Source organism: Salipiger aestuarii, from assembly GCF_003259905.1.
Taxonomy (GTDB): Bacteria; Pseudomonadota; Alphaproteobacteria; order Rhodobacterales; family Rhodobacteraceae; genus Salipiger; species Salipiger aestuarii.
The window spans coordinates 57,672-106,612 of record NZ_QLMG01000011.1 but is presented as its reverse complement, the minus strand read 5'-3'; the positions used below and the strand labels follow the sequence as shown (position 1 = coordinate 106,612).

53 protein-coding genes (1 of these 53 only partly in view) are annotated in these 48,941 nt (G+C 65.3%); 28 read left to right on the top strand and 25 right to left on the bottom strand.

All coding sequences use genetic code 11. From position 1 onward, the window contains the following. Positions 1-338: transposase (locus ATI53_RS08415; RefSeq protein ID WP_146609899.1), on the top strand; the 338-nt coding region annotated here is incomplete at its 5' end. Positions 339-534: 196 nt separating this feature from the next. On the opposite strand, the gene infC is transcribed toward ATI53_RS08415, so the two are convergent. The 7 genes from infC to cobA all read right to left on the bottom strand — a co-directional run bounded on the left by infC (position 535) and on the right by cobA (position 6,284). Beyond that, positions 535-1,212, bottom strand: coding sequence for a translation initiation factor IF-3 (gene infC, locus ATI53_RS08410; RefSeq protein ID WP_009502857.1), 678 nt, complete (start codon positions 1,210-1,212; stop codon positions 535-537). Between the two features lie 105 nt (positions 1,213-1,317). Then, positions 1,318-2,172: a ferredoxin--NADP reductase gene (locus tag ATI53_RS08405; protein ID WP_111550187.1), complete on the bottom strand. Its 855-nt coding sequence runs from the start codon at positions 2,170-2,172 to the stop codon at positions 1,318-1,320. Positions 2,173-2,267: 95 nt separating this feature from the next. Continuing rightward, positions 2,268-2,651 carry a DUF934 domain-containing protein gene (locus ATI53_RS08400; protein ID WP_009502855.1) on the bottom strand — a complete coding sequence of 128 codons (384 nt, stop codon included), beginning with the start codon at positions 2,649-2,651 and terminating at the stop codon, positions 2,268-2,270. Further along, entirely contained in the window at positions 2,648-3,439 is a 792-nt protein-coding gene (locus ATI53_RS08395; RefSeq protein ID WP_111550186.1) for a phosphoadenylyl-sulfate reductase, read from the bottom strand. Before ATI53_RS08395 ends, ATI53_RS08400 begins: the two co-directional genes overlap by 4 nt. A gap of 6 nt (positions 3,440-3,445) precedes the next feature. Continuing rightward, a complete protein-coding gene (locus ATI53_RS08390) occupies positions 3,446-5,119 on the bottom strand; it encodes a nitrite/sulfite reductase (RefSeq protein WP_111550185.1) in 1,674 nt (557 codons plus the stop codon). A gap of 95 nt (positions 5,120-5,214) precedes the next feature. Then, a complete protein-coding gene (locus ATI53_RS08385; protein ID WP_009502852.1) occupies positions 5,215-5,514 on the bottom strand; it encodes a DUF2849 domain-containing protein in 300 nt (99 codons plus the stop codon). Next, a complete protein-coding gene (gene cobA / locus ATI53_RS08380) occupies positions 5,514-6,284 on the bottom strand; it encodes a uroporphyrinogen-III C-methyltransferase (RefSeq protein WP_111550184.1) in 771 nt (256 codons plus the stop codon). The genes ATI53_RS08385 and cobA overlap by 1 nt, the downstream gene beginning before the upstream one ends. 137 nt (positions 6,285-6,421) lie before the next feature. Between cobA and ATI53_RS08375 the strand changes: the two genes are divergently transcribed. Next, the gene (locus ATI53_RS08375; RefSeq protein ID WP_190323944.1) at positions 6,422-6,892 is read left to right on the top strand and encodes an Lrp/AsnC family transcriptional regulator; all 471 of its coding nucleotides are present in this window, start codon (positions 6,422-6,424) and stop codon (positions 6,890-6,892) included. Here ATI53_RS08375 and ATI53_RS08370 read toward each other — a convergent pair. Continuing rightward, the gene (locus ATI53_RS08370; RefSeq protein ID WP_111550183.1) at positions 6,889-8,061 is read right to left on the bottom strand and encodes a cytochrome P450; all 1,173 of its coding nucleotides are present in this window, start codon (positions 8,059-8,061) and stop codon (positions 6,889-6,891) included. The two genes, ATI53_RS08375 and ATI53_RS08370, sit on opposite strands and share 4 nt — an antisense overlap. A 78-nt stretch (positions 8,062-8,139) precedes the next feature. Here ATI53_RS08370 and ATI53_RS08365 point away from each other — a divergent pair, with 78 nt between their 5' ends. The 5 genes from ATI53_RS08365 (at position 8,140) to ATI53_RS08345 (ending at position 14,664) form a co-directional block, all read left to right on the top strand. Continuing rightward, a complete protein-coding gene (locus ATI53_RS08365; RefSeq protein WP_170134543.1) occupies positions 8,140-9,885 on the top strand; it encodes a sensor histidine kinase in 1,746 nt (581 codons plus the stop codon). Further along, a complete protein-coding gene (locus ATI53_RS08360; RefSeq protein WP_009502847.1) occupies positions 9,882-11,105 on the top strand; it encodes a sigma-54-dependent transcriptional regulator in 1,224 nt (407 codons plus the stop codon). Before ATI53_RS08365 ends, ATI53_RS08360 begins: the two co-directional genes overlap by 4 nt. A 277-nt stretch (positions 11,106-11,382) precedes the next feature. Then, positions 11,383-12,393 (top strand): DctP family TRAP transporter solute-binding subunit, encoded by a 1,011-nt coding sequence (locus ATI53_RS08355; protein WP_111550181.1) that lies wholly within the window; start codon positions 11,383-11,385, stop codon positions 12,391-12,393. Between the two features lie 200 nt (positions 12,394-12,593). Then, a complete protein-coding gene (locus tag ATI53_RS08350; protein WP_009502845.1) occupies positions 12,594-13,283 on the top strand; it encodes a TRAP transporter small permease in 690 nt (229 codons plus the stop codon). A 4-nt stretch (positions 13,284-13,287) separates the two neighbouring features. Then, positions 13,288-14,664 carry a TRAP transporter large permease gene (locus ATI53_RS08345; protein ID WP_009502844.1) on the top strand — a complete coding sequence of 459 codons (1,377 nt, stop codon included), beginning with the start codon at positions 13,288-13,290 and terminating at the stop codon, positions 14,662-14,664. A 120-nt stretch (positions 14,665-14,784) separates the two neighbouring features. On the opposite strand, the gene ATI53_RS08340 is transcribed toward ATI53_RS08345, so the two are convergent. Next, positions 14,785-15,957, bottom strand: a complete 1,173-nt coding sequence (locus tag ATI53_RS08340) for an acetyl-CoA C-acyltransferase (RefSeq protein WP_009502843.1) — start codon at positions 15,955-15,957, stop codon at positions 14,785-14,787. 94 nt (positions 15,958-16,051) lie between these two features. Between ATI53_RS08340 and ATI53_RS08335 the strand changes: the two genes are divergently transcribed. The 3 genes from ATI53_RS08335 (at position 16,052) to ATI53_RS08325 (ending at position 18,088) form a co-directional block, all read left to right on the top strand. Further along, positions 16,052-16,390, top strand: coding sequence for an STAS domain-containing protein (locus ATI53_RS08335; RefSeq protein ID WP_009502842.1), 339 nt, complete (start codon positions 16,052-16,054; stop codon positions 16,388-16,390). Positions 16,391-16,416: 26 nt separating this feature from the next. Continuing rightward, positions 16,417-16,905 carry an ATP-binding protein gene (locus tag ATI53_RS08330; RefSeq protein WP_009502841.1) on the top strand — a complete coding sequence of 163 codons (489 nt, stop codon included), beginning with the start codon at positions 16,417-16,419 and terminating at the stop codon, positions 16,903-16,905. Positions 16,906-17,500: 595 nt separating this feature from the next. Continuing rightward, the gene (locus tag ATI53_RS08325; protein ID WP_111550180.1) at positions 17,501-18,088 is read left to right on the top strand and encodes a DUF805 domain-containing protein; all 588 of its coding nucleotides are present in this window, start codon (positions 17,501-17,503) and stop codon (positions 18,086-18,088) included. A gap of 48 nt (positions 18,089-18,136) precedes the next feature. Here ATI53_RS08325 and ATI53_RS08320 read toward each other — a convergent pair whose 3' ends face one another. The 4 genes from ATI53_RS08320 to ATI53_RS08305 all read right to left on the bottom strand — a co-directional run bounded on the left by ATI53_RS08320 (position 18,137) and on the right by ATI53_RS08305 (position 21,595). Continuing rightward, positions 18,137-19,507 carry a glutamate--cysteine ligase gene (locus ATI53_RS08320; RefSeq protein WP_009502839.1) on the bottom strand — a complete coding sequence of 457 codons (1,371 nt, stop codon included), beginning with the start codon at positions 19,505-19,507 and terminating at the stop codon, positions 18,137-18,139. A gap of 66 nt (positions 19,508-19,573) precedes the next feature. Next, the gene (locus ATI53_RS08315) at positions 19,574-20,098 is read right to left on the bottom strand and encodes a hypothetical protein (protein ID WP_009502838.1); all 525 of its coding nucleotides are present in this window, start codon (positions 20,096-20,098) and stop codon (positions 19,574-19,576) included. Continuing rightward, positions 20,095-20,859 carry an endonuclease NucS domain-containing protein gene (locus tag ATI53_RS08310; RefSeq protein ID WP_111550179.1) on the bottom strand — a complete coding sequence of 255 codons (765 nt, stop codon included), beginning with the start codon at positions 20,857-20,859 and terminating at the stop codon, positions 20,095-20,097. Before ATI53_RS08310 ends, ATI53_RS08315 begins: the two co-directional genes overlap by 4 nt. A gap of 13 nt (positions 20,860-20,872) precedes the next feature. Beyond that, complete coding sequence (locus ATI53_RS08305) at positions 20,873-21,595, bottom strand: 16S rRNA (uracil(1498)-N(3))-methyltransferase (RefSeq protein ID WP_034451508.1); 723 nt, start codon at positions 21,593-21,595, stop codon at positions 20,873-20,875. Positions 21,596-21,607: 12 nt separating this feature from the next. Here ATI53_RS08305 and ubiA point away from each other — a divergent pair, with 12 nt between their 5' ends. The 4 genes from ubiA (at position 21,608) to ATI53_RS08285 (ending at position 25,787) form a co-directional block, all read left to right on the top strand. Continuing rightward, positions 21,608-22,576, top strand: coding sequence for a 4-hydroxybenzoate octaprenyltransferase (gene ubiA / locus ATI53_RS08300; protein ID WP_111550178.1), 969 nt, complete (start codon positions 21,608-21,610; stop codon positions 22,574-22,576). A 60-nt stretch (positions 22,577-22,636) separates the two neighbouring features. Then, a complete protein-coding gene (locus tag ATI53_RS08295; RefSeq protein ID WP_009502834.1) occupies positions 22,637-24,556 on the top strand; it encodes an OmpA family protein in 1,920 nt (639 codons plus the stop codon). Then, on the top strand, positions 24,553-24,879 hold the full coding sequence (locus tag ATI53_RS08290) for a hypothetical protein (RefSeq protein WP_111550177.1): 327 nt from the start codon (positions 24,553-24,555) through the stop codon (positions 24,877-24,879). Before ATI53_RS08295 ends, ATI53_RS08290 begins: the two co-directional genes overlap by 4 nt. Before the next feature lie 254 nt (positions 24,880-25,133). Then, entirely contained in the window at positions 25,134-25,787 is a 654-nt protein-coding gene (locus ATI53_RS08285; protein WP_009502832.1) for a histidine phosphatase family protein, read from the top strand. 28 nt (positions 25,788-25,815) lie between these two features. Here ATI53_RS08285 and ATI53_RS08280 read toward each other — a convergent pair whose 3' ends face one another. Then, complete coding sequence (locus ATI53_RS08280) at positions 25,816-26,799, bottom strand: GT-B fold glycosyltransferase domain-containing protein (RefSeq protein ID WP_111550176.1); 984 nt, start codon at positions 26,797-26,799, stop codon at positions 25,816-25,818. A 58-nt stretch (positions 26,800-26,857) separates the two neighbouring features. Continuing rightward, the gene (locus tag ATI53_RS08275) at positions 26,858-27,550 is read right to left on the bottom strand and encodes a metal-dependent hydrolase (RefSeq protein ID WP_034451507.1); all 693 of its coding nucleotides are present in this window, start codon (positions 27,548-27,550) and stop codon (positions 26,858-26,860) included. A 286-nt stretch (positions 27,551-27,836) separates the two neighbouring features. Here ATI53_RS08275 and meaB point away from each other — a divergent pair, with 286 nt between their 5' ends. The 5 genes from meaB (at position 27,837) to ATI53_RS08250 (ending at position 31,082) form a co-directional block, all read left to right on the top strand. Beyond that, a complete protein-coding gene (gene meaB, locus ATI53_RS08270; protein WP_111550175.1) occupies positions 27,837-28,826 on the top strand; it encodes a methylmalonyl Co-A mutase-associated GTPase MeaB in 990 nt (329 codons plus the stop codon). Continuing rightward, a complete protein-coding gene (locus ATI53_RS08265) occupies positions 28,823-29,626 on the top strand; it encodes an alpha/beta hydrolase (protein WP_009502828.1) in 804 nt (267 codons plus the stop codon). The genes meaB and ATI53_RS08265 overlap by 4 nt, the downstream gene beginning before the upstream one ends. Positions 29,627-29,796: 170 nt before the next feature. Beyond that, positions 29,797-30,087, top strand: a complete 291-nt coding sequence (rpmB, locus tag ATI53_RS08260; protein WP_009502827.1) for a 50S ribosomal protein L28 — start codon at positions 29,797-29,799, stop codon at positions 30,085-30,087. Between the two features lie 125 nt (positions 30,088-30,212). Next, positions 30,213-30,563 carry a hypothetical protein gene (locus tag ATI53_RS08255; RefSeq protein WP_009502826.1) on the top strand — a complete coding sequence of 117 codons (351 nt, stop codon included), beginning with the start codon at positions 30,213-30,215 and terminating at the stop codon, positions 30,561-30,563. A 39-nt stretch (positions 30,564-30,602) separates the two neighbouring features. After that, a complete protein-coding gene (locus ATI53_RS08250; protein WP_111550174.1) occupies positions 30,603-31,082 on the top strand; it encodes a copper chaperone PCu(A)C in 480 nt (159 codons plus the stop codon). A 33-nt stretch (positions 31,083-31,115) separates the two neighbouring features. Here the strand turns inward: ATI53_RS08250 and ATI53_RS08245 are convergent, their stop codons facing one another. Next, a complete protein-coding gene (locus ATI53_RS08245) occupies positions 31,116-31,799 on the bottom strand; it encodes a PRC-barrel domain-containing protein (RefSeq protein ID WP_111550173.1) in 684 nt (227 codons plus the stop codon). Positions 31,800-32,292: 493 nt separating this feature from the next. Between ATI53_RS08245 and ATI53_RS23240 the strand changes: the two genes are divergently transcribed. The 9 genes from ATI53_RS23240 to ATI53_RS08205 all read left to right on the top strand — a co-directional run bounded on the left by ATI53_RS23240 (position 32,293) and on the right by ATI53_RS08205 (position 38,687). After that, the gene (locus tag ATI53_RS23240; RefSeq protein WP_170134542.1) at positions 32,293-32,436 is read left to right on the top strand and encodes a hypothetical protein; all 144 of its coding nucleotides are present in this window, start codon (positions 32,293-32,295) and stop codon (positions 32,434-32,436) included. Further along, the gene (gene hemP / locus ATI53_RS08240) at positions 32,436-32,594 is read left to right on the top strand and encodes a hemin uptake protein HemP (RefSeq protein ID WP_083840561.1); all 159 of its coding nucleotides are present in this window, start codon (positions 32,436-32,438) and stop codon (positions 32,592-32,594) included. The genes ATI53_RS23240 and hemP overlap by 1 nt, the downstream gene beginning before the upstream one ends. A gap of 67 nt (positions 32,595-32,661) precedes the next feature. Continuing rightward, positions 32,662-33,918, top strand: coding sequence for an imelysin family protein (locus tag ATI53_RS08235; RefSeq protein ID WP_111550172.1), 1,257 nt, complete (start codon positions 32,662-32,664; stop codon positions 33,916-33,918). Between the two features lie 23 nt (positions 33,919-33,941). Then, entirely contained in the window at positions 33,942-34,199 is a 258-nt protein-coding gene (locus ATI53_RS08230; protein WP_009502819.1) for a (2Fe-2S)-binding protein, read from the top strand. Continuing rightward, a complete protein-coding gene (gene bfr, locus ATI53_RS08225; protein ID WP_009502818.1) occupies positions 34,186-34,671 on the top strand; it encodes a bacterioferritin in 486 nt (161 codons plus the stop codon). Before ATI53_RS08230 ends, bfr begins: the two co-directional genes overlap by 14 nt. After that, the gene (locus tag ATI53_RS08220; RefSeq protein WP_375342732.1) at positions 34,643-36,190 is read left to right on the top strand and encodes a di-heme oxidoreductase family protein; all 1,548 of its coding nucleotides are present in this window, start codon (positions 34,643-34,645) and stop codon (positions 36,188-36,190) included. The genes bfr and ATI53_RS08220 overlap by 29 nt, the downstream gene beginning before the upstream one ends. Positions 36,191-36,193: 3 nt before the next feature. Then, positions 36,194-37,171: an imelysin family protein gene (locus tag ATI53_RS08215; RefSeq protein WP_111550170.1), complete on the top strand. Its 978-nt coding sequence runs from the start codon at positions 36,194-36,196 to the stop codon at positions 37,169-37,171. A 4-nt stretch (positions 37,172-37,175) separates the two neighbouring features. Next, the gene (locus ATI53_RS08210; RefSeq protein ID WP_009502813.1) at positions 37,176-38,249 is read left to right on the top strand and encodes a DUF1513 domain-containing protein; all 1,074 of its coding nucleotides are present in this window, start codon (positions 37,176-37,178) and stop codon (positions 38,247-38,249) included. A gap of 111 nt (positions 38,250-38,360) precedes the next feature. Next, positions 38,361-38,687, top strand: a complete 327-nt coding sequence (locus tag ATI53_RS08205) for a cation diffusion facilitator family transporter (protein WP_146609898.1) — start codon at positions 38,361-38,363, stop codon at positions 38,685-38,687. A gap of 65 nt (positions 38,688-38,752) precedes the next feature. Here the strand turns inward: ATI53_RS08205 and xylB are convergent, their stop codons facing one another. The 9 genes from xylB to ATI53_RS22950 form a co-directional block, all read right to left on the bottom strand. Then, positions 38,753-40,198: a xylulokinase gene (gene xylB / locus ATI53_RS08200; RefSeq protein ID WP_111550168.1), complete on the bottom strand. Its 1,446-nt coding sequence runs from the start codon at positions 40,196-40,198 to the stop codon at positions 38,753-38,755. 4 nt (positions 40,199-40,202) lie between these two features. Further along, positions 40,203-41,660: a mannitol dehydrogenase family protein gene (locus tag ATI53_RS08195; protein ID WP_240778561.1), complete on the bottom strand. Its 1,458-nt coding sequence runs from the start codon at positions 41,658-41,660 to the stop codon at positions 40,203-40,205. Between the two features lie 170 nt (positions 41,661-41,830). Further along, complete coding sequence (locus ATI53_RS08190) at positions 41,831-42,835, bottom strand: ABC transporter ATP-binding protein (protein ID WP_111550166.1); 1,005 nt, start codon at positions 42,833-42,835, stop codon at positions 41,831-41,833. A gap of 12 nt (positions 42,836-42,847) precedes the next feature. Then, a complete protein-coding gene (locus ATI53_RS08185; protein ID WP_009503598.1) occupies positions 42,848-43,678 on the bottom strand; it encodes a carbohydrate ABC transporter permease in 831 nt (276 codons plus the stop codon). A 114-nt stretch (positions 43,679-43,792) separates the two neighbouring features. Further along, positions 43,793-44,665 (bottom strand): carbohydrate ABC transporter permease, encoded by an 873-nt coding sequence (locus ATI53_RS08180; RefSeq protein WP_009503596.1) that lies wholly within the window; start codon positions 44,663-44,665, stop codon positions 43,793-43,795. Positions 44,666-44,808: 143 nt separating this feature from the next. After that, entirely contained in the window at positions 44,809-46,128 is a 1,320-nt protein-coding gene (locus ATI53_RS08175; protein WP_111550165.1) for an ABC transporter substrate-binding protein, read from the bottom strand. A gap of 126 nt (positions 46,129-46,254) precedes the next feature. Next, on the bottom strand, positions 46,255-47,202 hold the full coding sequence (locus tag ATI53_RS08170) for a sugar-binding transcriptional regulator (protein ID WP_009503594.1): 948 nt from the start codon (positions 47,200-47,202) through the stop codon (positions 46,255-46,257). After that, positions 47,195-47,890 (bottom strand): HAD family hydrolase, encoded by a 696-nt coding sequence (locus tag ATI53_RS08165; protein WP_111550164.1) that lies wholly within the window; start codon positions 47,888-47,890, stop codon positions 47,195-47,197. Before ATI53_RS08165 ends, ATI53_RS08170 begins: the two co-directional genes overlap by 8 nt. 446 nt (positions 47,891-48,336) lie before the next feature. Further along, on the bottom strand, positions 48,337-48,941 hold the 3' portion of the coding sequence (locus ATI53_RS22950; protein WP_146609897.1) for a hypothetical protein. It continues 37 nt past the right edge of the window; 605 of the gene's 642 nt are visible here — the last part of the coding sequence; its start codon lies off the right edge, out of view; its stop codon occupies positions 48,337-48,339.

The window sequence follows — 48,941 nt, the reverse complement described above, 5'->3', positions numbered from 1 at the left end:
AGGACCGTGACGGCGGCGTCCTGTTGATGGGCGCGCTCTTCGGCCGGTACCCTTCCTTGCTGAAACTCTATGCCGACAGCGGCTATCAGGGGCCGAAGTTTCAGGAGGAATTGAAGAAGGTTTGCCGCAAGATCAATGTCGAGATCGTCAAGCGGACGGATGCCGGCAAATTCGTCGTCCTGCCCAGGCGATGGGTGGTCGAGCGGACCATCGGATGGCTCAATCGCTGCCGCCGCCTGGCCAAGGACTGGGAGTGCCTGAACCAGAACGCATTGGCGTTCCTGCGATGGGCGTCCATTCGATCAATGCTGCGAAGGCTTTGCCAAGAAAGGATATGATCTCGGACGGACTCTTAGGGGCAGGACGGGCCTGGGTGGGTGAATTTGTGTCCCCGCCTCAGGCCGGTTCCCCCTCCGGCGGGTTTCCCCTCGGACCCGTTCCCGCTCGGGCCGGTTTCTTCTCAGGCCGGTTTTTCCCAAAAGAAAAACCCGCCGACACAGCGGCGGGTCCCAGCACCTGCAAGACGCCGTGGCCTTATTTGGCGACCGGTCCGATCATCATGATCATCTGGCGGCCTTCCATCTTCGGCATGTTTTCGACCTTGCCAAGCTCCTTGACGTCCGCTGCCACCCGTTCCAGCAGCTCGCGACCGAGGTTCTGGTGCGCCATTTCGCGCCCGCGGAACCGCAGGGTGATCTTGACCTTGTCGCCGCCTTCAAGAAACTTGAACACATTGCGCATCTTCACGTCGTAGTCGTGGATGTCGGTACCGGGGCGGAACTTGACCTCTTTGACCTCGATGATCTTCTGCTTCTTGCGCGCTTCGGATTCGCGCTTTTGCGTCTCGTACTTGAACTTGCCGAAATCCATGATCTTGCAGACCGGCGGATTCGCGTTGGGCGAAATCTCGACCAGGTCCAGCCCGGCCTGCTCGGCCAGTTCCATGGCGCGACGGGGCTGCTGAACGCCAAGGTTTTCGCCTTCGGCGCCGATAAGCCGGATTTCGGGGGCCCGGATACGGTCGTTGACTCGGGGGCCGGTGTCGCGCTGGGGCGGCGCGTTGTGAGGTCTGCGGGCTATGGTATCGGTCCTTTTACCGTGATGCTTTGAAGGCGCAAAATAGTCCCCGAACGCCCGTGTTTCAAGCGGCAAATCGGGGTTCGCGCGCAGATCGGCGCCTGATCCGTGCCGCGGCCGCTTTGGAACGCGCATATCGGGGGGCGCCCCGGCTGCCGTCTGTGCGCAAAGCCGGGGCGCGGGCCGGTCATCGTAGCGAGCCCGGTCGGTCCGGGTCTGCGCTGGCCCCGCCCGAAAAGATCAGTCCAGGAACGCCTTTTCAACGACGTAATGCCTGGGGTCGCTGTTGGCGCCTTCTTCAAGTCCGTATTCCTCGAACATTTCCTTCAGCTCAAGGTTGAAGGCCAGGTTGCCGCAGATCATCGCGCGATCGGTTTCCGGGCACAGCGGAGGCACGCCAAGATCGGAAAACGCCTCGCCCGAACGCATCAGATCGGTGATGCGGCCCATCTTGGGGCTTTGTTCGCGCGTGGTGGTGGGGTAATACTTGATCTTCTTCCAGAAACCTTCGCCGATGACTTCGTTCAACAGCGCGTCGGTTTTCAGGCTTTCGATCAGGTCCGCGCCGTATTTCAGCTCTCCGACCTCGCGGCAGGTGTGAGTAATGACGACCTCGTCGTAATCCTCGTAGGTCTGGGGCTCGCGCAGCAGCGACGCAAAGGGCGCAAAGCCGGTGCCGGTGGCAAAGAACCAGATCCGCTTGCCGGGCAGCAGCGCGTCATGCACGAGCGTGCCGACGGGTTTGGGGCGCAGGATGATCTTGTCGCCCTCCTTGATGTGCTGGAGCCGCGAGGTCAGCGGGCCGTCCTGCACCTTGATCGAATAGAATTCCAGTTCTTCGCCCCAGCTTGGCGAGGCGATGGAATAGGCGCGCAGCAACGGCTTGACCTTCCCCGTCGTGGGGTGGGGGTCGCCCATAAGGCCGATCATCACGAATTCGCCCGACCGGAACCGCATGCTGGCGGGGCGCGTCACCCGGAACGAAAACAGACGGTCGGTCCAGTGTTTCACCGATGTCACGGTCTGAGCGTCGGGCAGCACGGGCTTTTTGGCGTCGATGGCGTTGGTGTCGGTCACGGGTGTCATCTCGGTCATGTTTGATACATCGGGATCTGTGGGGCGAATATCATTCGCACACAAACAAATCCCGAGTCCTTTCTAGAGCCTGATTGATGTAAAGGAAAGACGACTTAACCGCGCAGGCGCGCCTGATAGTCGTGTTGCCGCCAATTTGCGCGGAAAAGCCAGTCGGCTTCGGGTTGGCGGGCGGCAAGCTCGTCGCTGATTTCGACCTCGTCGAACCCGGACCGACGCGCCATGGCGTATTGATCGGAAATCACATGGCCTTTGGCGCGCAGGCGCCCGGTATAACCGCGCAGGCGCAACAGCCGCGCCAGCGTGAACCCGCGCCCGTCCGCAAAGCTGGGAAAGTCGATGCGGATCATCCGCGTGCCCTCGGGGGCGGACAGATCGGCGGGATCGGTGTCGGACGGCAGGTCAAGGACGCCCGCGCCCTCGAAACCGGGGGTCCAGTCGTCGGGGCCAAAGCCCGTGTCGGTCACGATTACGCTCATGTGCTTGGTCCTTTGCGTACCATGCGGCCATTTTCGAAATGGATACCGCATTCTTCTTTCTGCTCGCCCCGCCAGCGACCCGCGCGGGCGTCTTCGCCGGGGGCCACCTTGGATGTGCAGGGCCAGCAGCCGATGGACGGATAGCCCTGCGACACCAGCGGATGCCGGGGCAGGCGGTTTTCATCCATATAGGCGCGCACGTCCTCGGGCGCCCAGTGGGCCAGCGGATTGACCTTGATCCGGCCGGTGGTGTCTTCGAGTTCGAAGAATTCCAGCGCGGCGCGGGTCGAGGACTGGAACCGTTTGCGCCCGGTGATCCAGCCGTCGAACCCTTGCAGCGCGTTTTCCAGCGGCACGGTCTTGCGCAGGGTGCAGCACGCATCTGTGCTGGCGTCGCGCAGATCGTCGTTGGGGTCTTGCGCCTGAAGCGTGGCGGAATCGGTGCGGATGATGCGCACGTTGGACAGGTGCAGCCGCTCGGCCACATCCCGTTGATAGGCCAGCGTTTCGCCGAACAGCAGCCGCGTGTCGATGAACAGCACCGGGGTGGTGCGGTCGATCATCGCCACAAGGTGCAGCAACGCCACCGATTCCGCCCCGAACGATGACACCAGCGCGATATCCCCGGCCTCGGGGTCGCGCAGTGCGCCGGTCAGCACCGACACCGCGCCGTGGTGCCGATAGCGCATGTTGAGCGCATCCACCCGCGCGCGCAGGTCGGCCAGTTCGGCCGGGCTGTGCGCGGGGATGCCTTCGGCCGCCGCGTTTGTGGGAAGATGAAAGGTCATCCCGGATTACGCGGCGCGGGTTTTCTTGCCCGCGTCCTCTCCGTAGAGGGCGGTCTTGAACGGGTCCATCCCGAGCCGCCTGTAGGCTTGCAGAAAGGATTCCTCGGGGCCGGTGCGCTCGGCCATGTAGGTTTCCACGATGCGTTCGATCGCCGGCACCACGCCTTCGGCGGGAAAGCCGGGGCCGGTGCGCTCGCCAAGGGCGGCGGTTTCGGTGGCATCCCCGCCCAGGGTGATCTGGTAGTTTTCCACGCCGGCGCGATCCAGACCGAGAATGCCGATATGGCCGACATGGTGGTGACCGCAGGCGTTGATGCAACCCGAGATCTTGATCTTCAGCTCGCCGATGTCGTTCTCGATCTTCAGCTCGTCGAACCGCGTGGCGATTTCCTGCGCGATGGGGATCGACCGGGCCGTGGCCAGCGCGCAGTAATCCATGCCGGGGCAGGCGATGATGTCCGAGATACGCCCGATGTTGGCGGTGGCCAGCCCATGCGCCTTGAGGATCTTGTGGATCGCCGGCAGGTCGGATTTGTGCACATGTGGCAGCACCACGTTCTGCTCGTGGGTGATGCGCAGCTCATCGTGGCCATAGGTGCGGGCCAGATCGGCCATCACGCGCATCTGCTCGGCGCTGGCGTCGCCGGGCGTTTCGCCATGCGCCTTGAGCGAGATCTGCGCGATGGCATAGCCCGGTGCGCGGTGCGCCGACAGGTTGGTGTCGGCCCAGGCGCGGAAGGTCGGGTCGGCGTCACAGGCCGCATCGAACGCGTCGGTGGGCGCGTTGCGGAAGGCGGGCGGCAGAAATTGCGCGGCGATATCGTCGAAAATATCAAGCGCGTCGCCGCCAAAGGCTGCCCGCGTTTCCTGGAACCGCCGGTCGACAAGGGCGCGGATCTCGTCGATGCCATGTTCGTGCACAGTGATCTTGATGCGCGCCTTGTACTTGTTGTCGCGCCGGCCCAGCAGGTTCCAGACCGACACCACTGCCTCGACATAGGGCAGCAGATTGGGAAGCGCCACGAAGGGCGCGATTTCCTTGCCGATCATCGGTGTGCGGCCAAGCCCGCCGCCCACAAGCACGCGGTAGCCGATGCGACCGTCCTGCCGGACCACCTGAATGCCGATGTCATGCGCCTTGATGACGGCGCGGTCGGCGTCGCAGCCGGTGACGGCGATCTTGAACTTGCGCGGCAGGAACTGAAATTCCGGGTGGTCGGTGGACCATTGGCGCAGCAATTCAGCCACGGGGCGGGGGTCTGCGACCTCGCCTTCGGCGGCGCCGGCGAAATGATCTGCGGTCACGTTGCGGATGGTGTTCCCCGACGTCTGGATGGCATGCATGCCCACCTCGGCCAGCGCATCCAGCATGTCGGGGACGTCGCGCAATTCGGGCCAGTTGTACTGGATGTTCTGGCGGGTGGTGAAATGGCCATAGCCCTTGTCCCACTTTTCCGCCAGCAGCGCGAGCTGATCCATTTGCGCGCTCCTCAGCGTGCCATAGGGGATCGCCACGCGCAGCATGTAGGCGTGCAGCTGCAGGTACAGCCCGTTCATCAGGCGCAGCGGCTTGAATTCATCTTCGGTCAGCGCGCCGGAGATGCGGCGTTCGACCTGGTGGCGAAACTGACGGTTGCGCGTCGCCACGAAGGCGGCGTCGAAGTCGGTGTAGCTGTACATCTGGTCTCTCCTGCGGCGTCCGGCGAGGGGGCGCCGCTTGTGGGGTCGCTGTATGGGGTCGCGTGCCGATCCTGGCGGGGTCGGGCCCGGCGGGGTCAGGCGGTTTCCTGTTTGCCATGGGCGTGGTTGGACGGACCCCTGGCGCGGAACGCCTCGCGAAAATGCACCGGCTGCGGCCCGTCGGGTGACGGCGCCACGTCGGCCAGATAGACGCCCACCACCTCGGCGGGGCGCGATTGCGCATCCAGCAGACGGACCTGTGCGACGGCCTCGTCGGTGAACACCTCGGCGTCGCGCAGGGCGCGCACCCAGGAATCGTCGGCGGCAAGATAGACCACGTCGCCTTCGACAAGCGCGTTGGCGGTGATCACCTTGGGGGTAAAGGCCTTGGGCATCAGAGAGCTTCCTGTCGGTTGGCACGAATGGTCTGCGCGTCGCGCGGGGCGAGCCCTAGCAGCAGCACGGCGGGGCCGTCGATATGGCTTGCGTCAAGATCGGCCGCGAGGCTGGAAAGGGTGGCGGGAAGGCGGCGTTCGGTGGGGCGCGCGGCGTTGGCGACGACCGTCACAGGCGTCTGCGGATCGGCGCCATGCATCATCAGCCGCCCTTGCAGGAACCGCGCGGCGCGCTTGCCCATGTAGATCGCGGCCACCGCACCGGGGCGGGCAAGGGCGCGCCAGTCCTGTTCGGCAAACCCTTTGACGTCGTGGCCGGTCAGCAGACGCAGATCGCTGTTGCGCCCGCGCCGGGTCAGCGACACGCCAAGCGAGGCGGCGGCGGCGCTGGCGGCGGTCAGGCCGGGGGTAACGTGAAACGCGATGCCGGCGGCGTCCAGCGCCGTGGTTTCCTCGTCAAGGCGGCCAAACACGCCGGGATCGCCGGATTTCAGCCGCACCACCCGGTAACCTTCGCGGGCGTGGTCGATGATCAGCGCGTTGATGTCATCCTGTTTCATCGACGGGCCAAAGCCCGCCTTGCCCACGGCGACCATGCGGGCCTGTGGCGCCAGCGCAAGGATGTCGTCCGGAACGAGGTGATCGTGCAGCACGACCTCGGCGGTCGTCAGCAGGCGCAGCGCGCGCAGGGTCAGCAATTCGGGATCGCCGGGGCCTGCGCCCACAAAGGCGACCTCGCCCTGGGGCAGGCTGTGGTGATGCTGCGTCATGGGCGCGGGCTCCGGTGGTCTCTGGTCATGCATCCTATATAGAACATTATCCCGGTTTTTGGACAGTCAGGCGGATTGAAAAGGAAGGAGCGGCGGGCTATCCAGGGACATCCGGAACATTGTTCTGTTCTGGCGTGATGAAAGGAAAACCCGTGCAGCTCGATGCAACCGACCGGAAAATCCTTCGTGAGCTTCAGTCCGACGCGGGCCGGTCTCTGGATGAGATCGCGCGCGTGGTGGGCGCCTCCAAGACCCCGGTCTGGAACCGGATTCGCAAGATGCGCGAGGCGGGTATCATCGGCCCGCAGGTGGTGATCGCCGATGCGGAAAAGCTGGGGTTCGAGGCCTGTTTCTTTGTGCTGGTGCGCACGTCCGAACACGACACCGGCTGGCAGGCGCGGTTCCTGCATGCGGTGCGCATCCGCCCCGAGGTGCTGGAAGCGCACCGTCTGGCGGGCGACATCGACTATATTCTCAAGGTACGGGTGGCCAATGCGCGGGCCTATGACGTGTTCTATCAGTCGCTGATCGCCGAGGTGAAGGTGCACAACGTCACCGCCCTGCTGTCGATGGAAGAGATCAAGAACACCACCGCGCTGCCGGTTTAGCGGCGCACCATCAGCTTTTCCAGACCGTGGAAATGGTAGACATCGCCGTAGCGCGGTGGCTGGCTCAGTCTCAGGCCGGGCAGGCGGGCGAACAGGATCGGCAGCGCCACGCACAGTTCCAGCCGGGCCAGCGGCGCGCCGACGCAGAAATGCGGCCCGCCGCCAAAGGCGTGATGGGCGGGCGCGGCGCGGGCGGGGTCGAACCGCTGCGGCTCCGCGTACACATGCGGATCGCGCCCCGCCGCGCCCAGCAACAGCGCAACCTTGTCGCCGCGCCGGAAGCGGTGTCCGAAAAGCGCGGCGTCCTCATAGGCATAGCGGGTGAACATGTGCAGCGGCGGGTCGTGGCGCAGGATCTCTTCGACCACGGGGGCGGCGTTGGCCGCGGTGATCGCGGTGCCGGTTTCCAGCAGGGTCTTGATGCCGTTGCCCATTGTGTGCACCGTTGCCTCGTGCCCGGCGTTCAGCAACAGCACGCAGGTGGCGATCAACTCATCCGTGGTCAGGCGTTCGCCCGCTTCCTCGGCGGCGATCAGATCGGTCAGCAGGTCGTTGCGCGGGGTTGCGCGGCGCCGGTCGATGTAGCCTTCCAGAAACAGCGCGAAATCCGCGGCGGCTCTGGCTGCGGCGTGTTCGATTTCAGCTGTGCGGCGGGCCTGATACATGGCGACCATCGCGTTGGACCAGTCCAGAAGTTGCGGTGCCATGCTGTCGGGCACCCCCAGCAGCCGCGCGATCACGATCACCGGGATCGGCTGGCAGAAGGCGGGCAGCAGGTCGACCTCTCCTTCGGGGAAATCGTCGATCAGCCGGTGGGTCAGCGCCGCGATATCGGGGCCGAGATCCCTGATCCGCCGTGTGGTAAAGGCCCGCAGAACCAGCCCGCGCAGGCGCGGATGGCGCGGCGCTTCGAGTTCCAGCATCGAATTGTCTTCGATCCGGTAAAAGGGCCGCAGGTGCTCGGGCACGGGCATGACCAGCTCTGCCGGGATCTCGCGCCCGAAGCGGCGGTCGCGCAGCAGCGCATGCACCGCGCGATGGGAGGTGGCGCAGATCAGTCCGTAGTCCCTCCACAGCGCCAGATCGCCCGCGGCGCGCAGCCGGTCGTAAAACGGATAGGGGTCTTGCACAAAGGCGGGATCGGTGGGCGCGTGTGACAGGCTTTGCATGGCGCGACCCTGCCGTCTGGGCGCCTGCCGCGCAAGGCCGCGCTTTTCTGTGTGACGCGGGGTTGCTATGGGAAGGGCATGACAGTCCCGCCCCGCAACCGACGTGCCCTGCTGATCGCGCTCGTGGCGACGGCGTTGCTGTCTGGCGCGGTCTGGCGGTCGGGCTATGTGCAGGCGCTGGGGCCGGTGGCGGCGCGCGGTCAAAGCGATCTGGAACTGGCCTCGGACCGGCTGGTCACGCAATTGCAGCGGTTTCGCGAATTCGCGGTGTTGTCCGCCGATCACCCTGCGCTGAATGCGCTGCACTGGGGCGGATCGCGCCGCGAGGCGGACGCGGTGCTGCTGCGCGCCGCCGACCGGTCCGGCGCCGCCGTGGCGGTCTATGTGGATACGCGGGGCCGGGTGCTTGCACGATCGGGCGAGGGCTTGCCGGACTGGGTGCTGGCGGGCGATCCTTACCAGCGCGCGCTGGACGGGGCGCTGGGGATCGCCCATGGCAGCGGGCCGCCGGGGATCGACCGCGCCTTCTGGTTCGCCGCGCCCAGCTATGGCGTCGGGGGGGCGGTGCAGGGCGTGCTGATCGTAGGGGTGGACCTTGCGCGGCTGGAACAGGTCTGGCGCGGCTCGCTTCCGGCGGTGTTCTTTACCGATGCCAGCGGCGAAATCGTGGCCACCAACCGGTCCGAACTGCTGCATTGGCGGCGCAACGGCGCGCATGTGGAAACCGCCGACGGCGTCGTGAAAGAGGTCGCCCTTGCGCATCCCGGCGGCCACACTGTCTGGGTGCAGCGGTTTTCACCCTATATTCCCCCACGCGCGCTGCGTTTGCAGATCGACCTGCCGGTGATCGGCATGACCGGGGCGCTGCTGGTCGATGTCGCTCCGGCGATGCGGCTTGCGGGGCTTCAGGCGGCGGTGGTCGCGGCGGTGGTGCTGTTCTTTGGCGCGCTGCTGTGGCTGGCGGTGGAACGCCGCCGCGCGCTGGCGCTGATCAATGCCGAACTTGAGGAACATGTGTCCGCCCGCACCCGCGCGCTGGAACAAAGCAACACCGCGCTGCGCCGGGAAATCGCCGAACGCCAGGATGCCGAGGCCGCGCTGCGCCGCGCCCAGGCCGAACTGGTACAGGCGTCGAAGCTGTCGGCATTGGGCAAGATGAGCGCGGGCATCAGCCACGAGCTGAATCAGCCGCTGATGGCGATCCGCAGCTTTGCCGAAAACGGCGCGGCATTCCTGGACCGTGGCAAGCCCGAACGCGCCGCCGAAAACCTCGGGCGGATCAGCGACATGGCAAGCCGCATGGGGCGCATCATCAAGAACCTGCGCGCCTTTGCGCGGGCCGCTCCCGACCCGGCGCGCCGGGTCGGGCTGGCGGCGGTCGTCGAAGGCGCGCTTGAGGTGCTGGGGCGGCGCATCGCCAAAAGCGGCGTGCAGGTCGACTGGAAGCGCCCCGATCGCGCCACGGTGGTGATGGCGGGTGACGTGCGGCTGGGGCAGGTGGTGGTCAACCTGCTGACCAACGCGATGGACGCCATGGCCCACAGCGCCACCCGCCGCATCACCATCCGCGCCGATCATGACGATGCCGCCCGGCTTGTGCGGCTGACCGTGCGCGACACCGGCCCCGGCATCACGGACCCCAGCCGCATCTTCGATCCGTTCTATTCCACCAAGGAAACCGGCAGCGACGAAGGCATGGGTCTGGGTCTGTCGATTTCCCATGGCATCGTCGAAGGCTTTGGTGGCAGGCTGCGCGGTGAAAACCTGGACGGCGGCGGCGCGCTGTTTACCATCGAGCTTTTGCAGGCAAAGGAACCGGAATGACCATCCGCAGGGTGCTTTTGGTCGACGATGACGCGGCGGTGCGCGAGGCCCTGGGCCAGACGCTGGAACTGGCGGAGTTCGACGCGGTGACCGCCGGCAGCTTTGTCGAGGCAAAGGACCTGATCGGCGCCCGCTTCGAGGGCGTCATCGTGTCCGACATCCGCATGCCGGGGCGCGACGGCTTTCATCTGCTGGATTACGCCCATGAACAGGACGCCGAACTGCCGGTGATCCTGCTGACGGGCGAAGGCGACATTCCGATGGCCGTGCGCGCGATGTCCGCCGGGGCGTTCGATTTTCTGGAAAAGCCCTGCGCGCCGTCCGATCTGATTTCGGTCATCGAACGAGCGTTGCGCACGCGCGGACTGGTGTTGGAAAACCGCCGACTCAAGGCGCAGCTGAACACCGGCGATCCGGCCGCGCGGATGATCTTTGGCATCTCGGCGCAATCCGAAGGTCTGCGCGCGCAGGCCCGCGCCGCCGCCCGCGCGGGAACCGATGTTCTGATCCGGGGGGCTCGGGGTGCGGGCATCCCGAAGGTGGCCGAGGTGGTGCATCTGTGTTCGTCGCGCGCCAAGGGGCCGTTTGAAAAACGCTCGGCGGCGGGGCTGGCGCGGGCCGGGCTGATCACCGCCTGGGAGGCCTGCGCGGACGGCACGCTGTTTCTGGACGAAATCGGCGCGTTGCCGATGGACAGCCAGCTTGCGCTTCACGATCTGCTGGAAGAGGGCGGCGCCACGCTGATCGGCGGCACCATCGAAGACCCTGCCGCACTGCTGGATCAGGGGCGGTTTTCGGCGGATCTGTATTACCGGCTTGAGGTGATGCAACTGCGCATCCCCGCGCTGGCCGACCGCCCCGAAGACATCCCCGTGCTGTTTCGCCACTATGTGGCGCAGGCCGCCCAGCAATCGGGTCTGCCCGAACCTGCCATCGGGGACGAGGTCATCGCCGGGCTGATCGCGCGCGACTGGCCCGGCAATGCGCGCGCGCTGATGTCGGCGGCGATGCGCTTTGTGCTGGGTCTTGGCGAAGACCGGCCCGACGAGGGGCTTGGCCTTGCGGAACGTCTGGCCCAGGTCGAACGCTCGCTTCTGGCAGATGCGCTGCGGCGCACCGGCGGGCAGGCAAGTGCCGCGGCCGAAACGCTCAAGCTGCCGCGCAAGACGTTTTACGACAAGCTGGCCAAATACGCGCTGAAACCCGAAAGCTTTCGCTGACGCGGGCGTCGGCGCGGCCCGGACTTCTGGCGCGTATGTGCGGAAAACCGCACAGCAAGCGGGGCGGTATGTGCGGATTTACGCACGCCTGACGTCGCGCCGCGGCGCGAATTGTGTGAAGTATGGGGCGCAATGCATTGTAGCAAAATGCATTTCGTTGAATTCATCACTCTTTCTTTACCAGGACTTGATGCGCGTCGCGCATGGCGGTCATCTCGTTGGTGAAGGGCAGGCAGGGGAGCCAGCCCTCGGGATCATCACTTTCGGGAGGATAACGATGAAAAAGTTTCTCATGACCGCCGTGGCCGCCGCCGCCCTGACCGCCGGCGCGGGCAGCGCCACCGCCGCGTGCGACGACGGCGAGATGGTCATCAAGTTCAGCCATGTCACCAACACCGACAAGCACCCCAAAGGCATCGCCGCCTCGCTGCTGCAACAGCGCATCAACGACGAGATGGACGGCACCGCCTGCATGGAGGTCTATCCCAACTCGACGCTTTACAACGACGATCAGGTGCTTGAGGCGATGCTGAACGGCGACGTTCAGATGGCCGCGCCGTCGCTGTCGAAATTCGAGCAGTTCACCAAGGTGTTCCGCATCTTCGACCTGCCGTTCATGTTCGTGAACATGGACGCCGTGGACACCTTCCAGAACAGCGAAACCGGTAAGGCCATGAAGGAATCCATGACCCGCCGCGGTCTGCTGGGTCTTCAGTTCTGGCACAACGGCCTGACGCAGTTCTCGGCCAACAAGCCGCTGATCTCGCCAGAGGATGCCAAGGGTCTGAAATTCCGCGTGCAGCCCTCCGAAGTGCTGAAGGCAAACATGGAACAGCTGGGCGCAAGCCCGCAGCCGATGGCGTTCTCCGAAGTCTACGGCGCGCTTCAGACCGGCGTTGTCGACGGACAGGAAAACACCTGGTCCAATATCTACGGCCAGAAGTTTTTCGAAGTGCAGGACGGCATCACCGAAACCAACCACGGCGTGCTGGATTACATGGTCGTGACCTCGACCGACTGGTGGGACAGCCTGGACGATGACGTGCGCACCCAGATTGCCACCATCCTCGAAGAGGTCACCACCGAGCGCAACGCCGCCATCGCCGAAGTCGACGCCGACAACCGCCAGGCGGTTCTGGACGCGGGCGCCGAAATCCGCGAGCTGACCCCCGAGCAGCGCCAGGCCTGGGTCGACGCGTTGAAGCCGGTCTGGGAAAAGTTCACCGACGACGTGGGCCAGGAAAACATCGACGCGGCGCAGGCGATCAACGCCGACGTCCAGGGCTGACCTGATCCCATGCGTTCCCGGCCGGCCCCGCGAAACCGGGGCTGGTCGATTCCCGTGGGCCGATTCCCGGGGGCCGACCCTTGGGGGCCGGTTCCTGGGGCCCATTCTTGGGGACGGGTCCGCCGTCCCTTTTTTCATACCATGTCATCATACCGTATACAGGCGCCGGGGCCGGGGCCCGGAAGCTCAAGGGGGACAGCATGTCCAGTCATTCCCAAAGCCAAAGCGCGCTTGGCCGCATGGTCAACGAGATCGAGGAAACCGCGATCGCGGTGATCCTCGGGATCATGACGCTTATTACCTTCGTCAATGTCGTGCTGCGCTACGGCTTCAACACGGGTCTTATCTGGGGGCTGGAGGCGGTCACGATCCTGTTCGCCTGGCTGGTTCTGTTCGGCATTTCCTATGCGGTCAAGACGACGGCACATCTGGGGGTCGACGCGCTGACCAACCTTGTGCCCCTGACGGTGCGCCGGGCGCTTGCGATCATTGCCGCCGTGCTGTGCATCGTCTATGCCGCGTTGCTGATGAAGGGCGCCTGGGATTACTGGGCCAATTTCGCCAACCTGCCGCAGACCACCGGGCGCTGGTTCCCGACCGGGTTCGAAGAGATGTCGCGCACGTCCTACCGGTCCTGGTACGAGGTCGTCGACATTCCGATGCCCGACTGGCTGCGTTTTATCGAGCCGATGATCAACGAGGGCGAGCCTTACGAAAAGCTGCCCCGCTTCATCCCTTATGTCATGCTGCCGTTCGGCGCGCTGCTGTTGCTGGTGCGCTTCGTTCAGGCGGGTGTGCGGGTGTGGACCGGCGCGCAGGACAGTCTGATCGTCAGCCACGAAGCCGAAGACGCCGTTCAGGACGTCGCCCACATGAACCGCGAGGACTGATCGCATGGACGTCGTACTTCTGTTTGTCTGCATCATCGGGCTGATGCTGATCGGTGTGCCCATCGCCGTATCGCTGGGCCTGTCGTCGGTCATCTTTCTGCTGGTGCTGTCGGACACCTCGCTCAGCTCGGTCGCGCAGAGCTTTTATCAGGCGATGGCGGGGCATTACACGCTGCTGGCGATCCCGTTCTTTATCCTGGCGTCAAGCTTCATGTCGACGGGCGGCGTGGCGCGGCGGATCATCCGGGTCTCCATTGCGCTGGTGGGCCACATGCATGGCGGTCTGGCGATTGCGGGCGTGTTTGCGTGCATGCTGTTTGCCGCCCTTTCGGGGTCGTCGCCGGCGACGGTGGTGGCCATCGGATCCATCGTCATCGCGGGGATGCGGCAGGTCGGCTATACCAAGGATTTCGCCGCGGGTGTGATCGCCAACGCCGGCACGCTGGGCATTTTGATCCCGCCGTCCATCGTGATGGTTGTCTACGCTTCGGCCACCGACGTGTCGGTGGGGCGGATGTTCCTTGCGGGCGTCATTCCGGGCCTGTTGGCCGGCACCATGCTGATGATCGCCATCTATATCATGGCGCGTGTCAAGAAGCTGCCCAAGGGCGACTGGCTGGGCTGGGGCGAGGTGTTTGTCGCCGGGCGCGACGCGCTTTGGGGGCTGTTTCTGATCGTCATCATTCTTGGCGGCATCTATGGCGGGATCTTTACCCCGACCGAGGCCGCTGCGGTGGCCGCCGTCTACGCCTTCTTGATCGCCAACTTCGTTTATTGCGACATGGGGCCGCTGGCGGGCAGGAACGGCGAACGCAACACGCCGCTGTGGCGCAAGCCCATCGCGCTGGTCACGGCGTTCTTTCACCGTGACACCCGCGACACGCTGTTCGAGGCGGGCAAGCTGACGATCACGCTGATGTTCATCATCGCCAACGCGATGATCCTCAAGCATGTGCTGACCGATGAACAGATCCCGCAGCAGATCGCGGCGGTGATGCTGGACGCGGGCTTTGGTCCGATCGTGTTCCTGATCATCGTCAACGTGATCCTGCTGATCGGCGGGCAGTTCATGGAACCCTCTGGCCTGCTGGTGATCGTGGCGCCGCTGGTGTTTCCCATCGCCATCGAGCTGGGGATCGACCCGATCCACCTGGGCATCATCATGGTGGTGAACATGGAAATCGGGATGATCACGCCGCCTGTGGGGCTGAACCTGTTCGTGACCTCGGGCGTGGCGGGGATGCCGATGATGAGCGTGGTGCGCGCGGCGCTGCCGTTCCTTGCGGTGCTCTTCGTGTTCCTGATCATGGTGACCTACATCCCGATCCTGTCGACCTGGTTGCCGACGACCTTCATGGGGCCGGAGATCATCACGAACTAGCAGCTTTTCGCAGATTCTGGTGGCCGTGGCGGCGCCCTGTCCGGGGCGCCGCTTTTCGTTGTCGGGGCGGGATGCCTCCGGCGGGAGTTTATCTGGCAAGATGAAGCCCGCGCGCCGGGATCAGAGCCGTTCGATCGCGATGGCCGTGCCTTCGCCGCCGCCGATGCAGATGGCGGCGATTCCGCGTTTCAGTCCGCGTGTTTCCAGCGCATGCAACAAGGTGACGATGATTCGCGCGCCGCTGGCGCCGATGGGGTGGCCGAGGGCGCAGGCGCCGCCGTTCACGTTGACCACGTCGCGCGGCAGGCCCATTTCGGTCATGAAGGCCATGGGCACCACGGCGAAGGCCTCGTTCACCTCCCACAGATCGACTTGCGAGGGTTTCCAGCCGATGCGCTCCAGCAGCTTGCGGGTGGCGGGAATCGGGGCCGTGGGAAACAGGTTGGGGGCCTGTGCATGGCTCGCATGACCCATGATCCGCGCGCGGGCCCGAGCGCCGGATGCGTCGGCGGCGGCGCGCGTCGTCAGTACCAGCGCCGCCGCGCCGTCCGAGATCGACGAGGCGTTGGCAGCCGTCACCGTGCCGTCCTTGCGAAAGGCCGGTTTCAGCTGCGGGATCTTTTCGGGGCGCGCGCGGCCGGGCTGTTCGTCGCGCGTCAGGGTTTCCTCGCCAGTGCGGGCATGGATCGTGACGGGGGTGATTTCGGCATCGAAGGCGCCGGTCCGTTCGGCGGCAAGCGCGTTGTCGAGCGAGGCCACGGCGTATTGGTCCTGTGCCGCGCGGGTGAACCCGAACGCCGCGGCGCAATCTTCGGCGAAGGTGCCCATCAGGCGGCCCTTGTCGTAGGCGTCTTCCAGCCCGTCCAGGAACATGTGGTCGATCGCCTGCGTATGGCCGAGGCGGGCGCCGTTGCGCATTCTGGGCAGCAGGTAGGGCGCGCTGGTCATGCTTTCCATGCCGCCCGCCACGATCGCGCCGGTCTGGTTCAGGCGCAGCTGGTCAAAGGCCATCATCGCGGCCTTCATCCCCGAGCCGCACATCTTGTTGAGCGTGGTGGCGGGGACGTCGTCGCCCAGCCCAGCCTTGAGCGCGGCCTGGCGGGCCGGTGCCTGGCCCTGGCCCGCGGGCAGCACACAGCCCATGAGCACCTCGTCCACCTGCGGACGCCCCGCCGCGGCCAGCGCCGCGCGGATCGCGGCCGCGCCCAGATCGGGCGCGCCGAGCCCGTCGAACATGCCCTGAAATCCGCCCATGGCGGTGCGCGCGGCGCCGGTTATCACGATATCGCTCATGACTGGTCCTCCCCGATGTCATGGCACATGCATACCGAATGGTAAGGAATGCCGTCTAGCCTGCGATGGAAGCAAGGCAACACAGGACGAACACATGCACCTGACCGTGACCCAGGCGGGCGACCCCCAGATCATCCGGGTCGATGAAGCTCGGATCGATGCCGCAGTGGCCATTCAGTTCAAGGATGCGGTCCGCACGCAGGTTTCGCCCGCCACCGCACGCGTGGTGCTTGATCTTGGCGCGGTGGATTTCATCGATTCGAGCGGGCTTGGCGCCATCGTCGCCGCCATGAAGGCGCTGCGCAAGGATCAACAGCTTGACCTGGCGGCGCTGCGCCCGATGGTGGACAAGGTGTTCCGGATGACGCGGATGGATACGATTTTCGTCATTCACGAATCCGTCGAAGCGGCAAAGGGGTTAAGCGCGCTTTGAATGCTTTGCGCAGGAGCGTAGCCGTCATGGTGGACAATCCCATACCCGCAACACCGGTGATTTTCGAAACCGAGCTTGCAAGCACGGCGCGCAAGGTTCGCGGCGTGCTCGATCAGATCTCGGGCGTGCTTGATCGGCTTGGGTGGAATGCTGCGGCCTGCGGCGTGGTTGAACTTGTGCTGGCCGAAGCCCTGAACAACATCGTCGAACACGCCTATTCGGAGTGTCCGGATGGCGGCATCATGCTGCGGATGACGGCGGGGCCGGAGTTTGCCGATTTGACCTTGCAGGATCGCGGCACGGCGATGCCGGACTACCGGATCCCTGCCGGGCGCATCGTCGAACTTGGCAATCGCTGCGATGATCTGCCCGAAGGGGGGTTCGGCTGGTATCTGATCCGCACCCTGGCAGAAGACATCTGCTACAGCCGTGAAAACGACGAGAACAGGCTGGAAATCCGCATCTGCCGCCACACCCATGAAGGCATCAAGGGCGCGCAGCAGGACCTGCGCTGACACGCGGCGTCGCGGGGGGCGGGCGGAATGACCCTGAAAGCGCCGCAATCCCATCGCAATGCCGCCCGATTGAGCGGCGATAAAGGTGGGGTAGCTGCAATATGCTTCCCTCGGCGTCACGCCTTTTCAGCCCCCACCCAGTGCGTGGCGCCGAGGTACTTCCCCCCACATCATTGGACTGGTCTTGACCTGCCGCGCGCGGGTGGCCCGCTGTGTTCCGGCGCCTCTCGGCTTGCCAGTGCGCGGCCATCGCAGCCCCATCGGAGCGGTCGCAACAACGCCCCCGCGCCAACCTATTTTCGCCTGAAATCCGGGCCAGAACGAAGGGGTAGCTGCATATGGCTTCCCTCGGCGCCACGTCGTTTTCAGCCCCCACCCAGTACATGGCGTCGAGGACTTCATTCCCCCAGGTGCAGGATACCCCTAGGTGCAGATCGTCGGCCCAGCCCCGGTTATACGGCGCCATTCGAACCATATCGCGCCGAATGGACCCGCATTCGCCGCATTTTCGCCGTCGATCGCGGCACGCTCTACCAAAGCCACCAAGACACCCCAACCGGCGGCAAAGCCGGGCAGGGGACAGGGAGACGCCCGTATGCATGGTCCCATCGCCGCCTTCGAATCCTATCTGCTGGGCGCCTTTCGCTTTGGCGGACGCGCGGCGCGTTCGGAATACTGGTGGCCCAACACGGTGGTGTTCGCGCTGATGGGCGTCGCGGCCTTTGCCGATCTCAAAACGGTGGCGACATCGCTTTCGCTGACAGGCCGGCCCACGCTGAACCCGCTGACCTATTGGTCGCCGATCATGATGATCCTGACCTTTGTGCCCAGCCTCAGTTCCATGGCGCGGCGCCTGCACGACAGCGGTCGGTCCGCATGGTGGATTCTGGTTCAGTGGATTCCGCTGGTCGGGCCGATTGTGCTGCTGGGCATGCTGACAATGCCGTCCAGGCCCGAGATCAACGAATGGGGCCCCCCGCGTGACCCGTGGCGGGGCGGACCCAACAGGCTTGACGCGCAAGGCCGGCGCGCCGGGAAAAGCAGGCACGTCGCCAGCCCGCTCGATTCCTACGCCGTGCTTCTTCAGCGCAACGCAGAACGATCGGCGGACGAGACCGCGCGCCGCAAGCAAGAAGTGCATGACTATTTCATGCGCAACATTTCGCGCAGCGGCACCCCCTGATCGCGGCGTGTGCGCGGGTCCGTCAGGCGCACCCGCGCGCACGGTCGGTCAATAGCTGTAGGCCGCGTAGATGCGCCCAAGATCCCCGTTCCAGTCGCCGTTGTAATGATCGAGCATTTCGTCGGCGAGCACCTTGCCGCTTTCGGTGCTTTCCTTCAGTGCGTTCAGGAAATGGGTCTCGTCCGGCAGCAGGCCACCGGCGCCGGGACGGGCACGGGATTTCAGGCCCGCTTCGGCGATGTCGATGCAACGTGACGCAAGGTCGTGCATCGAGATCCCTTCGACCACGGCATCCAGCGCCTGATCCGCCGCCGCGACGCGCAGCGCCTCGCGCGTGGGCGCGTCCCAGCCCTTTATCAGATCATAGGCCGCATCCAGCGCCGTACCGTCATAGGTCAGCCCGACCCAGAACGCGGGCAGGGCGCACAGCCGCCGCCACGGTCCGCCGTCGGCGCCTCGCATTTCGATGAATTTCTTCAGCCGGGCCTCGGGAAAGATCGTGGTCAGGTGATCGGCCCAGTCCGACAGGGTGGGCACCTCTCCGGGAAGCGCGGGCAGCTTGCCCTTCATGAAATCCCGGAATGACTGGCCGAGCGCGTCGATATATTTGCCATCGCGGTAGACGAAGTACATCGGCACATCGAGCGCGTAATCGACATACTGTTCAAACCCGAAGCCCTCGTCGAAGACAAAGGGCAGCATGCCGGTGCGGTCCGCATCGAGGTTGCGCCAGACATAGCTGCGGTAGCTTTTCATGCCGTTGGGCTTGCCTTCGAAAAACGGCGAGTTGGCGAACAGCGCGGTTGCCACGGGCTGCAAGGCCAGGGCCACGCGCATTTTCTTGACCATGTCCGCCTCGGAACCGAAATCGAGGTTGACCTGAACGGTGCAGGTGCGCCGCATCATCACCTTTCCGGAGGTACCCACCTTGTCCATATAGGCATCCATCAGCTTGTAGCGCCCCTTGGGCATCAGCGATACGTCGTCGTGTTTCCATTCGGGCGCGGCGCCAAGTCCGATGAAGCCAACGCCGATGGCGTCGGAGATGCTTTTGACCTCGCGCAGGTGTTCGTTCACCTCGTCGCAGGTCTGATGGATGGTTTCCAGCGGGGCGCCGGACAGTTCCAGGGCGCCGCCCGGTTCCAGCGACACGTTGGCACCGTCCTTGGTCAGGCCGATCAGATGGCCGCCTTCGGTGACCGGATCCCAGCCGTAGCGATCCCGCAGCCCTTCGAGCACCGCGACGATGGAACGCGGCCCGTCATAGGGCAGCGGTTCGTGGGTGTCGGTCAGGTAGCCGAATTTCTCATGCTCGGTGCCGATGCGCCAGTCGGCTTCCGGCTTGCTGCCCGCTTCGAGGTATTCCGCAAGCTGGGACTGGTTTTCGATCGGCCCGCCGCCGGTCTGAGGGATGGACATGTTGGGGGCGCTCCGCTGGTGGCTGTGTGGCTTGAAAGGCACGATTGGGTGTTGCGCCCGCCGATGTCAATGCAGACGCAGCTGTGTGGATTTGCACGAAGCGGACTGCCAGACAGTGACCGCCTCGGCGCGTGCGCCATTCAGCGCCGAAAGCATGCGTTCGGTTTGAAGTCCGGGCAGGGCGGAAAAGGCGTCGAACAGCGCCTCGGCGCCTTGTGCGCTGACCGGAATCGTCAGCACCGGCTGATCTTTCCGATGCAGCATCCAGCGGGCGGGTTTGCCGGTCGGGTCCAGCACCAGCCGGGTCAGCGTGTCCAGATCGGCCACCCCGCCCGACAGCGGCCCCATATAGACGATGCGGCCCTCGACGATCTGCACGATGCCCGGCCCGCCAGAGCCGGTACGAAAACGCCCGCGCTGGATGCCCGCGACGACCAGCAGCGCGCCCGCGATGGCGACCGCAAAGCCCAGCCAGTGCAGCAGGCCACCCCCGGTGAAAAAGCCCCAGTACAGCCCCAGCGCAAGGATGGCGGCGCCCCACATCGCCTCGGACCAGCGGGCAAAGGCGGCACGGGCTTCGGGGCGGATCATCTGAAGTCGTCTTCGAAGACAAAGCTGAAAGCGACTTCGTAGCGTGCCAGTTTTAGCCCGGCGACCGCACGGGCTGCAGCGATGGTCCTCTTGTCGAAGTCATGAGCCACGATGATCCCTTGCACGGGGGTTTCAGGGTTTTCTGTTATCAGATCCCCCATGTATCCTAGGGTTTGCGCTATGACGCGGCTGTCCGATTTTCCGGCCTTGAGTTCGACAACCACAATATCTCCGTCGCGATTTTTGCAGAGAATGTCGATAAAGCCGCTGTCGACCGAGTGTTCGGCACCCTCGTCGATGATCTCTAGCGTGGGGTCCAGTTGGGCAATGTCCCGGCGAAGCGCGACTTGCATGTCACGTTCAAGGGCCAACCGTTGTCTCTCTGGCGTCTCGATTGCTGCCGATGACGTATCTTCGCATTCCTGCGATCCTCTTCGCGTGACGAGATTCGGCACGGATCTGTCTTCCAAATCAGGGTTATGCGCGAATGTCGCATATCGCATCGCTGCGTTTTTGTAGGAAGCCAGATTATTTCGGATGTTGCCTTGAAACGGAATCTTGGATGGGTTGGCGCGGGCGTGGCGTTCATCATCCATTGAATAGCTAAGCTCGCCGATGATCGCTTCGAATTGACCAGTTTCAAGCGCCTCGTCCAAAGAGCCATAATACTGTTCGACACGCTGAACACGATGCAATTGCGCAACACACGTATTGTCTTGATAACCCTGCGCTTTCAGCCAGGAGGGATATTTGGGGTCCATTCACGTTCACTCCTTAAAACCAGTCTCCGCAGGTCGTCTGCCACAGGGTCAGCGCCGCGACCGCCGCCGTGTCGGCGCGCAGGATGCGCGGCCCCAGCGCGATGACACGGGTTTGATCCATCGCGTGCAGGCGGTTGCGTTCGGCGTCGGAAAACCCGCCCTCTGGCCCGATAAGGATCGCCGCGGGGGCGGGGGCGCCGGACAGTGCCGGCGCGCGCGCGCCGGCCTCGGCCTCGTCGCAGAACAGCAGTTTGCGCTCGGTCGGCCAGTTGGACAGCAGGTGATCGAGCCGGGTCAGGTCGCCCACCTGCGGGACGTGCAGCGCGCCGCATTGTTCGGCGGCTTCCATGGCGTGGGCTTGCAGGCGATCCTGCCGGATGCGATCGGAGTTGGTGAATTGCGTCTGCACCGGCAGGATGCGCGACACGCCCAGTTCGACCGCCTTTTCCACGATGAAATCGGTGCGCGCCTTTTTTATCGGTGCGAACAGCAGCCACAGGTCGCAGGGCATGGACTGGTCGCGCAGGGGCGCGGTGCAGATCGCCGCTCCGCCCTTTTTTCCGGCCTCGGAAACCTCGGCCAGCCATTCGCCGTCCTGCCCGTTGAACAGCTTGAGCGCCGCGCCGCTGGACAGCCGCATCACGGAAAAGAGATAATGCGCCTGATCCCGGTCGAGCGGGACAGGTTGTCCCGCCCCAAGCGGGTGATCTACAAACAGTCGAACCTTCGCAGTCATGAGGCGCACCATATGTCCCCCACCGGAACAAGGCCAGAGGCAGATGGACAGGTCCGCGACGCGGTGCGCGGCAACTGGGTCGACCGGCGCGCGCCTGCCTTTGCGCGCCCATATCTGCGGCTGAGCCGGGCGGACCGCCCCATCGGAACGTGGCTGTTGCTGCTGCCGTGCTGGTGGGGGTTGTTGCTGGCGATGGCGGCGGACGGGCGGGCCGGGTGGTTCGACCTTTGGATCTTTGCCGGGTGCGGCATCGGTGCATTCCTGATGCGCGGCGCGGGCTGCACCTGGAACGACATCACCGACCGGCATATCGACGCCAGCGTGGCGCGCACGGCATCGCGGCCCATCCCTTCGGGGCAGGTGACGACCCGGCGGGCGCTGGGTTGGGCGGTGATCCAGTGCCTGGTCGCCTTTGGCATCCTCGTGACCTTTCCCGTCACGGCGATCGGCCTTGGCGTGCTGTCGCTGCTGCCGGTGGCGATCTACCCGTTCGCCAAGCGGTTCACCTGGTGGCCGCAGGTGTTTCTGGGGATCGCCTTCAACTGGGGCGCGTTGCTGGCCTGGACGGCGCACAGCGGAACTCTGGGGCTGCCTGCGGTGCTGTTGTACCTGTCGGGCATGGCCTGGACGCTGTTTTACGACACGATCTATGCCCATCAGGACAAGGAAGACGACGCGCTGATCGGGGTCAAATCCACCGCGCGCCTGTTCGGAGACGCCGCCACCCCGCGCTGGTTGACCGGGTTCCTTGTAATCGCGGTGGCGCTGATGGCGGGGGCGGTCGCGCTGGCGGTGCCGCAGGACGCGTTTGCAAGGCTGGGCCTGCTGATTGCCGGGCCATGGGCGTTCGGCTGGCACATGCTTTGGCAGATGCGCAAGCTGGACCTGAATGACAACGACCGGCTGCTCATGCTGTTTCGCGCCAACCGCGACGCCGGGCTGTTGCCCGTGCTGTTTTTCGCCATCGCGCTTCTGGTGTGATTGCGCCACGGGGGGCTGCGGCGTATCAGGTCGGGAAACGATAAAAGGAAAAGGGGCCCCATGCACCTGTCACGACTCGCAATTCCCGCTGCGACGCTGGTCGGCGCGGCCCTTCTGTGCGTGCTTCTTGCCTTTTTCGGTCTGCACCTTGTCGAGAACAGCTCGCGCGCGGGGGTCGAGACCGAACTGAACCTGGAAGAGCTGGACTGGGCCGAGGTCGACGTCAACGGGTTGCAGGTCTTCCTGATCGGCGAGGCCCCGGACGAAGCGGCGCGTTTTCGTGCCGTGACGGTCGCGGGGCGCGTGGTGGACAGCGCGCGGGTGATCGACCAGATGCTGGTGGCCGAACCGGCCGAGATCCGCCCGCCGCGGTTTTCGATCGAGGTGCTGCGCAACGATGACGGCCTCTCGGTGATCGGGCTGGTGCCCGCATCGACCGATCTGGATGCCCTGCTGGAACGGTTCCGCGCCACCGTGGGCGAAACGGGCGAGGTGTCGGACCTGCTGGAAACCGCCGATTTTCCCCCGCCCGAAGGCTGGGACGCTGCGCTGCGCTATGCCGAACGGTCGCTGGCGCAACTGCCGCGGTCCAAGGTGTCGGTCGGCGCCGGTACCGTGGCGATCAAGGCGATGACCGAAAGCGTCGAGGCACGCCGCCGCCTGCGCGCGGATCTGGAACGGCGGGTGCCGCAGGGCGTGTCGCTGGTGCTGGACCTGTCGGCGCCGCGCCCGGTCATCACGCCGTTCACGCTGCGCTTTTTGATCGACGAAACCGGCCCGCGCTTTGATGCCTGTTCGGCGGATACCGAAGCGTCGCGTGCCATGATCCTGGGCGCCGCGCAGGCGGTTGGCGCGAGCAGGCGGGCCAGCTGCCGGCTGGGCCTGGGGGTTCCGTCCGGGCGTTGGGCGGAAGCGGCGGTCATGGCGATCGGGGCGCTGTCCGAACTGGGACACGGGTCTGTCACGTTTTCCAACGCCGATATCGCGCTGCTGGCGGATGAGGGCACCGATCAGGTGCTGTTCGACCGGGTGGTGGGCGAGCTGGAAAGCGGTCTGCCCGAGGTATTTGCGCTGCATGCGGTGCTGCCCGAAACCCCCGACGCCTCCGAACAGGGCCTGCGCGAATTCACTGTCACGCTGTCGCCCGAAGGATCGGTGCAGCTGCGGGGCCGGGTGAACAGCGAAATCACCCGTCAGACGGTGGACAGCCTGGCGCGGGCGCAGTTCGGATCAAGCGCTGTCTACACCGCCGCGCGGGTCGATGAAGACCTGCCAAAGGCCTGGTCGACGCGGGTGCTTGCCGCGATCGAAGCCCTGGGCGAGCTGTCCAACGGCGCCGTCCGGGTCACGCCGGATCTTGTGCGCGTCACCGGCAACACCGGCAACCAGGACGCGAACGACGAAATTTCGGTGCTGCTGGCGGACAAGCTGGGCGATCAGGCGGAATTTCAGATCGACGTGACCTATCGGGAAAAGCTCGATCCCGATCTGGGGATCCCGACGCCCGAGCAATGCGAATCCCAGATCGTCGAGATCGTCGGCGACCGCAAGATCACCTTTGAGCCGGGCTCGGCCAATCTGGATGCGTCGGCCAAGGACGTGATGGACGACATCGGCAAGCTGTTGAAACTGTGCGGCGACATTCCTCTGGAAATTCAGGGGCACACAGACAGCCAGGGGCGTGAGACGATGAACCAGCAGCTGAGCCAGGACCGGGCGCAATCGGTGCTGGATGCGCTGCGCAACCGCAACGTCCTGACCGCCGCCTACCGCGTGAAAGGGTACGGAGAAGAGCACCCCATCGCCGAGAACGACACCGAAGAGGGTCGCGAGGCCAACCGTCGGATCGAATTCCGGCTGATCCAGCCCGAGGCGGCCGAAGACACCCCGACCACGCTGGAAGAGCTTGAAGACGGCGCCCCCACGGGCGATACCGACGCCACCGGAGCAGGTGCCGGTGCGGACGAGGCAGGGGAATGAACAGGACGGAATTCGTGATCGCCACGGCGATCATTCTCTTCGTGGCTTTCTGCATGGGGTGGTTTTCGAACTGGCTTGTGAATCGGTTCAAGCGAATCAGCCAGGCGGATGTGGACCAGCTGGAGCGCATGAGCCAGGAACTGCACGAGGCCGAAGAGACCCGCGACCAGGCAATCACCTATCTGCAGCAGCGCGAGGCCGAACTGACCAACCAGCTTACCCAGACCGAGGCGGAACTGTCCGCCGCGATGGAAGGCCTGCGCGAGGCGCGTCACGAGGCCGAAGAGATGCGGTCGTGGATCGAACGCCATCAGGGCAGCTGACCCTCCGCCGCGATGGGATGTCTTTCACACAAGGGGCCGCGTTCCGCGGCGCAGGGGAGCCTTGATCCGCCTTGCGGCGGATGCATCGGCCGTCTGGCGCCCTTGGCGGGTGACTGCGACATATGCCGGCACGTTGCGGCGGCTGCGATTCCGTGACGAACGCGGAGCCGCGGCGACAGGTGCCAGGGTTTGCGCGCAACGTCTTTTCATTTGCGGGCGCGGTTCGTATCAGGCGGTCAAAAGGAAGGTGCCGTATGTCTCATATCACGCTGGTGCGTCACGGGCAGGCCAATACCGCGGCGCGCGACGAGCTGTCCTATGACCGGCTGAGCGCGCTGGGGCGTCAGCAGGCGCGCTGGCTCGGGGATCATCTGCGCGACAGCGGAGAGCAGTTTGCGCGGGGCTATTGCGGAACGCTGCGACGCCACCGGGAGACCGCCGAAGAGATGGCGCTGGGACTTGAGCTTGTGGTGGATTCGCGTCTTGACGAGTTTGAGTATTTCACCATGGCCCAGCTTTGCCAGGTGCAGCACGGGGTCGCGATGCCGACCTGCCGCGAGGAGTTCTCGCTGCATATGCCGCGTTTGTTGGGGCTTTGGCGCGAGGGTGCGCTGGAGGGCGCGCCGGTGGCGTTCGATGCCTTTCAGGCACGGGTGTCCGACGTGCTGCACGACATTGCCGGCGGCGACGGGCGCGCGGTCGTGGTGACGTCGGGCGGGGTCATCGGGATGGCGATGCGGCTGACGATGGATCTGGGGATGGGGGCGCTTGCGAATGCCTGTCTTGCCATCGAGAACAGCTCTTTGCACCGGTTTCAGCCGATGCCGTCGGGCTTGGTGCTGACCCAGTTCAACAGCGTGCCGCATCTTGAGGGCGCCGCACGATCGTTACAGCGCACGCATCTGTAAGCCGGGCGGACCTTTGGTGAGCGCCCGTTCAGCGCATCCAGAACCCTTCGCGTTTAAGCCGGTTGCGGAATCCCTGCTCGCCTCTGGGCAGCGCGTCGCGATCGAACAGCGCGCGCGCTTTCCAGCCGCGCCCCTGGTAAAGCGTGCGAAGCAGGGGCTCGTGCTGCTTCAGCACGCGCTTGATGCGGTTCGGCGCGGCAATGTTTTCGAGCATACGAATCACCGATTCGTCTTCGCGCGCGTAGAGCAGGGGGAAGGTACGATAGTGACAGGTGACCGACCCGTCCAGGGCCCCTCCGGGCAGAGTGTCGCGCCCGCCGCCCAGCGACTGGATGACCAGTGGCAGCGCCACCTGGTCGAGCCAGGGGTCAAGGGACTGGCAGACCAGTTCGGGGGGCGGGTCGTCGCGGATCGACAGCGCGTAATCCAGGAACCGTTGCCCGAACCGGCGCGGGCAGTGGTAAAAGAAAAAGCCCGCGTTGAAATACAGGTACCGCTGCCAGTATTCATCCGGCCAGCGGGGGTCGAGGCTGGACTGGAAATCCAGCCCGAAGCGGTGGTAGAGCGCGGCCCAGGTGTCGTGATACCCCGGCCCGTAAAGTTCGATGCGCGGCCAGGTGCCCTCGCGCCGCAGCGACGCCGTGGGGCGGGCGAAATCGAAGGGCACCGCACAGAGGTCTGACAACACCAGCGTGTCTGTGTCGAAGAACACAAAGGGTTCGGCTTCGGGCAGGGCAAGCAGCGCCTCGATCTTGTTGCCATAGGGATAGGACTGGCCGAAGTGGCGGTTTTCAAACGGCAGGAACGTCGCACCGTGGTCTTCGAGGATGGACCGGATTTCGGGGTCCTTGATGCGCGGATCGCTGTCCCAGAGATCACCTTGCTGCGGTTCGGCGACAAAGAGCCTGACGTTGGTCGTTGTCAGCGCCAGCGACATCGCGAACAGCACGGCTTCGTACTGCAACCGGCCCGCCTGGCCGACGATCATCACGTTGAAAGCTTGCCCGCTCATGCCCGCGCCCTCTGGTTTTCGACACTATAGGGGCGCGGGAGCGGGCGAGAAAGCCGCCTTAGAATTCGATCGGCTCGAGAACCTGCGGTTCGATCACCCGCACGCCCGGAAGCTCGGCCTCCAGCACCTCGGCGGATTGCTCCAGCGCCGGGAAGGTGCGATAATGCATCGGGATCACCGTCTTGAAGTCGAAGTACTTTTTTGCCGCCCAGCCGGCCATTTCCATGTCCATGGTGTAGTAGCCGCCCGCCGACAGGATGCCGATGGTGGGCGCGTAATATTCGCCAATCCAGGCCATGTCGGCCATGATCGTGGTGTCGCCCGAAAAGTAGATGCAGTGCCCGTCGCCGCGGATGACATAACCGACCTCGGCGCCGGTGTATTGCTGTGTGCCGTCCACCGCCATCGACGAGCTGTGCGAGGCGGGCACCATGCTTACGGCGACATCGCCGAGCATGACCGTGCCGCCCTTGTTGAACGCGTGCGCGACCGTCACGCCCTGCGCTTCGAGCACCGACATCAGTTCGAACATCCCCGACACGGGCAGGTCGGTTTCCCTGGCCAGATCGACCAGACCATCGGTGTGGTCGAAATGGCCGTGGGTCATGAGGATGTGCGTCGCGCCCTGCAACGCCTCGGCGCGGCGAGTCTCGGGCATCATCGGGTTGCCGGACAGCCAGGGGTCGATAAGGATGACCTCGCTCGCAATTTCAAAGCGAAAGCTGCCGTGGCCGAGCCATGTGATTTTCATGTAGGTGTCCTCCGGAATATACTGCCAGCCGGGACGGTAGCGCATGGGGCGCTGCGGTAAAGGGGGCAGACCTGTGCATGCTCCGGCGTCGAGGGGGCGCTGCCCCCGCCCTTTCGGCCCCCCGGAGTTTATCGGGCAAGATGAAGCCGGGGCGCAGCGCTTGACCTTCATCTTGCCCGATAAACTCCCGCCGGAGGCAGGATGGACATAGCGGCTGGGGGATCGGGTCTGGACAAGGGCGCGGCTTGGGGGTTCTTTCGGGGCGGCAAGGATGAGGAGCGGCAGCATGGATATCGAGGATCTGGCGGAGCGCATCCTGGCGGGCGAACGGCGGGCGCTGGCGCGGGGGATCACGCTGGTTGAAAGCGGACGGGCCGATCACAAGACGATGGCGCGTGCCTTGCTTGAACGGTTGCGCGGGTCAGGGCGTGAGGCGATGCGGATCGGGCTCTCAGGCACGCCGGGCGTGGGAAAATCCACCTTTATCGAGAGTTTCGGCATGATGCTGGTGGCGCAGGGGCTTCGGGTGGCCGTGCTGGCGGTGGACCCGAGCTCGGCGCGCACGGGCGGATCGATTCTGGGGGACAAGACCCGGATGGAGCGGCTGAGCCGGTCGCGCCAGGCGTTCATCCGACCCTCACCGGCGCAATCGCATCTTGGCGGAGTGGCGCGGCGCACCCGCGAGGCGATCGCGCTGTGCGAGGCGGCGGGATTCGATGTGGTGTTGATCGAGACGGTGGGTGTGGGGCAGTCGGAAACCGTGGTGGCCGAGATGTCGGATCTGTTCCTGCTGCTGCTTGCCCCGGCGGGGGGCGACGAATTGCAGGGGGTCAAGCGCGGGATCATGGAGACCGCCGACATTATTCTGATCAACAAGGCGGATGGCGATCTCAAGGCGACCGCCACCCGGACCTGCGCCGATTATGCCGGGGCGCTGCGGCTTTTGCGCAAGCGTCCGCAGGACCCCGAGGGCTTTCCCAAGGCGCTCACCGTTTCCGCCGCGCTGGAACGCGGGCTGGAGACCGCCTGGGCCGAAATCAACGCGCTTGCCGACTGGCGCCGCGAGACGGGGCATTTCGCCGGGCGCCGGGCCGAGCAGGCGCGGTTCTGGTTCGAGGCCGAAGTGCGCGAGGGCCTGCTGGCCCGGCTGCGCCGCGAGCCGGTCAAGGGCGCCATGGCGGCGCTGGCGGCACAGGTCGAGGCCGGGCAGATCAGTGCCGAGCTGGCGGCGGATGAATTGCTGGAAACCTATCTCGGGGAAAGCCTGCCCACATGAAGGCGACGCGCGTCTTTGACGGCGCATTGCTGCGCGCCGATCTGTTCAAGGGCGACAGGCGGCGGCTTTTTGTCAGTTTCCGCCAGCGGGTGGGCACGCAGGGTCAGTTCGAAGAGGCGCGCCCGGTGCGCAGCTTTACGTCGCACGGATATGCGCATCTGCATATCCAGAGCCTGTGGAACGACTGGTTCATCAATGGCGAAACATCTGCGATGGAAATCGCCTTGCGGGCTTTGGCGCCGCGCTACAGGCGTGTCGTGGCGATGGGGTTTTCCATGGGGGGTTACGGCGCGTTTCGGTTTTCGGGGGTGTTGGGGGTCGCGCAGGTGATCGCCATTGCGCCGCAAGTGTCGATCCACCCCGAGGTGGTGCCTTTCGACACGCGCTATCGCGACGAATCGTCCGGGTTCGACCAGGCGGCGGGGAATCTTGCGCGCCATGCCAACCGCGACATGGCGGGAATCGTTTTGTGCGATCCTTTCGTTTCCAACGATCTGGCGCACGCCCGGCTGGCGCAGGGGTTGTTTCAGGGCTTGCGCATCTGCCGGTTGGCCGGGGGCGGGCACCCGCCCACGCGGGTTTTGCGGCAGGCGGGCAGCCTGCCCGATCTGCAAGCGCAGCTGTTGCACGGCGGCCCGGACGCGGCGCAGGTCATCGCCCTGCACCGGATGGGGCGGCGCTGCTCGCCAAGTTATCACGCGCATATGGCGAGGGTTGCCCGACGGCGCGACCGGCCCGCGCTTGCCGACCGGTTCCGGACGCTGAAGGCCGGGGCGGTCCCGGTTGTGGACAAGGGATAAGCGCCTGCGCAAAAGCCCCCCACGGGAGGGTTGACGCGAAACTGTCATGCGGCTAGAGAAGCGCGACCAGATTCCGGGTGCCCCTCTGGGCGGCGCCCTTTCATATTGGCAACCCCCATGGCGCTGTCTGCCTATCCGGTGGCTTGCCCCGAACGATAAGGATGTACCCGATGTCGCGCGTATGCGAACTGACCGGCAAAGGCCCGATGACGGGCAATAACGTGAGCCACGCCAACAACAAGACCAAGCGTCGCTTTCTGCCGAACCTGAACGACGTCTCCTTGCAGTCCGAGACGCTGGGTCGTGCGATCAAGATGCGCATCTCGGCCCACGCGCTGCGCTCGGTCGATCATCGCGGCGGTCTGGACAAGTTCCTGGCAAAGGCCAAGGACACCGAGCTCAGCGCAGCGGCGCTCAAGGTCAAGAAAGAGATCCTGAAGGCACAGCTCGCGACTGCCTGATCTACTTGGATTCGGACGGTCTTTCGAACGGTCCACAGAGTTACCCCCAGCCTCGGCGTTCCAGCGCCGGGGCTGTTTCCTTTTGTCGCATGACAGCAAGTTCCGTTTCGCCTAGTTTCGCGGCGATGGTGCAAAAAACTTATCCACTGACAGCCTTTATCCTGTCCCTGGTGCTGGCGATGACCGGCTATCAGATGGCCGTGGCGCGCGCGCAGCCGGTGCCTGTGGGGCAGGTGGTGATCTGCTCGGGCTTTGGGCTTGTCACGGTGATGGTGGATGCCGATGGTCAACCCGTGGCCGAAAGCCATGTCTGTCCGGACGGGCTGATGACGCTGTTCACCGCCGCGGGCGGTGCCTGGGTGGCGCCGGAGCATCTTGGGTTTTGGGTCTCGTCAAGGTCGGATCCGGGGCAAGCGACGGGGCAGGGGTTGCGCCTGCCCGAACGCTTGGCCCGCGGCCCGCCTGGTGTTGTCTGATCCCGATCTTGCCCACAGACACACATAAGGACAGACCAGATGAGAATCGTTCTTTTCACGGGCGCAGCCGCGCTTGCCTTTGCAACGGTCGCGCAGGCGGACATCGTGGTGCGTGACGCCTATGCGCGCAGCGCCATGGCCAACGCGCCGACCGGCGCCGCGTTCATGATTCTTGAAAACACCGGCGACAGCGCTGATCGGCTGATCGGTGTGCGATCGGATGCCGCCCACCGGGTCGAGCTGCACACCCACATCGCGGATGCCAACGGCATCATGCAGATGACCGAGGTCGAGGACGGGTTTCCCATTCCGGCCCATGGCAAACACGCGCTGCAGCGCGGCGGCGATCATGTGATGTTCATGGGGCTGACATCGCCCTTCGAACAGGGCGCCAGCGTCGCTGTGACGCTGACGTTTGAAAACGCCGGCGACGTGGCCGTCGACATCCCGGTCGATCTTGATCGCAAGCCCGCGCAGGGCGGGGCCCATGGCGATGGGCATATGCAAAAGCGCAACTGACCCCGGCTTTGACGCGCCCCCGTCCGGGGCGCGTCATTCGCCGCCGAGCAAGCTGTCGGGCGCGGGCGCCGCATCCAGCGCCGAAGCCGGCAGATCAAGCACCAGATGGCCGCCCTTGGCGCCGGGGGCACGATACGACAGCGCGCTGAAGGGCACGGCGTGACGGCGGCTGGAAAAGAACCCGCCCCGACCGATCACGAGATAGGCGATGCGGTTGGCCTGCGGGTCCCACAGCATGTCGGCGAGATGTCCCATTTCGGCGTCGCTGCCGAAAACCGGGCGGTCCAGCCAGCGCCCAAGCCGGTCATAGCGGTCCAGCGCCGCCTCGGCGCGGGGGTCGGTCGGGCGGTCTTCGTCATCGGACGACGGCAGGAACGCGGCCAGCGCAAGCGGCGCGTGGGTTGCCCCGAACGGGCCGACGACAAGGGGCGGCATCGCGCTGACCAGCGAATCCACCTGATAAGTCTCGCCGGTCCAGCGCGGGGCGTCGGACAGTTCCTTTTCGGTGATCCGCATCGGCAGGCTGCGCGACGCGGGATCCGGCGCACCGAGCAGGGCGGCGGGCGCCAGTGCCTGACCCTCTGAGTCGCGCCCGGTGGACAGCGACACATACACAAGCCGCCCCGATCCCGCGTCGAACACAAGGTCGCTGAGCACCAGGCCCTCGGCCTCGGCGTCAAGTTTCCAGGTCAGCAAGTCTGTCAGGCTGTAAAGCACCCTTGGTCCTCCTTTCGGGCAGTTTCTGCCGGATCAACCGGGTTGCGCCGTATTTTGTTCCGGAACCCAACCGGCCCGCAAGTTGTTGATCTGGTGAACACGCAAGGAGGAAGCCATGTCAGCCGATATCTTTATCGCCGGACTGGCCGGACTCTCGATCATCGGCGTTCTCATTTTTGCGCTCACCAGCGCGAAAAACCGTGATGGGAATATACGGTGACTGGCGGACCGAGCCATTCCGCATAGGCGGACCGCAGGGACGGCGGACCAGATCCGTCGCCCTGCACCCGGTCGGCCTTCGTTTCGCAACCCTCTCCCGCCATTGCCCCGGTTTCGCGCATCTTGCGGGCTGTGCGGGCGCGGCTATAGGTGAGTCTATTTGTCAGGTTGACTTATCTGATATTTTTGGTCAGATATTGCCATGTCCAGCCACCCCGTACCCTCAGGGCAGCCCGATACCCGCAACCCGAACGATGGATGCAGGAGGCTGACAATGCCCGACCGCAAACCCCAAGAGGTCCCGACCGCTTTGGTCCGAGACGATCTTCACGCCCTCGTGCTTGGGGGGCTATGGCCCGCCTGCGCCGCGCTGGAAACATTGCTCGACCGTATCGAAGCCAGGGAGATACTGAAATGATGGAAGCGAAAGTCGTTCCGCAATCCGCCGTTCCCGCCATTCCGCGCCATGTCGCGCGTCGCCTGACCGACGAGGGCAACCTGGCCGAGATCGAGCTCGACGGGCAGGTCTACACCCTGCGGATCACCAAAGCCGGAAAACTGATCCTGACCAAGTGACGGTCATCTGATCCGCTCCAGTCAGCCAGACAGAAAAACCACCCAGAAACGCCAACAAGGACAGTCCATGAAATTCGCCCCATCCACCGCGCTCGCGGTGCTGATCGCATCGCCCGCATTCGCCGTCGAAAAGGCCGAGGTGCTGACCACCTACGCAGACATCGCCCATGCGGGATACGAGGACAGCCTGACCACCGCGCAAGCCCTGCAATCGGCCGTGGAAGCGCTGATCGCCGATCCGTCGCCGGATACGCTTGACGCCGCGCGCACCGCCTGGCTCGCCGCGCGCGACCCCTATCAGCAGACCGAGGTCTTTCGCTTTGGCAACGCCATCGTCGACGATTGGGAAGGCAAGGTGAACGCCTGGCCGCTGGACGAAGGTCTGATGGACTATGTTTCGGATGATTACGAAGGTCCGACCGATGAAAACGACTATGCTGCGCTGAACATCATCGCCAACCCGCAGGTCACCATCGCGGGCCGCGACGTCGACGCGTCAAAGATCACCCCCGAGCTGATCGCCGACACGCTGAACGAGGCCGATGGCGTCGAAAGCAACGTGGCGCGCGGCTATCACGCCATCGAATTCCTGCTCTGGGGGCAGGATCTGAACGGCACCGGGCCCGGCGCGGGCGAACGCCCCTACACCGATTACGTCACCGGCGACGACTGCACCGGCGGCAATTGCGATCGCCGCGGCGATTACCTGAAGGCGGCGACCGATCTTCTGGTGTCCGACCTTGAAGAAATGGTCTCGGCCTGGGGGGCGGACGGCGACGCACGCCAAACCGTCACCGTCGATGAGGACGCAGGCATCACCGCCATGCTGACCGGCATGGGCTCGCTGTCCTACGGCGAACAGGCCGGCGAACGGATGCGCCTGGGCCTGATGCTGAACGACCCCGAAGAAGAGCACGACTGCTTTTCCGACAACACCCACAACTCGCATTTCTACGATGGCAAGGGCATCCAGAACGTCTATCTGGGTCAGTACACCCGCGTCGACGGTTCGGTCGTGCGGGGCGCGTCGCTGTCGGATCTGGTGACCGAAGCGGACCCGGCGCTGGACGCTGAAATGAAGGCAAGGCTTGACACGACCATGGCGGCGCTTGGCGACATCAAGGCGGCGGCCGAGGGCGGTTTCGCCTACGACCAGATGCTGGCGCCTGGCGATGAAAAGGGCGAGGCGCTCATCATGGGCGGCGTTGACGGGCTGATCGACCAGACCCGCACCATCGAACGCATCGTGACGGAACTGGCGCTGGACGATGTGGCCATCGAAGGCTCGGACAGCCTGGATGATCCGAACGCCGTCTTTCAGTAAGTCCCCCCTCACGGAGACCCGAGATGATCGTTTGCAGCTGCAACGGAATTTCCGACCGTGACATCCATGCCGCGATCGACTGGATGCGCGCCGCGGACCCGCAAACGATCATCACCCCCGGAAAGGTTTTCCATGCCCTTGGCAAAGCCGCCGATTGCGGAGGTTGCATGCCGCTTTTCTTGCAAACCATGCGCGGAAGCGACAATCTCGAAGTACCCATGGAGCTTTGCGGCCTGACACGTCGCGGAAATACAAAGGAAAAACAGCATGAAGGGCGATGAGAAAGTCATCGAGTATCTTAACCGCGCGCTGCGCTCGGAACTGACGGCGGTCAGCCAGTACTGGTTGCATTATCGTCTGCAGGACGACTGGGGCCTCGGCCACATGGCCCGGAAAAGCCGCGAGGAATCCATCGAGGAAATGAACCACGCCGACAAGCTGATCACCCGGATCATCTTTCTGGAAGGCCACCCGAACCTGCAAAAGCTCGACCCGCTGCGCATCGGGCAAACCCCGAAAGAAACGCTTGAGGCCGATCTTGCCGCCGAACATGAGGCGCGCACGCTGTATATCGAAGCGCGCGACCATTGCGAGTCCGTGCGCGATTATGTGTCCAAGGATCTGTTCGAAGAACTGATCGCGGATGAGGAAGGGCATATCGACTTCCTTGAAACCCAGCTTGATCTCTATGCCCGGCTGGGCGACGGAGGCTATGCGCAGGTCAATGCGACGCCCATGTCCGAGGCCGAATAGGGCGTTCCTCTGCGCCGTCCTTGTGTGGGGCGGCGCGGCCCTGGGGGCCGAGACGCTGGCGGATGCCCATCCCCCCCTGAGCGATCCGCATCTTGATGCCCCCGCGCGCACCGCATCCGAACGTGCCCGCATCAAGGCGGTCGTGACGCCCACCGCCGATTTTTCCGCCCCCGAGCCGTTCGAGGCGCGCCCCGCGGGGGCCGCCACCGTTGCGCCCGTGCCCGGCCCGCATGTCTTTGACCAGCCTTCTGCCGGAATCGACGGCGAGGCTCGGATGACCTGGCATCTTGGCCAGGCGCTTTTTGACAAGCTCTGGGTGCCGTCGCCGTCTTCGACCCGCGGCTCTGACGGGCTGGGGCCGCTGTACAACGCGCGCAGTTGTCGGGCGTGCCATCTGCGCGATGGACGCGGGCACACGCCAGACGCCGATGGCGCCGTTTCGATGTTTTTGCGGATCTCCGTGCCCGCCGATCCCGGCGCCGGGATGCCCGCCATCGCCGACTGGATCGCCACGCGACCCGATCCTGTCTACGGCGGGCAGTTGCAGGATTTCGCCGCCGTTGGGCACCGCGCGGAATACCGTCTTGATGTGCGCTACGATGAAATCGCCGTTGCGCTGTCGGGCGGCGACAGGGCCTACCTGCGCAAACCGGCCTATACCGCCGCCGATCTGGGCTATGGTCCGCTGACACCCGGCGCGATGCTCAGCCCCCGCGTGGCGCCCCAGATGATCGGCCTTGGCCTGCTGGAGGCGATCCCGGCGGCGCAGATCACCGCCCGCGCCGACCCCCGCGATGCGGATGGCGACGGCATTTCCGGGCGCGCCGCGATCGTGTGGTCGGATCAATACGACCGCCCCATGCTGGGCCGATTTGGCTGGAAGGGGGGCGAGCCAACGCTGCGCGAACAGGCGGCGGCGGCGTTTTCCGGCGACATCGGCATTTCCACCTGGCTGAACCCGCAGCCCTGGGGCGATTGCAGCGCAGCGCAGGACGATTGCCGCACCGCGCGCCACGGCGTCGATGCCGATGGGGCCGAACTGCCCCGCGACGCGCTGGAGGCGGTGCTGCACTACACCCGCAACCTTGGCGTGCCCGCCCGCCGCGCGCCCGGCGATCCGGAGGTGCTGCGCGGCAAGCGTGTGTTCCACGACACCGGCTGCACCGCCTGCCACACGCCCAAACACGTTACCGCCAGGCTGTCGGGCCAACCCGCACAAAGCTTTCAGCTGATCTGGCCGTTCACCGACCTGTTGCTGCATGATATGGGCGACGGGCTGGCCGACAACCGCCCCGAGGGGCGTGCCACGGGGCGCGAATGGAAGACGCCGCCGTTGTGGGGGATCGGCTTGACCGGACAGGTGTCGGGGCATACGCAGTATCTTCATGACGGTCGCGCGCGCTCGCTGCTGGAAGCGGTGCTCTGGCATGGCGGCGAGGCGCGGACCCAGCGCGATACGGTGGTTTCGATGCCGCCCGCCGACCGTGATGCCCTGATCCGCTATCTGGAAAGTCTCTGACCCATGCGCCATCTGTTTCTGTTCGCCACGCTTTTCGCCACCCCCCTGTCCGCCGGGGTGCCAGAGGCACTGGACGAGGTGATCCTGCCCGGCTTTTCGGACTTTGCCGAGGCGACAAAGGCGCTGTCGGTCGCCGCCCAGGCCGATTGCACCCCCGAGGCCATCGAGGCGCCGTGGAATGCCGCCTTCGATGCCTGGACACAGATCGGCGACATCCGCATCGGCCCGTCGGAAACCGGGGCGCTGTCGGTGGCCTTCTGGCCGGATACGCGCGGCTTTACCCCGCGCGTGCTGGGCAACCTGATCGAGGCGCGGGCCGAGGTGGGCACCGACCCGGAGGCCTTTGCCGAAGCGTCGATCGCGGCGCGCGGGCTGTTCGCGCTGGAACGCATGATCTATGACGCGGATTTCAACGCTTATGCGCCGGGCAGCTATGCCTGCACGCTGGTGCGGACCATCACGGCCGAGCTTGCCGGTCAGGGCGCGGCGCTGGATGCGGGTTGGGACGGGTTCGCGCGGGTCATGCTAAGCGCTGGCGAAGACGGCAACACGCTGTATCTTGCGCCAGAGGAGGCGACAAGGGCGCTGTATACGCAGCTGCTCGGCAGTCTTGAATTTACTGCGGACAGCCGGCTGGGGCGGCCGCTTGGCACGTTCGACCGGCCGCGTCCGACACGGGCCGAGGCCTGGCGGGCGGGGCGCCCGCTGCGCAACGTGTTGCTGGATGCAGATGCCGCCGTGGCGCAGGCACGGGCGCTGGCCGGGTTCGACCTGCCCCAGACCGACGCGGCGCTCGCACGTCTGCACGCGGCTGCGGACAAGATCGACGATCCGTCCTTTCAGAACGTCAAAGACCCGGCCGCCCGGCTTCGGGTCGAAATTCTGCAACAGCATGTGCGCGCCCTGTCCGACACCATCGAGGCCGAACTCGGAGGAGCGCTTGGCCTGACCGCCGGGTTCAACTCGCAAGACGGAGACTGATGCCATGACCACCCGCCGCGTCTTCATCGCCAGCCTGCTCGCCGCCTCGGCCAACCCTGCCGCGGGCTGGGCGGCGGTGGGCGGTCCGACCTACCTTGCCGCCGCGAAATGCCGCGACGGCAGCCATATGCTGGCGGGCCTGCGTGAAGACGGCTCTGTCGCCTTCACAGTGCCGCTGCCCGCGCGCGGCCACGCCGCCGCCGCCCACCCCGAACGCGCCGAGGCGGTGGGCTTTGCCCGTCGCCCGGGCAGTTATGCGATGGTGGTCGATTGCCGCGACGGCACGGTGCTGCACCGGCTGAGCGCCCCGCAGGATCGCCAGTTCAACGGGCATGGCACGTTCTCGCCCGATGGCGCGCTGCTGTATACCTGCGAACAGCGGGTCGAGGACAGCGAAGGTTTTGTCGGGATCTGGGACACGGCGGCCAGTTATTCCCGGATCGGGGAATTTCGCAGCCATGGCGTGGGGCCGCATGACATCCGAGTGATGCCCGACCACCAAAGCCTGGTGATCGCCAATGGCGGCATCCGGACCGACCGCTGGGATCGCGCCAAGCTGAACATCGACGTGATGCGCCCCAACCTTGTCTATGTCGACGTGACCGGCGCGCTGCTGGAAAGACGCGATCTGCCCGGGTTTTACCAGAACTCGATCCGCCACCTTGCGGTGCGCGGCGACGGGCTGGTGGGTCTTGCGATGCAATGGGAAGGCGAGGCGGGCTATGCGCCGCCGCTTCTGGCATTGCACCGGCGGGGCGCGCCGCCGGTGCTGTGCGAGGCGCCCTTGCAAGACGAACTGGCGATGGGTGGCTACGCGGGCAGCGTCGCGTTTTCTGGCGATGGCTCGGAAATCGCCATCACCTCGCCGCGCGGCGGTCGCATCCACAGGTTCTCGGACGGGGGCGTCTTTCTGGGCGCGGTGTCGCGGGCGGATGTCTGCGGGCTGGCGCCTCACGCCGGGGGCTATGTCGCCAGCGACGGGCTGGGGGGCATGCTTTTGCTGCGTGGCGGCACGCTCACCGCGCTGGCGCGTGCCGATGTCGCCTGGGACAACCACCTGGTGGCGATCCGCGCCTGAGCGCCGCCGTCCGAGACCCCCGGTCCGGCGGCGCGGGTTGGCCCCCCCCGATCAGACGCAGCCGGCCTGCGGCGCGGGGGAGAATTGGCCACCGAACAGGCAAGGCGCGGCGTGCCCGTCACGACCTACGGTGCGCTGGCCGCAAATCGTGTCATCGCGGTGGCGAAATTCGCGGCGCCTGAGGTGACTGGCAGTTCGTCGATGCTGTCGGAAACCCGCGCGCGGATCATGGGCGAGACGGCGGATGCGAAGGTGGTGCGCAACGTCAGCGACACTGCCCTGCGCGACCCGGCGGTCGACCGGGTGTCGCGCATGTTGACCCTGCATTTCGGGCCGGGCGAGCGGTTGTTGAACGTCGAGCTGCGCCTTCGCGACGGGGTGCCCCCGGACGACATCCCTGACACTGTCGAACGGGCGCAGCGGCGCATCCGGAAATGACCCGCATCTTTCCTGAGGTCGAATCGCTGACGCCCCGCGAGGCCGCCGCGGGCGGGGGCCACCGCCTACTGAACCGCCTTGATGCCGATATAGGCCGGGCCGAAACGGGCATAGGCCGCATCCATCGCATCGCTCATTTCGGAGACAGGTTCGATGACCTCGCCGATGGGGGGCGGAGTCATGATCGGGCCGGGAGACTCGCCGGTGGCGGCGATGCGGCCCAGCCGGGCCGCGCCAAGCGCCGCGCCGAATTCGCCTGCGCGCGGCAGGTGCAGCGGCAGGTTCAGTACCGTTGCCAGCAGGCGCAGCCAGTAGCGCGACAGCGTGCCGCCGCCGATGGCCAGCAAATGGTCCAGCCGGGCGCCGGTGCCGCGCAGCGCCTCGGCACTGTCGCGCAGCCCGAAGCTGACGCCTTCCAGCACGGCGCGGGTCAGGTCGTCGCGCGTGGTCTCGGCGCCGATCCCGGTGAACGCGCCCCGGATGTCGGCGTCGTTATACGGAGTGCGCTCGCCGGACAGATACGGCAGAAAGCGTTCCCGCCCCGGCGCGCGCAGGCGCTCGCCCAGCGACGCGGTCAGCTCGGCGGGTCGCGCGCCGGTGATCCGCGCCAGCCAGTTGAGGCTGTCGGTGCAGCTGAGCATCACGCCCATCTGGTACCATGTGCCGGGCACCGCATGGCAAAAGCTGTGCAGCGCCGTTTCGGGCGAGGGGCGATAGCCGTCCCGCGCCGCCAGCAACACGCCCGATGTTCCGAGCGAGACAAAGCCCTGGCCCTCGCGCAGCACGCCGGTGCCGCAGGCCGCCGCCGCGTTGTCGCCCGCGCCCCCCGCGACCGAGACCGCGCCGACGCCCCAGCGCGCGGCAAGATCGGAGCGCAGGGTGCCCGCGCGCGCGCAGCCTTCGACCAGGCGCGGCATCTGGGCACGGCTCATGCCGCCCAGGGACAGCAGCGCGTCGGACCAGTCGCGCGCGCCGGTATCGAACCAGCTTGTGCCCGCGCTGTCGGACATGTCCGCGACATGCTCGCCGGTCAGGTACAGGTTGAGATAGGCGGCAGGCAGCAGCACCATTGCCACGCGGGCAAAGCTATCCGGCTCGTGGGTTTTCATCCACATGAGCTTGGGCGCGGTGAATCCGGGAAACACAATGTTCCCGGACACCTCGCGCGCGCCGGGGGTGGCATCCAGCGCCGCCGCCTCGATATGGCTGCGGGTGTCGTTCCACAGGATGCAGGGCCGGATCACGCGGTCGGACGCATCCAGCGTGACCGCGCCGTGCATGTGTCCGGCGACGCCGATGCCCGACAGCGCATCCCATCCGGGGGCGCCGCGCAGTTCGTCCACCGCCCCCTCCAGTGCGGCGATCCAGTCGGCCGGGTCCTGTTCGGACCAGCCCGAATGCGGGTGAGCGACGTCATAATGGCGTTCAGCCGATGCCATCGGCGCACCGCCCGCATCGGTCAAAAGCGCCCGAAGCCCCGAGGTGCCGAGGTCGATACCCAAGTATGTCATGAGTTCAGCCCTTTACATATGCGTCCAGCGTCACCTGCGCGCCGTCCTCCCACAGGCGTGTCAGCCAGCGGGCAAACAGCGCGGCAAAGCGGACGTTGGATGCAAGATCGCCATAGACGCTGGGCTGTTCCAGCCAGATCTGCGGGCGGGTTCTGGCGACGGTGGCCAGATTCTTCAGCCGGTCCCAGTCGGGGTCGTTGGGTTCGATTTCCGTGCCGTCTTCGAAGTGACCGGCGCAGTAGCGACACCACAGCGCGGATTCGAGCGCCAGCCCATCGACCGGCGCGTCGGATTTCAGCGCATCGGCAATGGCGGGAACGATAAATTTCGGCTGACGGTTCGAGCCGTCAAAGCACAGGCGGCGCAGCGTGTCCTTGACCGCCGGGTTGGAAAACCGCTGGTCGATCAGTTCAAGATAGGCCTCGGGCGTGAATTCGGGCACCGGATGGACCTGCGGCAACACTTCGGTTTCCTCGACCTTGCGGAAATAGGCGTGGACCAGCGGGTGGGACATCGCCTCGTCCGCCAGGTCGCACCCCATGAGCGCGCCGGCATAGGCTATGATGGCGTGGCCGCCGTTGAGGATGCGGATCTTCATCCGCTCATAGGCGTGCACGTTGTCGGTGAAGGTGACGCCGACTTCTTCCAGCCGGGGGCGGCCCTGGGTAAAGCTGTCTTGCAGCACCCACTGGCGGAACGGCTCGCAGGTGACGGGCACGGGATCCGACAGCCCGAAGCTGGCGGCAAGGGCGCGTTCGCGATCCCCGGTGGCGGGGGTGATGCGGTCGACCATGGAATTGGGAAAGGCGACATTGGCGGCGATCCAGTCCGCCAGCGCGGGGTCCGACAGGCGCGCAGTGCCGATGACCGCATCGCGGGTCACATCGCCGTTGCCGGGGATGTTGTCGCAACTCATCACGGTGAACGGCGTCTGGCCCGCGCCGCGCCGCGCCGCAAGCGCCGCGACGATGGCGCCGAACACGGTGCGCGGCGCATCCGGCGCGGCGCCGTCAGCGACGATGTCGGGGTGGGTGGGGTCGAACGTCTCGGTGGCGGGATCGACGAAATAGCCGCCCTCGGTCACGGTCAGCGACACGATGCGCGTGGCGGCGTCGATCATCCTGGCGATCAGCGGGCCATTGGTTTCGGCGATGTCGACATAATCGATCATCGCGCCCACGACGCGGGGGGATTGGCCCTCGGCGGACAGCTCGATCACCGTTGACAGGCAGTCCTGCGCCAGCAGGGCAGCGCGCATCCGGGCGTCGGGCGCACGCACGCCCGCACCGGTGATGGCCCAGTCGTGATCCAGCCCCCTGGCAAAGAGATCGTCCAGATAGACCGCCTGGTGCGCGCGGTGGAAATTGCCAAGGCCGACGTGCACGATGCCGTGGCTCAGGGTCTTGCGGTCATAGGCGGGCAGCGCCACGCGGGCGTCGGTCTTGTCGTTGATCAGTGTCATGGGGGTTGCCTCCATCAGCTCACTCACCCTGCGCCGCCCGTCACGGGGCGGCGATCGGTGCGCCCCGGCGACAGGCCGGGGCAGGGATGTCTTGCGCCCGCCGTCATGCGGAACGCGCGGCGTCAAGGTCATCCGCAAGCGGGCGGGGGCCGTGACGCCCGAGGCTGCGGCTAGGCGCGCAACCCATTGGTGTCAAAGCGATGCATCTTGGTCTCATCCGGCGTCAGAAAGATCCTGTCGCCGTGTTTCACCGTAAATTCGCCGTCGACGCGCACGGTGAGGGGTTCGTCGCCCATGCCGTGCTGATGGACGTGGATGAAGGTGTCGCTGCCCAGATGTTCCGCCACGCCGACGACACCCTGCCACGGCCCTTCGGTGGTGGACACGCCGATATGTTCGGGCCGCACGCCGATGGTGGCGGCGCCGTGGCTGCGCGCCACCTCGCCCTTGATGAGGTTCATCTTGGGCGACCCGATAAAGCCTGCGACGAATTCGTTGCGCGGCGCGTGGTACAGGTCCAGCGGCGATCCGACCTGTTCGATATGGCCCGCGCGCAGCACGACGATCTTGTCGGCCATGGTCATCGCCTCGACCTGGTCGTGGGTGACGTAGATCATCGTCGTGGTCAGGCGCTTGTGCAGTTCCATGATCTCAAGCCGCATGCCGACCCGCAGCGCGGCGTCAAGGTTCGACAGCGGCTCGTCGAACAGGAACGCCTGCGGTTCGCGCACGATGGCCCGCCCGATCGCGACCCGCTGACGCTGACCGCCCGAAAGCTGCCCCGGACGACGGTCAAGGTAATCGGTGAGGTTAAGCGCCTTGGCGGCGGCGTCGATGCGCCGCTTCTGCTCGTCCTCGGGCAGTTTCGCCATCTTCATCGGAAAGGCGATGTTCTTGCGCACCGACATGTGCGGGTACAGCGCGTAGCTCTGGAACACCATCGCAAGGCCGCGCTGTGCGGGGGCCAGTTCTGTGGCGTTGGTGCCGTCGATGGCGATGTCGCCCGAGGTGACATCCTCCAGCCCGGCGATCAGCCGCAGCAGCGTGGACTTGCCGCAACCCGAAGGCCCGACGAAGACCACGAACTCGCCATCGTCGATTTCAAGGTCGAGGGGCGGAATGACGTTCACTTCACCGAAGCTTTTCGTCACCTTTTCAAGCGTGATGCGTCCCATGCTCGTAATCCTTTACTTTACCGCGCCGAAGGTCAGGCCGCGGACGAGTTGTTTCTGGCTGAACCAGCCCATGATGAGGATCGGCGCGATGGCCATGGTCGAGGCCGCCGAAAGCTTGGCGTAAAACAGCCCCTCGGGGGACGAATAGCTGGCGATGAACGCGGTCAGCGGCGCGGCCTTGGCGGCCGTGAGGTTGAGCGTCCAGAACGCCTCGTTCCAGGCAAGGATGATGTTCAGCAGCAGCGTCGAGGCGATGCCGGGCACCGCCATCGGGGTCAGCACATAGATGATTTCATCCCGCAGCGAGGCGCCGTCCATCCGCGCCGCTTCCAGGATCTCGCCCGGAATTTCGCGAAAATATGTGTACAGCATCCAGATGATGATCGGCAGGTTGATCATCGTCAGCACGAACACCAGCCCGACGCGGCTGTCCAGCAGCCCAAGGTCGCGAAAGATCAGGTACATCGGCACCAGCACCCCCACGGGGGGCAGCATCTTGGTGGACAGCATCCACATCAGCACGTCCTTGGTGTGCTTGCCGGGCACAAAGGCCATGGCCCAGGCGGCGGGCACGGCGATGATCAGCCCGATCACCGTCGAACCCAGCGACAGGATGACCGAGTTCCAGAAATGCCGGAAGTAGTTCGACCGCTCAAGCACGGTTTCGTAGCTGATGAGCGACCAGGTCGAAGTCAGCACTTCGAGCGGGCTTCTGATCGCGTCGCCTTCGGTCTTGAACGACAGGATGACGATCCACAGGATCGGAAAGAAGATCGCGATCCCCACCGCCCAGGCGGCCACGGTTATGATCGCCTTGCGGCGGTTGGTCACGGCGCGTGCCATCTCAGCGTTCCCCCTGTGTCGTGTCGGTCGCGATGCGTGGGGCGGGGGGCCGTGCCCCGACCGGACCCGCGCTGGCGGCTTCGGTGCCCAAGTGTGTGAACCGGGTTTTCATGATCATGCGTCCAGGTTCTTGCCGATCATCCGCATCAGGAAGATCGCGACGATATTGGCAAGGATAATGGCGATGACGCCGCCCGCGGACCCGCCGCCCACGTCGAATTGCAGCAGCGATTGCATGTAGATCAGGTAGGTCAGGTTGGTCGATGCGGTGCCCGGCCCGCCGTTGGTGGTCACCAGGATTTCGGCAAAGATCGACAGCAGGAAAATCGTCTGGATCAGGATCACCACGGTGATCGCGCGCGCCAGGTGCGGCAGCATGATGTACCAGAATCGCGACAGGGCCGGGGCGCCGTCCATTTCGGCGGCCTCAAGCTGTTCCTGATCCAGCGACTGGAACGCGGTCAGCAGGATCAGCGTGGCGAACGGCAGCCATTGCCAGCTGACGATGCCGATGATCGACATCAGCGGCGCCTGGCTGAGAAAATCGTAAGGTTGCAGCCCCAGCCAGTGAAACAGGTGCCCGAACAGCCCGTTCACCGGGTTCATGAACATGTTTTTCCACACCAGCGCCGACACCGTCGGCATGACGAAGAAGGGCGCGATCACCAGGATGCGCACGATCCCCTGTCCCCAGAACGGCTGGTCCAGCAGCAGCGCCAGCAGCGTGCCCCCGACGGTGGTTATCACCAGCACGCCGCCCACCAGAAGCAGCGTGTTGACCAGCGCATCCATGAAGGCCGGGTCGGTCAGGAAGAAGCGGTAGTTCGTCCAGCCGGCGAATTCTTCCATCCCCGGCATCAGCAGATTGTAGCGCAGGAAGGAGAAATACAGCGTCATGCAAAGCGGGATGAGCATCCAGCCGAGCAACAAGAGCACGGCGGGGGAGATCATCAGCCTCGCTGCGGCGCGGGAATGCTGGGTGGCCATGGGCGGTCCCTCGGGCTGCGGGTTGCGCGGGGTCGGGCAAAGTTGCTGCGGCGTCGATTCGCGCGTGACCCTGCATCAGCCCCGGTTTCATAGGTCGAAAACGGCGCGGGCCCGATCCGGCCCGCGCCCCGTCGCAACGGCGGTTACTTGATGTAGCCGGCCTTCATCATCTCACGCTGGGTGAGTTGTTGTGCGTTTTTCAGCGCGGCATCCGCATCCATCTGTCCGGCAAGCGCGGCCGAGAACTGCTGACCCACGGCCGTACCGATGCCCTGGAATTCGGGGATCGAAACGAACTGGGCACCAACATAGGGCACATCCTGAACCGAGGGCTTCTCGGGGGTGGCCGCGTCCATGGTTTCCTTGGTCAGCTTGGCAAAAGGCGCCTCGGAGACATAGGTTTCGTTCTCGTAGAGCGACGTGCGCGTGCCCGGAGGTGCGGCGCGCCAACCCTGCGCCTCTGCCACCGTCTGGGTGTATTCCTTGGACGTGGCCCAGGTCACAAAGGCCTTGGCGGCCTCGGGGGCGTCGGTCGATTGCGGAATGCCAAGGTTCCAGGACCACAGCCAGTTGCCGTGGTTGTCCACGCCTTCCTTGTTGGGGAACACCGCGTAGCCCACCTTGTCGGCGACCATCGATTCCTCGGGATCGGTGACAAAGCCCGCCGCGACCGTCGCGTCGATCCACATGCCGCACTTGCCCTGCTGGAACAACGACAGGTTTTCGTTGAAGCCGTTGGAGGACGCGCCCGGCGGGCCGTAGTTGGTCATCAGCTCCAGATAGTCGGTGAAGGCGGCTTGCCATTCGGGGCTGTCGAACTGGGGCTGCCAGTCCATGTCGAACCAGCGCGCGCCGTAGCTGTTGGCCATGGCCGAAATGAACGCCATGTTCTCGCCCCAGCCGGGCTTGCCGCGCAGGCAGATGCCGTAGACGCCCGCGTCCTTGTCGGTCATCTTTTCGGCGGCGTCCTTGATCTGCGTCCAGGTCGGCTGATCGGGAATGTCGATGCCGGCGGCTTCGGCCAGATCGGTGCGGTACATGACAAACGCGGATTCGCCATAGAATGGCAGGGCATAGAGCGTATCATCGACCGAAAGCGCCGAGCGGATCGACGGGATCAGGTCATCCACATCGTAATCGTCCGGCAGGTCGGTCAGCGGCACCAGCCAGCCACGCTCGCCCCAGATCGGGACTTCGTAGTTGCCGATGGTCATGACATCGAACTGACCGCCGTTGGTGGCGACGTCCTGGGTCACGCGCTGACGCAGCACGTTTTCTTCCAGCGTCACCCATTCGACCTTGATGTCGGGGTGCAGCGCGTTGAAGCCGTCCATCATGCCTTGCATGCGGATCATGTCGCCGTTGTTCACGGTAGCCACGGTGATGGTGGTCTCGGCCACGGCGGCCGTGGCAAGCGCACCGACGGCACACGCGCCCATGAGGGCGCGGATCGAAGTAGACATAAGGTAGTCCTCCCAAAACTCCAAATCACCGGCAGGCTCGGCCGAAGCTGAGCAATTGCCCATGAAGTGAAGAAAAGCTCACACATGTAGCTGAGTCGTGTCAAGCGTGTTTTGTTGGCAAACCGTTCAGGAACTGCCGAGCAATTCCGCAGCGGTCGATTCGTCGGTTATCAGCCCGCCGATCAGTTTGCCCCGGAGAGCGGCGCGCAACGCCTTGATCTTGCTGACACCGCCACCGATGCACAGCACCGGATTGGCGTTCGCCGGGACCTGCGCGCCGACAAGCAGGGCGTTGACAGGGTGGTCCAGAAATCGTCCATTCGCGTCGAAAATATGGCCGCAGATCTCGCCCGCGGCCCCTGCGGCCTGAACCGAGCGCAGCTCGTCGATGGTCAGGAACCCGTCCACATGCAGCGGCGCGTCATCCGCCATCTGGCCGATGCCGACGATGGTCACGTCCGCGTCGCGCGCAAGGGTCAGCAAATTGCCGACATGGGGCAGGGCGCGATAGATCGCAAGCTCGGTCCTGTCGCGCGCCATGACGGGCACCGACATCGGGAAATGCTGCGCGCCGGTCTTGTCGGCAAAGCGCATGATGACCTCGTAGAACGAGGCCGACCCGTCGGGCGACACATTGCCGATCAACGATACCATGCGGTGCTGCGGCGACGCCACGGGTTGCATCTGCTCGACCACCGCGCGCAACATCCGCCCGGTGCCAAGCGCAACCAGCTGCGGCGTTTCCTGGCGAAAGATCCGTTCGACCTCGGTGGCGGCACAGGGGGCGATGGCGCGCATCGGCTCTTGTTCTGGGCCAAGCTTGGGCGCGACCCGCGCCCGCGCCAGGCCGAATTTGCGCCGCAGGTCGCGTTCCAGTTCAAGGCAGGCGGCGATGGGATGGTCGATGCGCACGCGCACCAGCCCTTCGGACATGGCGCGGGCGACCAGGCGCTGCGCACGCTGGCGCGAAATGCCCAGCTCTTCGGCGATCTGGTCCTGGCGCATGCCGCCCACATAATACAGCCAGCCCGCCCGGGCGGCGATGTCGCGCTGGGGGATGTCGTCGTCACTCATGTCTGATCTCCTGGTCGCCGGGGGTCAGCAGGTCGGGCGCGAAACCGGCGATCTGGGCGAAGTCTGCGAACACGCGATGCGCATGCGTGTGGTCGTCGCCTGGCGGTGCGATGCCGGCGAAATGGCTGCCCCCGGTGAATCGCCAGACCTGCATGCCGGCGGCCAGCGCGGCTTGCACGCCCGCCAGCGAATCCTCGATCACCAGACAATGCTCTGGCGCGATGCCAGCCTTTTGCGCGGCGCGCAGCGGCAGATCGGGGGCGGGTTTGCCGTGCGTAACCTCGGCGGCGGTGGTGATGCGCCCCTTGAACAGATCCGAGATTCCGACGATCTGCATCGACTGTGCCACGCGGGCCGGGCTGGAGCTTGTCGCCAGCGCATAAGGTGTCGCCAGCCGCGCCAGCAGTGTCCGCAGCCCCGGCATCAGCCGCAGATCGCGCCGGAAGGCGTCGATCAGCCGGGCGCGATAATCCGCCTCGAATCCCTCGGGCAAGGACACCCCGAATTCCGATCGGATCTGTCGCAGCACCACCGGGTAACTGCGCCCCAGGAAGTGCCGGGCCACGTAGGGCAGGTCGATAATCACGCCATACAGCGCCAGTTCGGCCACCAGCATGCGCGCGCTGATGACTTCGCTGTCGACAACGACGCCGTCGAAATCAAGGATGACCAGTCGGATGTCGCGCATGTTCGTGTCCTTTTCCCCTTGGGCGGGGTTAGCCGAAAGCGCGGGCTTTGTGTAGCGCGACAAAACAAAACGGGCCAAAACGACCGACACCCCGGCCAGAGACCTGTCCTAGTCGGGCCGCCCCGGGATATCCCGGATCGGGACCATCCACGACACGGACAGATTTTTTTGCGATAGCCTCTGTCAGTTCCTGTCTCTCTTCGCAGGGGGGCGTTTGCCCCGCCGAACCGGCATTGAAATCCGCGATACGAGGGGATCTAGATATCCTCCGCCCCGACCTCGACCACCGGTATCCTGAAACCGGACAACACCACCGTTGAAGGGGCGCCGCGATCCATCGCCATCTGGCGCAAGGACCACCTCCTTGCGGTCGTCGAGACTGCCCGTGACATCCAGTCGCGCGGTCGAAATCGCATCCGGTTCGATCGCGCGCGTCGCGGCGAGAATCAGGCCGCTTCATCCGGCGAAACCGCCCGCGCGATGGGTGAAACGCCCGCTTCGGCCAGCGCGGCGACGCAGAAATCAGCTTCCGGCGTGTTCAAGATGTGCCAGGCCAGGACCTTGCGCGTGAACTCGTCCACGAAGCGCAGATCGCAGCATTTCGGAGCAATCGCCAAGCTTCGGCGTCTGGGAAAGAACAGGCCGGAGATGACGAAACGACAGCGATATTCGGCGGAGTTCAGGACGAAAACGGCCCTTGAAGCCAGGCGCGAGGATCTGACGACCGCTGGACTGTCCAGGACGGACGGCAGCCACCCGACCATGATCGGCGGGTGGACGAAGACGGCGACTGCGAACATGGCATCTGCGTTCGATGGTGTCTCGTCCGCCGAGCCGACGATCTCCGAAAGGAACGACGCGAAGCTGCACGCCAGAATCGGCCATGTCGCCGTGGGACGGGGTGCCTTGCCGGAAGCCTCCGGTCTCATTCCCGGCACCGGGGGCAAAACGCGGTGACGCAGGATTGTCCCGATCTCAGTGTCCGGCGGCAGTGCAGATTGCTGCGGCTGGCGCGCACCAGCCTGTGCTGCCATCCACAGGGTGAAAGCGC

Bases quoted from the DNA above. Each gene is read 5' to 3' on its own strand.
- infC (WP_009502857.1), bottom strand. From the start codon at position 1,212: ATGCGCGTTCCAAAGCGGCCGCGGCACGGATCAGGCGCCGATCTGCGC.
- ATI53_RS08405 (WP_111550187.1), bottom strand. From the start codon at position 2,172: ATGACCGAGATGACACCCGTGACCGACACCAACGCCATCGACGCCAAA.
- ATI53_RS08400 (WP_009502855.1), bottom strand. From the start codon at position 2,651: ATGAGCGTAATCGTGACCGACACGGGCTTTGGCCCCGACGACTGGACC.
- ATI53_RS08395 (WP_111550186.1), bottom strand. From the start codon at position 3,439: ATGACCTTTCATCTTCCCACAAACGCGGCGGCCGAAGGCATCCCCGCG.
- ATI53_RS08390 (WP_111550185.1), bottom strand. From the start codon at position 5,119: ATGTACAGCTACACCGACTTCGACGCCGCCTTCGTGGCGACGCGCAAC.
- ATI53_RS08385 (WP_009502852.1), bottom strand. From the start codon at position 5,514: ATGCCCAAGGCCTTTACCCCCAAGGTGATCACCGCCAACGCGCTTGTC.
- cobA (WP_111550184.1), bottom strand. From the start codon at position 6,284: ATGACGCAGCATCACCACAGCCTGCCCCAGGGCGAGGTCGCCTTTGTG.
- ATI53_RS08375 (WP_190323944.1), top strand. From the start codon at position 6,422: ATGAAAGGAAAACCCGTGCAGCTCGATGCAACCGACCGGAAAATCCTT.
- ATI53_RS08370 (WP_111550183.1), bottom strand. From the start codon at position 8,061: ATGCAAAGCCTGTCACACGCGCCCACCGATCCCGCCTTTGTGCAAGAC.
- ATI53_RS08365 (WP_170134543.1), top strand. From the start codon at position 8,140: ATGACAGTCCCGCCCCGCAACCGACGTGCCCTGCTGATCGCGCTCGTG.
- ATI53_RS08360 (WP_009502847.1), top strand. From the start codon at position 9,882: ATGACCATCCGCAGGGTGCTTTTGGTCGACGATGACGCGGCGGTGCGC.
- ATI53_RS08355 (WP_111550181.1), top strand. From the start codon at position 11,383: ATGAAAAAGTTTCTCATGACCGCCGTGGCCGCCGCCGCCCTGACCGCC.
- ATI53_RS08350 (WP_009502845.1), top strand. From the start codon at position 12,594: ATGTCCAGTCATTCCCAAAGCCAAAGCGCGCTTGGCCGCATGGTCAAC.
- ATI53_RS08345 (WP_009502844.1), top strand. From the start codon at position 13,288: ATGGACGTCGTACTTCTGTTTGTCTGCATCATCGGGCTGATGCTGATC.
- ATI53_RS08340 (WP_009502843.1), bottom strand. From the start codon at position 15,957: ATGAGCGATATCGTGATAACCGGCGCCGCGCGCACCGCCATGGGCGGA.
- ATI53_RS08335 (WP_009502842.1), top strand. From the start codon at position 16,052: ATGCACCTGACCGTGACCCAGGCGGGCGACCCCCAGATCATCCGGGTC.
- ATI53_RS08330 (WP_009502841.1), top strand. From the start codon at position 16,417: ATGGTGGACAATCCCATACCCGCAACACCGGTGATTTTCGAAACCGAG.
- ATI53_RS08325 (WP_111550180.1), top strand. From the start codon at position 17,501: ATGCATGGTCCCATCGCCGCCTTCGAATCCTATCTGCTGGGCGCCTTT.
- ATI53_RS08320 (WP_009502839.1), bottom strand. From the start codon at position 19,507: ATGTCCATCCCTCAGACCGGCGGCGGGCCGATCGAAAACCAGTCCCAG.
- ATI53_RS08315 (WP_009502838.1), bottom strand. From the start codon at position 20,098: ATGATCCGCCCCGAAGCCCGTGCCGCCTTTGCCCGCTGGTCCGAGGCG.
- ATI53_RS08310 (WP_111550179.1), bottom strand. From the start codon at position 20,859: ATGGACCCCAAATATCCCTCCTGGCTGAAAGCGCAGGGTTATCAAGAC.
- ATI53_RS08305 (WP_034451508.1), bottom strand. From the start codon at position 21,595: ATGACTGCGAAGGTTCGACTGTTTGTAGATCACCCGCTTGGGGCGGGA.
- ubiA (WP_111550178.1), top strand. From the start codon at position 21,608: ATGTCCCCCACCGGAACAAGGCCAGAGGCAGATGGACAGGTCCGCGAC.
- ATI53_RS08295 (WP_009502834.1), top strand. From the start codon at position 22,637: ATGCACCTGTCACGACTCGCAATTCCCGCTGCGACGCTGGTCGGCGCG.
- ATI53_RS08290 (WP_111550177.1), top strand. From the start codon at position 24,553: ATGAACAGGACGGAATTCGTGATCGCCACGGCGATCATTCTCTTCGTG.
- ATI53_RS08285 (WP_009502832.1), top strand. From the start codon at position 25,134: ATGTCTCATATCACGCTGGTGCGTCACGGGCAGGCCAATACCGCGGCG.
- ATI53_RS08280 (WP_111550176.1), bottom strand. From the start codon at position 26,799: ATGAGCGGGCAAGCTTTCAACGTGATGATCGTCGGCCAGGCGGGCCGG.
- ATI53_RS08275 (WP_034451507.1), bottom strand. From the start codon at position 27,550: ATGAAAATCACATGGCTCGGCCACGGCAGCTTTCGCTTTGAAATTGCG.
- meaB (WP_111550175.1), top strand. From the start codon at position 27,837: ATGGATATCGAGGATCTGGCGGAGCGCATCCTGGCGGGCGAACGGCGG.
- ATI53_RS08265 (WP_009502828.1), top strand. From the start codon at position 28,823: ATGAAGGCGACGCGCGTCTTTGACGGCGCATTGCTGCGCGCCGATCTG.
- rpmB (WP_009502827.1), top strand. From the start codon at position 29,797: ATGTCGCGCGTATGCGAACTGACCGGCAAAGGCCCGATGACGGGCAAT.
- ATI53_RS08255 (WP_009502826.1), top strand. From the start codon at position 30,213: ATGGTGCAAAAAACTTATCCACTGACAGCCTTTATCCTGTCCCTGGTG.
- ATI53_RS08250 (WP_111550174.1), top strand. From the start codon at position 30,603: ATGAGAATCGTTCTTTTCACGGGCGCAGCCGCGCTTGCCTTTGCAACG.
- ATI53_RS23240 (WP_170134542.1), top strand. From the start codon at position 32,293: ATGCCCGACCGCAAACCCCAAGAGGTCCCGACCGCTTTGGTCCGAGAC.
- hemP (WP_083840561.1), top strand. From the start codon at position 32,436: ATGGAAGCGAAAGTCGTTCCGCAATCCGCCGTTCCCGCCATTCCGCGC.
- ATI53_RS08235 (WP_111550172.1), top strand. From the start codon at position 32,662: ATGAAATTCGCCCCATCCACCGCGCTCGCGGTGCTGATCGCATCGCCC.
- ATI53_RS08230 (WP_009502819.1), top strand. From the start codon at position 33,942: ATGATCGTTTGCAGCTGCAACGGAATTTCCGACCGTGACATCCATGCC.
- bfr (WP_009502818.1), top strand. From the start codon at position 34,186: ATGAAGGGCGATGAGAAAGTCATCGAGTATCTTAACCGCGCGCTGCGC.
- ATI53_RS08220 (WP_375342732.1), top strand. From the start codon at position 34,643: ATGCGACGCCCATGTCCGAGGCCGAATAGGGCGTTCCTCTGCGCCGTC.
- ATI53_RS08215 (WP_111550170.1), top strand. From the start codon at position 36,194: ATGCGCCATCTGTTTCTGTTCGCCACGCTTTTCGCCACCCCCCTGTCC.
- ATI53_RS08210 (WP_009502813.1), top strand. From the start codon at position 37,176: ATGACCACCCGCCGCGTCTTCATCGCCAGCCTGCTCGCCGCCTCGGCC.
- xylB (WP_111550168.1), bottom strand. From the start codon at position 40,198: ATGACATACTTGGGTATCGACCTCGGCACCTCGGGGCTTCGGGCGCTT.
- ATI53_RS08195 (WP_240778561.1), bottom strand. From the start codon at position 41,660: ATGACACTGATCAACGACAAGACCGACGCCCGCGTGGCGCTGCCCGCC.
- ATI53_RS08190 (WP_111550166.1), bottom strand. From the start codon at position 42,835: ATGGGACGCATCACGCTTGAAAAGGTGACGAAAAGCTTCGGTGAAGTG.
- ATI53_RS08185 (WP_009503598.1), bottom strand. From the start codon at position 43,678: ATGGCACGCGCCGTGACCAACCGCCGCAAGGCGATCATAACCGTGGCC.
- ATI53_RS08180 (WP_009503596.1), bottom strand. From the start codon at position 44,665: ATGGCCACCCAGCATTCCCGCGCCGCAGCGAGGCTGATGATCTCCCCC.
- ATI53_RS08175 (WP_111550165.1), bottom strand. From the start codon at position 46,128: ATGTCTACTTCGATCCGCGCCCTCATGGGCGCGTGTGCCGTCGGTGCG.
- ATI53_RS08170 (WP_009503594.1), bottom strand. From the start codon at position 47,202: ATGAGTGACGACGACATCCCCCAGCGCGACATCGCCGCCCGGGCGGGC.
- ATI53_RS08165 (WP_111550164.1), bottom strand. From the start codon at position 47,890: ATGCGCGACATCCGACTGGTCATCCTTGATTTCGACGGCGTCGTTGTC.